This is a genomic window from Marinobacter daqiaonensis (assembly GCF_900115285.1).
GTDB classification, from domain to species: Bacteria; Pseudomonadota; Gammaproteobacteria; order Pseudomonadales; family Oleiphilaceae; genus Marinobacter; species Marinobacter daqiaonensis.
Genome location: NZ_FOYW01000001.1, coordinates 400,513 through 458,183 on the forward strand (window position 1 = coordinate 400,513; position 57,671 = coordinate 458,183).

Genomic DNA, 57,671 nt, shown 5'->3' on the forward strand with positions numbered 1-57,671 from the left:
CCTGGGAAACCGTGGAAAACCAGTTCGTTGCCCAGGTTCCGGTGGACGATTTCTGGGATGCCAAAGGCGGTATCCGGATTGATACCCCGAAAGGCCCGGACCGGGTGTATGGGGTGCTGGGACTCACTGGCCTTGCACCTTACTGGTTTGAAATCGATACCAACCTTTATCTGAGCGACGAAGGGGATGCCTCGGTGGATTTCGAGGCCGAATACGAACTGCTGATCACCAACTACTGGATCGTGTCGGCCACCTTCGAAACCATGGTGGCATTATCAGAGGACAGGGAGATCGGCGTTGGCAAAGGCCTGAACTACACTGAAATGGGATTGCGGCTGAGCTATGACCTGATCGACCGGGCTTTCTCGCCCTATGTCGGGGTGGTTCACGAACGCAAGTTCGGCGATACAGCGGATTTCGCGGAAGGCGATGGCGGAAGCACCGAAGACTGGTTCGCGGTAATCGGGGCCAGAATCGCTTTCTAACCTCTCCGGAAACAACCCAGGGCAGTCAGCCCCGGGTTGTTTCCCGGTTCAGGATTCGTTGTCGGTCCGTCCACCCTGACGTGCAGGGAAGCGCGGACTTGTTCAGCCCCTATCCGGATTTTCAAGGAAGTGACAGACCCAGAGCAGGCCGGCTGAAAGGGATAACACGGTGCCTTTCCGCTGTCCCCAGATTCCACGGATGAAAGCTTCAGGAGACAACATGAGCAGGGAGCAGGACAGAACCACCCATTACAAGGAAGGCAGCCTGTCGTTGGCAGGTACCGTCATGCTGGGAACCGGCGTCATGATCGGTGCAGGTATTTTCGCTCTGACCGGGCAGATGGCCCAGATGACGGGCGCTCTCTTTCCGCTGGCGTTTCTGGCCGCCGCTGTGATCGTCAGCTTCAGCGCCTATTCCTATATCAAGATCTCCAACGCCTGGCCATCCGCCGGCGGCATCGGCATGTATCTCCACAAGGCCTACGGAAACCGGCTTCCCACGGCGTTCAACGCTCTGCTGATGTATTTCTCCATGGTGATCGCCCAGAGCTTCCTGGCGCGGACCTTTGGCGCCTACACCATGCAACTTTTCGGTGGCGACGAAAGCGGGCGCATGGTACCCGTTCTCGGTGTGTCGCTCATCATCGCGGCGTTTCTGGTCAACCTGTTGAGCAACCGGCTGATTCAGACCGTGGCGTCCTTCATCGGGATCCTGAAAATTGGCGGCATACTGATATTCGGGATCGTAGGGGTGTGGCTGGCAGACAGCATTGCAATCAACATTTCGAGCCCCGGTGAAAAAGGATCAGTCGGTAATTTCCTTGGGGCTACCGCCCTGGGGATACTGGCGTTCAAGGGTTTCACAACAATCACCAACAGCGGCTCGGAGATCAAGGACCCCCATCGCAATGTCGGCCGGGCCATCGTGATTTCCATTGCCGCCTGCGTGGTGATCTACGGCCTGGTTGGTTTCGCCGTCGCCAGCAACCTGTCCCTGGCCGAAATCATCGAGACACGGGACTACTCCCTTGCTGCGGCCGCACGCCCGGCACTCGGGCAATACGCTGTCTGGTTTACCGTGGCGATTGCCATGATGGCGACCGCCGGTGGCATTCTGGCCAGCATCTTTGCCGTCTCGCGCATGTTGGCCATGCTCACGGAAATGAAGCTCGTTCCTCACCGGCACTTTGGTATGCCGGGCAGTATCCAGAAGCACACCCTGGTCTACACCGTGGTGCTGGGAGTGTTTCTGACAGCGTTTTTCGACCTCACCCGGATCGCAGCGCTGGGTATCGTGTTTTATCTGATCATGGACATCGCTATCCACTGGGGGGTGCTTCGCTATCTGCGCAAGGATATAAACGCCAACCCCTGGGTGCCGGCCATTGCCATTTTCCTGGACCTGATCGCCCTTGGGGGCTTTGTCTGGGTCAAGCTGAATTCCGATCCTTTCGTGATCGGTGTGGCCGTCGGAACCATGATCGTTATTGCGATCGCGGAGCAGATTTTCCTGAAGAGAACAGCCGGTATAGAGCCGCCGGATGATGAACAATCTCAAACCCATCACCAACACTGAGACCAACGGTATGAATGGAGATTTACACCATGATGCACAACAGTATGTTCAGTAACACCATGTGGGCAGGCCATTGGCTGTGGATGCTGGTCATGGCCGTGTTGGTGGTGGTGCCGGTCTGGCGCATCTGCCAGCGCATTGGTTACCCGGGCTGGATGGCTATCCTGATACTCATTCCCATGGTCAACATGGTGCTGCTCTACTTCATCGCCTTTGCGGACTGGCCGAGCAATCGTAACGTCGAGGGGAAAGCATAAATGGTAGCCAGGGCCAGTTCGGATTCGAGCGCAACGAAGACCTTCGAACTGATCGTTCCGGGAATGGGCTCGGACCATTGCGCCGGTATCGTCTCCAAAACGATTCGACGTCTTGAAGGAATCGATGACGTATCCACCAATCTGGCCGCTCATCGGGTCAAGGTTACTGCCCGGTATGACGGACCTGATGCCGAAAACCTGCGCAAGGCGGTCGAAGGCGCAGGCTATGATGTCGCCGCGATCAGCCGTGACGATGATGCCGACCAGGAAAGTGAAACCGCGATTGAGGAAGCGTATCTCCAGCAGGCCAGGCGCAGGCTCTGGATTGCGGCAATACCCACCACGCTGATCATGTTGCTGATGATTCCGCACATGTTCTGGCAACCGGTACCGGGTTATCTGGCGATCATTGCCCTGCTGGCCTTTCCGGTGGTGTTTCTTTTCGGAGGCGCTGCGACACACAAGGCTTCCTGGCGCTCATTGAAAAACGGCACCTTCAACATGGATGTGCTCATTTCCATGGGCAGCCTGCCTCCCTACATCATCGGTCTGGTAGGCTTCGTCTACCCGATGACGTCGTTCATCGAAATGGCCGCCACCATCATGACCTTTCACCTGGTTGGCCGTTATCTGGAAACGAAAGCCAAGGGCAAGGCTTCCGAGGCAATTCGGCGGCTGCTGACCATGGGGGCCAAGACCGCCCGTGTGGAGCGGAATGGCGAAGAAGTGGAGATCCCGGTCAGGGAACTGGCCCCCGGCGACATCATGATTGTGCGTCCGGGTGACAAGGTGCCCACTGACGGTGAGGTGGTGGATGGTGAGAGTCACCTGGACGAATCCATTGCCACCGGCGAGTCGGTGCCCGTCTATAAAAGTACCGGTGACACCGTGATCGGAGCCACGATCAATAAGGAAGGGCGCCTACGCGTAAAAGCAACCCGGGTTGGCGGCGATACCTTTCTTGCACAGGTGGTGAAGCTGATTGACGAGGCACAGGGCTCCCGGGTGCCAATCCAGGAATTCGCTGACCGTATGACCGGTCGCTTCGTGCCTCTGGTTCTTGTCATCGCCCTGGGCAGCCTTCTGGTCTGGCTGTTTGCTGCGGACGCGCTCCGCCCGATACTCGAATGGGGCGGAGCCTTCCTGCCGTGGGTGGATCCTGCGGCCCCTACACCTGTGTTGGCAATTCTGGCGGCTATAGCAGTGCTGGTAATTGCCTGCCCGTGTGCGTTGGGTCTGGCGACACCTACGGCGTTGATGGTGGGCTCCGGAGTGGGTGCCGAGCGGGGCATCCTGATCCGCTCCGGTGAGGCCATCCAGACCTTCAAGGACATCAAGGTCATGGTTCTGGATAAAACAGGCACCATTACCAGAGGCGAGCCGAAACTGACCGACGTGGTGGCAGCCGAAGGCGTTTCGGAAACGGAGCTGCTGGAGCTTGCCGCCACAGTGGAGAATGCTTCCGAGCACCCCATCGCCCGGGCCATCGTGGAGGGGGCCAGGGAGCGGGGAATCAGGCCCGGAGATGTTCTTGACTTCCGCTCCACCGGCGCCAGGGGTGTGTCGGGCAGGGTAGGCGACAGGACCGTGCTGATAGGTAACCGCCGCCTGCTTGAAGAAGAGGGCGTCACCGGCCTGGATGCACTGAGTGAGCGTCTCCACGATCTTGAGAGCCAAGGCCGAACCGCAGTAATCGTCGCCCGGGATAGCCAGGCATATGGCATCGTGGCGGTTGCCGATACGCTCAAGGACGAGTCCGTTGATGCGATCAAAGCCATGCATGAGCATGGACTCCACGTGGTAATGATTACCGGCGACAACGAACGCGCTGCACAAGCCGTTGCCCGTGAAGTGGGCATCGACGAAGTTCGCGCTGGGGTGCTGCCAGAGGGCAAGGTGGACGCCATTCGTGAGTTACAGAAGAAATACGGCAATCATGTCGCCATGGTGGGTGACGGCATAAACGACGCCCCGGCTCTGAAACAGGCGAACGTCGGTATTGCCATCGGCGCCGGCGCGGATGTGGCAATAGAGGCCGCGGACGTTACCCTGGTGCGAGGCGAATTATCCGGTGTTGTTGATGCCATGGTGTTGTCCCGTGCCACCTTCAGGAAAATCGTTGAGAACCTGGTCTGGGCAAGTGGATACAACGCTGCGGCCATTCCCATCGCCGCTGCCGGCCTGTTGCACCCCATGATCGGTGTAGTGGCCATGACGGCCAGCTCGCTCTCGGTCATCGGTAATTCCATGTTGTTGCGGCGGCGCTACCAGAAGGAACATCGATAGCCTTTCAGCATGAAAGACGGACCCGCCTTTGCCGGGCCCGCTCTCTTGATTCAAGTCAGTTTCATCCCTGATCCGCCTCAGCCATTCAGTCTGATTTCAGGAAGTCATGATTAACTTCGTCTGTACGCTTTGATCAGACAATGTGAAACGTAACCCGATTTCAACACACCGCACCCGTGAGGAGCCCTTGTACTGCGCTTTCAGCCATATCTACAGCTGGTCACTATTACTGATCTTCACCGTGCATTCGGGCGTCCGGTTTCCTAGCGACTACACTACTGGATAAAAGTCTCGCGAACGCATAAATCGTAAGCTAGGGGAAATCGATGAGCGCTACACAACAATACCTTCTATTGCTGGGAATGGCGATCGGTACCCTTGGTGTGGTTCTGAGCCTTTACGGCCTCGCCCGAGCCATGGGTCCAACGCGCGGTGAGCCGGGTAAGGATGTGCCCGCGAGCGCGGGAACGATGTCCCGTGACCCGGTATGGGGGCGCTACCATGTGCGTTACTACGGTTACGCCCTATTGTTTCTGGCCTTCGACATGGAAATGGCCTACATGTATCCCTGGGCTGTGGTTTACAAAGAAGAGGGGCTGGTTGCGCTGGTTGATATGGGTGTATTTCTTGCAATTCTTTTTCTCGGTCTGCTCTACGGATGGAGCCAGGGGGCTCTCCGGCGGCAATGACTCCTGATCCGATATTGACCGCGACAGGCGTTCGCCAGAAGCGGCCCTCAGTGTTACAGAAGCTTTTCTCCCGAGCCCTGGCGAGCAACCTGAGCTGCCTGGTTGTGCCGGGGCCGGAGATAGCCCTGGCTCATGGGCTGGATGTGAAGGCTGTAGGCATGCGCATTGCCGGCACCCCTCGCGATGCGAGCGTTCTCCTGATTGTCGGAAAGCTGCCAGAGAAAATGAGCGAGGCTGTGGCGGTGCTCTTTGCGCAGATGCCCCGACTGCGCGCTATCCTCGTACTGGGCGCCCGGCCCCCGTCATCCCTACCTGGCACCGATGTGTCCGGGGACCTTTCGCAAGCCGCGCTGATTGAGGCGGTCGCCAGGCTGAAGCAGGTGATGGCCAAGGGCGCCTTTGCGTCCTCTCCCGAGGATTTTGACTCATCTGTCCTGCACGCCAGGACTGAGTATGTTTGCCCCATGCATCCGGAAGTTGTCGAAGACGAGCCGGGCAGTTGCCCCAAGTGCGGCATGGATCTCGTGGCCCGCGAAACCGGGGAGTCGACCCCTGAGCACCACCACGATCATGAACACGAACACCATCACCACGGCCATGATCACGGCGAGCACGAAGACGAGCACGAACAATGCCATGGTCACGAGGATCGAGAACACCAGAATCATCATGACCATCGACAGGACCATGAGCCGGAACATCATCCTGACCATAATCACGATCATAGCGAAGGGGAGGGCCATAAACAGGAAAAGGCCGAGACCGAATATACCTGCCCCATGCACCCGGAAATTGTCCGGGACGAGCCGGGCAGCTGTCCAAAATGCGGCATGGATCTGGTAGCCCGAGAGGACATGGAAGATGACGGCGGGGGAGAGGAAGCTCCCGGGCATGGCAATGACCACGAGCACCAGCACCATCATGATCACTCGGATTACGATGAGCATGATCACGAACACCATCAGGACGATGGGCACGAACACGGTCACGGGCACAGTGGACACGAGCACGGCGGACATGATCATGGCGCCTCGGGATTCATGTCCATGATCGAAGTGACCAAAGACCTGCCGCGCAGCGCTGACGGCCTGCAGATGGACTGGCTTGAGGTGCCATTCGGGCCGGTGTTCCCTGGTCTGCCAGGTGGTTTGAAGTTGACGCTGACGCTTGATGGTGACGGTGTGACAGAGGGGCAGGCCGCATCAGTGGTGGGCATAACCTCCGAAGGTGAAGAAGATGGAGAGATGGATGCCAATACCTTCATCGAGCATCTGTCGAGTGCAATGCCACTGGCACCGGTGAGTTACCGTCTGTTGGCCTGTCTGGCAATTGAGCGGGCGGCGGGGCTGGAGGATGATTCGGCGAACGCAGGCGGCCGGACCGGCGCGCTTGAACGCGAGCGCATCGCCAGTCATCTGGGTTGGCTGGCCCGGTTTGGACATCAAATGGGCTTCGCCTGGCTGGCGAATCGTGCTTCAACCCTGCAGCTGAACGTTCAGGCTGCCAGCAAGGAGGGGCTTATTGAGCTGGAGCCGTCGCTTCAGGCACTGGCTACCCGAGTCGGGCGGACGCCGCTACTCAAAGCGCGGCTGAGGGGAATTGGCGTGCTGCCAACAGGCTCTTCTGATCTGCGCGGCCCTGTAGGGCGTGCTTCCGGCAAGGGCGGAGATGCCTGGGCGCGCCTGTGGCAACGGCTGGACGAGATCCCGGCCAGTCTCGATCTCATTAAAGCAGCAGTGGAACCGGAGCTGCCGGTCCTGCGGAACATTGGCAGCGATGTCTCCGGAACAGGTGAGACAACCGTGGAAACTCCCCGTGGCGAGTCTCGGTTGAAGGTGAGCCTGGAGCATGGCCAGGTGACGTCCTACGAACTGGATACCGCCTGTAGTCACCATATCGACCTGGTTGCGGAGCTCGTAAAGGGCAGGGAACTGGGCGATGCACTGGTGGCGGTCGGATCAATAGACCTTTCGCCCTGGGAGGTAATCTCTTGAGCATTGCCATCGTTTTGTTCGCGCTGCTTGTCACTGCCTGGTTTCTCGCCATGATCGAGAGCTGGACGGCAACCGGACGACTGCATCCAGCCGCACCCCTGCTCAGCGGCCTGGCTCACCTCGGTCGTGAGTCTGTTGTGCCTCGCACGCCCGACCGGGTCTTCTTCGAGACGGCGCCGGTGCTGCTGCTGGTTGCGGCGATGCTCGGTGCGGCGGTGCTGCCACTGGCGCCGAACCTGATCATCGCCGATCTTGCCACCGGTGCCCTGTTTTTCAACGCGGCGCTGGCCTATGTGCTGGTGGCGCTGATCATGGGCGGCTGGGGCCCGAATGGTGCTTATGCCATGGTCGGCGGCTGGCGTTTTCTCGGCCAGCTTATCGCTTATGCCATGCTCATCGTTATGCCGATCACCGCGGTGGCCATGCGCGCCGAATCTCTGGTAAACACCGCGATCGTTGGCTCTCAGGAGAGCCTGTGGAACATCGTTTACCAACCGCTCGGTTTTGTGCTGTTTTACATTGCCGCTATGGCGCTGGCGTTCCGCCCACCGTTTGATCTGCCTACCGCAGAGGGGGAACTGGCCGGCGGTGTTGATGCCGAATATACCGGCGTGCGCCTGGCCGTGCTGCGACTGGCGCGCCTGTTGCTCGTGGTCACGCTGGCTTCCGCAACGACGGTATTCTACCTCGGCGGCTGGCACGGGCCGCTGCTGCCGCCCTGGGCCTGGAGCCTGATCAAGACCCTGGCAGTGGCCGTTTCGATGCTGTTGGTCGGTCACTACCTGCCACGCATTCGCGAGGCGGATCTGTTGGGGTGGTGCTGGAAGCTGGGGATTCCCCTGGCGCTGCTCAATATCTTCATTGTCGGATTGCTTATTCTGGTGGTGCCGTAAATGTATATCCAGGCTTTTTTCGTCGCTGTTTTCGGCCTCGCCGCAATCGGTTTCGGTGTGGTGGTGTTCCGCACATCTTCCATGGTGCGTTCTGCGCTGGCCCTGTTGTTTTCGCAAACTGCTGTCGGCTGTATGTTCCTGGCCATGCAGTCCGAATTTCTGGGGGTGCTGCAGATCATGATGATGGCTACCGAGATGAGCATCATGGCCATTTTCATGGTGATGTTCATGATGGACCCCGGCGGCCTTGGCGGTATGGATATGAGCCACCAGAAACGATTCTCCCTCGGCGCAGGTGGGATTGCCGCCGCCACCGCCATTGCCGTGGCGCTTCTGTCTGACTGGGGCCCGGTGACTGCCGAGGCGCCGGATGCCGCAATGCAGACACGGGAACTGGGCTTCGAAATGCTGGGGCGCTCGATGCTGATTTTCGAGACCGCCGCTGTCACTATCCTGACCGCGATGATTGCCGCCACGGCCACCGCAATACCGGCGCGGGAGCCCGCCAATCACGATCACAAGGAGACCTCAAGATGACGCCGGTCCTGATCCTGGCGCTTCTGACAGGCGCCGTTCTGTTTGGTGTTGGCGTCTACGGCGCGTTGTCCCAGACCAATCTGGTCATGATCATGATGGGCGTGGAACTGATTCTGGCGGGCGCATTGGTGAACCTGGTTGCCTTCTGGCGATTTCTGCATCCTGAGGTCTACTCCGGACAGATGTTCGTTCTGGTGGTGATGACGGTCATGGCGGTAGAGATGGCGGTCGGTTTCGGGGTCGCGACGGCGCGCTTCCGGGCCAAGGGCTCGGTAGAGATGGAAGAAGCGGAGGACCTGAAAGGATGAACCCCGTCCTGCTGCCGGTACTGCCACCGCTGCTCGCCGCTCTCGCTGTGCTGTTGCTGCGCCGGGGCGGACCTGTGCTGGCCCTGACGGGTGCGACGCTCAGCCTGGCGGGGAGCCTCTCGCTCCTGGCCAGGGTTGCCGGGGGCCAGCCCGAAACACTGCTTCTGCACGGTCTGCCGGACATGCCACTGCGCCTGGTTGCCGCGCCAATGGACGCGCTGCTATCCGTTGCCGTGGCCACGGTGGGCACGTTCGTCCTGATTTACGCGGTCGGATATATGAAGCGAGAGTCCGGCCTGTCGCGTTTTTTCGCCGTGATGTCCCTGTTTCTGGGGACCATGCAGGCACTGGTGCTGGCCGGCGACTGGATTCTGCTGTTGGCGGCCTGGGAGCTGATCGGCCTGTGCAGCTATCTGCTGATCGGCTTCTGGTTTCAGCGGCCCGACGCCGCAAACGCTGCCGGCCGGGCCTTCCTCTATACCCGTAGCGCCGACCTGGGGCTATACGTTGCCGTATTCATTCTCATCGGGTCGGCAGGTACCAGTGAGATTGCCGTTTCCCTGGAGGCGGGCGGCAGTACGTCCACCATTGCCGGGCTTTTGCTGCTACTCGCGGCCATGGGCAAATCTGCCCAGGTTCCCCTGCAGGACTGGCTCATGGGTGCCATGGCGGGCCCCACTCCGGTTTCTGCGCTGCTGCACTCGGCGACGTTGGTCGCGGCCGGTGCCATCCTGCTGATACGGTCGGCCCCGTTGCTGACACCCGAGGTGCTGGTCGCGGTCGGACTTGTCGGGGGTGTCACCACCGTGGCAACCGGGATTATCGCGCTCGCCGAGCGTGATCTCAAACGTCTGCTCGCGGCTTCAACGGCCAGTCAATACGGCCTGATGTTGATTGCGGTAGGCGCGGGAGTACCCCTGGCCGCGCTGTTGCATCTCATTGCCCACGCCGCCATCAAAAGCACACTCTTTCTCGCCGCCGGCGATTTTCAGCATGCTCGGGGTGGTACTGGTTTCGATCAGCTGGAGGGAGTTGGCCGCGCGAGGCCCTGGGCCTTTGCCGGCTTTGCCCTGGCATCAATGGCGTTGGCTGGCATCCCTCCGCTGAGCGGGTTCTTCTCCAAGGACGCGGTGATCGCAGCCGTCCTGTCTGCGCCCGGGGCGTTCTGGCTTGCCCCTCTCGCGCTGGCGGGCACTCTGCTCACCGGCGGCTACATGGCCCGGGCGTTGCGTCTCTTGTGGCAGGGTTCCGGCGAATCCCGGCCGGTCGCCGGTAGTGCCTGGATGGGCGTGGGCATCTGGGGTCTGGTGGTCCCTTCTGCTGCCCTGGGACTGGCCTTCGGCCCCGTTGAGGCAATTCTCGACCTCGCTGGCCATGAAGCCGAGGGAACCGGGGCGGTGCTGCTGGGACTCCTGGCCGCAGTAGGTGGCCTGACGTTGGGCTGGCTGGTGCCGGCCCACCGGCTGCTTGGTCCTGTCCACCAATGGGCGGAATCAGGATTGACCGTCGGAGCAGGGCTTACAGGCTATATGGGTAAGCCCGCAATGGCCGTTGCCCGGGGGTGTGACCGCCTGGAGCATGGCCTGTACATGGCCGTGCTTCGTGTTGGCCGCGGAGGCCTCACGATTGCCCGGGGGGGCGAGCGCCTGGAACAGCGTCTGTATTCAGTGGTACTTGGTGCCGGCCGTGCCAGCATGGCGGTGGCGGACCTGGTGCGGGTCGGCGATGAACGCCGTATCGACGGCCTGATCTTCGCCCTCGTGGCCGGAGTGCGAACCCTGGGGGCGCGAGCCCGAACCCTGCAAAGCGGCCTGATCCACCACAGCCTGGCCATCAGCGCCATCGTCACCGCAGTGGCACTGTTCATCCTGTTTTCAGTTTCATTGAGTTCCTAGAGGAACCCGGACCCATGCTACCACTCGTATCGCTTACCCTGTTCCTGCCACTCGCCGGTGCCCTCCTGATTGTGTGCCTGCCACAGCCGACGGCGCGGACGGTACATGGCATCGGCATTGGCACTGCAGCCCTGACCCTGGTCGGTGCGCTGACGATGTGGCTGGAGGGGTTGAACGGTGCCGGCTTTTCCCAGGTCGAAGAGCTGGAGTGGATGCCCGCCATAGGCGCCGCCTACCGGGTCGGAGTCGACGGTATCAGCCTGCCGCTGGTGCTTCTGAGCGCAGTAATGTTCCTGGTTGCTCTCATCTACGCTTCCTCGCTTCGCGAACGGCCACGGGCTTACGTCGCCCTGGTACTTCTGCTTGAGACCACGGCAATCGGAACCTTCACCGCCCTGGACGGAATTCTGTTCTATGTCTTCTTCGAGGTCTCCCTGGTATCGATGTATTTCATGATCGCCGGCTGGGGACATGAGGACCGGCAGCGCGCAGCGCTGATGTTCTTCCTGTACACGCTTCTGGGCAGCCTGCCGTTGTTACTCGCCATCCTTGGGCTTTATCTCGGAAGCCCGGAGCCCAGCTTCGATATGCGGGCCTGGATCGCCGATCCGCCATTGGCCGGGGCGGCGGCCATGTGGGCACTGATTGCCATGCTGATTACCTTCGCGGTCAAGATTCCCGCTGTTCCGCTGCATACCTGGTTGCCGGCGGCGCACGTTCAGGCTCCAACCGTGGGCAGTGTCATCCTGGCTGCCATCATGCTGAAGTTTGGCACTTATGGCCTCGTTCGCTTCGCTCTGCAAATGACTCCTGACGCCTTCCGAGAGGCGGGAACGGTTGTCCTGGTCTTTGGCGTCGTGAGCGCGATCTACGGCGCCTTCGCCGCTCTGGCCCAGAGCGATCTCAAGCGACTGGTGGCCTATACCTCGATCAACCACATGGGCTATGTGATCGTTGGTGTCGCGGTAGCGGCGTTGACCCTGGACCCCTCGGTGCGGGCTATCGCCCTGGACGGCGCCGTGCTGCAGATGTTCAGTCACGGTCTGGTCACTGGCGCTCTGTTCCTGCTGGTGGGCATGATCCAGGAGCGGGCCCATAGCCGGGAAATGGGCGAACTTGGCGGCCTCCTGAAAACCGTCCCGGTGCTTGGCTGGTTGTTCATGCTGGCGGCCTTCGCCTCCCTGGGCCTGCCGGCGCTTGCTCACTTTCCGGCCGAGTTCCAGATATTCCTCGCCACCCTGAGGACTGTCCCGGCGGCGGTTGTGGTGGTACTGGGTATTGCGATTATCGCCGGCACCTTCCTCAAGGCGATCCGCGAAACCTTCCTTGGCGAGACAAAACAACAGTGGCATGGGATGCCGGACCTGAGTGGGCGGGAACTGCTGGCGGTGGTGCCGCTTCTGGTGCTCACCGTGGCTACCGGCGTCGCGCCAGCCTGGGTGCTCGACGTCATTCACCGCACCACGGTGGCTCTGGCGCTATGATGGCTCGTGAACTCACACTGCTGATTCCCGAAATCGCCGTGCTCTTGACGGCGGTCGGAGCGCTGATCGCCGAGATGCTGCGCAGGCCCAGGGTGGCGCTCGGCGTCGCCACCCTGGGCCTGCTTATCGCCACGGGTCTGACCATTCCCATGATCGGCACGGACACGACCGTATTCGGTGGCACCGTCCGGATCGATTCGCTGAGCATCTGGGCCAAGCTTATTCTGCTGCCCGCTACCGTACTGTCCCTGTTGCTGGCACGAAACGACATTGGAGGCACCGTAAGGGAGGGCACGGTCTACAGCCTGATGTGCCTGGCGACCTTTGGTGCACTGGTGCTGGCCGCGGCGGGCGATACCATGTTCCTGGTGCTGGGCACGCTCCTGGCCAGCCTGGCCACCTTCGCCCTGGTGGCGTATCGGGCCACGGATCCCGCCACGGAAGCGGCCATGAAATTTTTCGTGTTCGCATCGGTTGCCGGCGCGGTCATGATCTTCGGGCTCAGCTACTGGTTCGGTGCCACCGGCTCCACGTTGCTCTCCGATCTGGCCCGCGTTGAAGCAATGCCTCTCGCCGGCGTCCTCGGGCTGGTGGCCGTGCTCGTCGGCCTCGGATACAAGGCCTCACTGGTCCCGTTTCATTTCTGGGCACCCGACGCCTACGAGGGTGCGCCGCTGTCTGTTGCGGCCTACCTGTCCGTTGTACCCAAGGTGGGAGCCCTGTTCGCGCTCACGCAGGTGGTTCGCGACCTGCCGGTGGACAGCGGATGGCCCGCCGTCATCGCGGGTCTGGCCGTGCTGAGCATGACCTACGGCTATCTGGCAGCGCTGGTACAGGATAATGTTATCCGGCTACTGGCCTATTCATCGATCGCCCAGTCCGGCTATTTTCTTCTTGGTATTGTGGCGGTGGGCTCCAGTGAGCTTGCGTTGCCCTCGATCATCCTGTTCGCTGGTGCCTACGCCGCCATGAACCTCGGTGCCTTCGCCGTTACGGCTGTGACGGGAAGGACTCTCAACGATTTCACCGGGCTTGGGCGGGCCCGGCCCATGTTGGGAATCGCAATGGTGATTTTCCTGTTATCGCTGGTGGGCATTCCGCCACTGGCCGGCTTCGTTGGCAAGTTCCTTCTGTTCGCTGCCGCCATTGATGTCCAGCTTACCTGGCTGGCAGTGGTGGCGATCATCAACAGCGTGCTCTCGCTGGGGGTTTATCTGCGCATCATCGTCCCGATGTACAGGGGAGGGGAGGCGGCCTCCGTCGCTGTGGGCAAATGGCCTGGTGTGGTGGTGTTAACGGCATTTGCAGCCACATTCATCATCGGCCTGGCAGCCCAGTTCTTCCTTATGACTCCGATGCTGTAACGACACTCGCCGTCAATCGCCTCGTTATCAGTGTGCCGGTGTCCAGATCCTGGTGGTGCGGGTTGATCCTATCCACCAGCCGAACCGAAGTCAGCCCGTTGACAAGCATGTTAGCGTTGGGCTTTTCGTGATTTTGAATAAATAGGGAGGATTCAGTGCTGGAGCGGCTGCAACGCCGATTGGGACTACAGACCATACCCGGGGTGTTTTTTGTCTCGGCCGGGGTAGCGACGTTGTTTGTCGCCCTGGCGGTTCCTTTTGACCAGGAGGTTGCCGAATATTTCGGACTACTGACGGGTTGGGTAGCTCGCAACCTGGGCTGGTTCTATATAATGTCCGTTACCTCCCTGCTGATTTTTCTTCTTGGCCTTGCGGTCAGCCGCTACGGAAACATCCGTCTGGGGGCCGACGACAGCCGGCCCGATTATTCCAACCTGACCTGGTTCATCATGCTGTTCGCTGCGGGCATCGGGACGATACTGATGTTCTGGGGCGTGGCGGAGCCGGTTTCCCATTTTGCCGATCCACCCTTTGAGGATACACAACCAGGCTCAACGAAGGCGGCCGGCGATGCCATGACGGTAGCCCTGTACCACTTTGGCCTGCATATCTGGACGATCTTTGCCATGGCCGGGCTGGCAATCGGTTATTTCGCTTACCGGCATAACCTGCCCATGCGTATCAGCAGCCTGCTCTATCCTATTCTTGGCGAGCGGATTTTCGGGCCTTGGGGCTGGACGGTGGATGTAATTGCCGTGCTCGGCACCCTGTTTGGCGTGGCGACCTCCCTGGGCCTGGGAGCCCTGCAGCTGAACAGTGGTCTGGACTATCTGTTCGACGTGCCCTCCACCGGCCTGGTTCAGGTTCTTCTGATTGTGGTTATCACCAGCATTGCCGCTACTTCGGTCGCTCTCGGGCTGGACAAGGGCGTTCGCCGCCTGTCACAGCTCAACATTGTGCTGGCTATGGTACTACTCGCATTCGTGCTCATTGTCGGGCCAACCGTATTCATTGCCGAGGGAATAATCCAGAGTGTGGGGAATTACCTGGATGCCTTGCCGTGGCTGGCTTTCTGGACGCAAACCTTCAAAGAAACTGACTGGCAGCGGCAGTGGACCCTCTTCTACTGGGCCTGGACCATATCCTGGGCTCCCTATGTGGGCATCTTCATCGCCCGGATTTCGCGGGGGCGGACTATCCGGGAGTTTGTAGCCGGGGTTCTGTTTGCCCCCACCGTTTTCACTCTGGTGTGGTTCGGAATTTTCGGGTTATCCGCCATTCAGGTGGAAATGGGTGGTCAGATCGCTCTGGCAGAGCAGGTACGCCAGGACCCCTCGGTAGCCATTTTTGCTTTCCTGGATGCCTTTCCGCTTGCCAATGTGGCATCGGCCCTGAGCGTAATCATCATCGTCATCTTCTTTACCACTTCATCTGACTCGGCCTCCCTTGTGATTGATATGCTGACCCGGCGGGCCGATCAGCCGTCCCTCGTGCGTCAGCGCCTTTTCTGGGCTGCTGCCCAGGGGGTTATAGCTGCTACTCTGTTGCTGGCCGGTGGCCTCGAAGCCCTGCAGAATGTCATTACCTCCCTGGGCCTGCCATTCAGCATTTTGCTGGTTTTCATGGCAGTTGCGCTATTCAGGGCGCTCCGTGCGGATTATCGGGGCTACAACGTGGATGAACTGGTCCAGGGAAGGGCTTTCCCGGAAGTGGAAGCCAATCGCGAAACGGAACAGGAGAACGACGATGTACCGGAAACTGCTGATCGCCATTGATCCGGAAGACGATGGAGAAGGCGAGCGTGCGCTGAAAGTCGCCATGGATCTGCTGGACGAGAAGGGGGAGATGCATCTTGCCAGTGTTTACAATCCGGACGGGGGAGGTTTCTTCCCACACGTCTCGGGAGAGGCTCCGGAGGAGAAGGAGACCGAGGTGAAGGAGCTGCTGGATGGTCTGGTGGAAAAGTATCTCCCGCCTGGCTGGGACGTCTGTCAGCACGTGGTAGCGGGAAGCGCTGGCAAAAAACTGGTGGATCTGGCGGGCCAGCTTTGTGCTGACCTTATGTTACTGGTATCTCGAGGTAGCAGTGATCGCTGGCGTTTGCGCCGGGCCACCGTCGAGTATGTTGCGGTGAGCGCCCCCTGTCCGGTGCTTGTGCTGCCATCCCTTGAAAAGTCCGGGCAGGAGACGGGGGAAAAGAGAGAACAGAGAGAAAAGAGGGGTGAGCCCGATTCATGACCGGCTGGGCTTGAGAAGTATCGGCGCAAATCCGCCCCCTGGGGTCCGGAAATTGGTTGTCTGGCCTCGATAGAGCCTTGCCGCGGCCAGGAGCAGGGCGCCGCGGTAGGTATACAGGCGCACGTCGACCTTGAGCATTTCCCGCTGACCATCGACCATGACGGTGCGCTCGGAGGGCGGCACAAGCGCCTGGGCGATGTAGTCGCCTGCCACAATTTCGGTGAAGGTTTTTTTGGTGAGTTTGCTGCCCCGATAGACGCCCTTGCTGCCATGACCTGCGACGGGTTTGAAAAACCACTGCCGCCGCTCTTGCCAGAGAGCATCGGCATTTTCAGCACTGACCTGGACCGTGGCGGGAACACCAGACCGGAGCAATTCGGCGTTTTCGCTGCTCAGGCCCCAGCTCATAAGGGTCTGAGGGTCCGATAACAGCGCCAGGTTTCGTTTATCGGCGAGCAGCGCGTGGTTACGAGGGTTGGGGGTGATGACCGCGCCGCCGTCCAGCCAGGCAGAGCGCAGGGCGGCGTGACCGGGTTCTTCGAGCCCGAAGTCCACAAGGCGGTTGTATACCAGGTCGATCTGCCTGTCGCCGGCATACAACCCGCCTGACTCATACCGTAGGTCTGACGGTGAGAGTATAAGCGTCTCGATACCCTGACTCTGCAATGACTGACGAGCCAGTCTGAATTCAGCGTAAAGATATTGCTCGGTGGGCCGGTCATCCACGATGGCTATTGTTTTCGGGCGCCCACTGCCTCGCTGGGCCCGCCACTCACTTTCGAACTGCGCGGCTACCGCTTCATCGAAGTTTTCAGCTGAAGCCGGATGGGGGGCGCCACCGCAGCACTGAACCTGGGCACGTGCCAGCGTGGCATTGAGAAACGCGCCCCCGGCGTTGGTATTGATTTCGATCAGGCGGGGTCCGTCCTCGCCGAGATGAAAGTCGTAGCCCATAAAGGCGCCCACCGGGCCAGGGTTGAATTGTGCACTATGGGGGGCCCGTGACAGCACCTGGCTCTGATAGCCGGGAAGCGAGGCCGCGGCTTCCAGGGCGCGGACGGTGGCTTTCATCCGCTCCAAATCCTCGGGAGGAACGAATACGGCGACATTTGAGAACAGCTGATGCCACACCGCACTGGACAGGATCTCGTCGGCGTTATCGCCCAACCGGCGGGCGAGGGCACGGCTTACCGACTGTCGGTCGAGCGTGATGCAGGTGCACTGCTCGTTCAGTCTTTCTGCTGCTGTCTTTTTCGGGAAGTCACTGGTTGGTTGCAAGATCTGTCCTCTGGTTCTGTTCGCACCCATGAGCCATTTCCCACCGGTTTCTCCTGGCAACTTCATTAGTAGACGAAAAGTTAGGGGTTGAGAAATCCGGTACCGGCCACCACTAAACCATAGGTTAGGCCTAATAAACAAAAGGAGCGAGTATGGAGTCCGTCGATCCGACCTTTTGGCAACTCTACGGTGAGGCCGCCAAGACGGCTTTGGGTTTCTTCTGGAAAGCCGGCTGGGCTTTCGTCATGGGTTACGCGATTTCTTCGATGATCCAGGTGTTCGTGCCCAAGCATCGGCTAGTCCGACACATGGGAGACCTTTCTCTTCGCAGTACCGGTCTGGCAACCGCATTCGGCACCATTTCGTCGAGCTGCTCCTTTGCCGCACTGGCGGCAGCGCGGGCCCTCTTTGCCAAGGGCGCTCACTTTATTCTCGCCGTGGCCTTCATGTTTGCCTCAACCAACCTCGTGATCGAGCTGGGCATCCTTATTCTCATCTTCCTGGGCTGGCAGTTCCTGGTGGCTGAAATCATCGGCGGTCTGGTGCTTATCCTGATCAGCTCCATCATCATTCGAGCCACCTATCCGCAGCGCTGGATCAAGGAGGCCCGTGATCGGGCAGAAGGTGATGTTCCCGAGGAGGAGGACTTTTCGCCGCTCGAACGCATGCGCAGTGTCAAGGGCTGGCAGATGGTGGGCCACCAGTTTGTCATGGAGTGGCAGATGGTCTGGAAGGAGATCCTCATTGGCTTCACAGTAGCTGGCTTCATGAAGGTCTTTGTACCGGACGCGTTCTGGAAAGCGCTTTTTCTTCATGGTTATCAGGACACGCTGCCCGAGCTAGTGATCGTTCTTGAAAACGCCATCGTCGGGCCCTTTGTGGCGGCGCTGACCTTTATCGGCTCAATGGGCAATATTCCCCTGGCAACCGTGCTCGCTGGATCGGGGGTAACCTTCGCCGGCGTAATGGCCTTCATCTATTCGGACCTGATGGTGCCACCGCTGGTGCGCGTCAATGCAAAATACTATGGCTGGCGGGTAGCGCTGTACATCGCGGCGATCATGTTTGCTTCCATTGTGGCAACTGCGCTTATCCTGCATTTCGGCTTCGCGGCGTTGGGCCTCACACCGGATACTGTGGAAAGCACGGTAATGCACCAGCAATTTGCTCTGGACTACACCTTCTTCCTGAACATCGCCTTTGTGGCCCTGGCCGGGTTAATGATTTTCCTGCATCGTCGCCACAAGGCCGGGGGAGGGCATGGCCATCACCACGATCATGATCACGGGAGCGGGGGGTTCTCCTTCCAGGACTGGGTGGTGCTTGTCTTCATCGTAGGCCTGATTCTGGGGATCATTGCCTTTGCTATGACCGGCGGTGTCTGAAGTCGGAAGGGAATATAAACAGCCGTCCCCAAAGATTCGTGCAACGAATTGATGCAGCTCAAAAAGACCCGAAGGTGGTGAACAATTCATCACGTGCATCCCCTTTGAAGGGGATTACACTGGAGAAGGTGGACAGGTTTCATAAACCAGAAGGGAGGTTCCCATGGCTTATACAATCAATCGAGTCATCAGCAATGCGGATTTCGAGGAAGTGGATAAAAGAGCCCGTCAGGCACTCGCGGACCGCGGTTTCGGGGTGCTGACGGAAATCGACGTCAAGGCCACGATGAAAAAGAAACTGGACAAAGACATGTCCGGGTACCGGATTCTCGGTGCCTGTAATCCTGCCATGGCCTGGGAAGCCATCGGGGCGGAGCCCCGGGTGGGCGCGATGCTTCCCTGCAACGTCATCCTTCGGGAGGTGCCGGAGGGAATCGAGGTCAGTGCAGTCGACCCCGTGGCGTCCATGAGCGCTGTTGAAAACGACGAACTCAGCCAGATCGCGGGAAAGGTCCGGGACCAGCTTTCCGAGGTCGTTGAGGCAATCTGAAAAGGAGAATCCAATGAATAAATTTACTCGTCTGATCGCATGTTCACTGCTTGCGTCCGCGCCTTTACTGGCAACCGCCCAGGGCAATTCCGGGCAGATGCCCATGCACCGTGGCGGCATGATGGACCAGGAACAGATGCAGCAAATGAATGAAAACATGTCGCAAATGCAGCAGATGATGCAGGAAATGCGTAATGCAGAATCAGATGCGGAGCGGGAGCGGCTCAGGGAAAGGCACATGGACTCCATGCACAAGCACATGCAGATGATGCGCGGAGGCATGATGAATCAAGGAATGATGGGGAATGGCCAGGGCATGATGGGCAGTGGCCAGCAGGGAATGATGGGAAATAACCAGAACATGATGGGGAACGGTCAGCAGGGCATGATGGGAAACAGCCAGGGTAAGAAACAGCCCGGTAAACCCCAGCAGGGCCGTGACGAGGCCGGCGGTTCCGGCTACGAGCAGAGACTGGAAATGATGGAGACCCGCATGAACCAGATGCAGCTCATGATGGAGCAGATGCTGGAGCACCAGCGGCAACAGCGTCAGTGAGTCTTGAAGAAAGCTGAAGTCTGTTGGTGAGGACCTGAGTGGTTTTTACGGCCCTCATCGGCAGCCCCCATTCCTGCCGAACCAAGTAACACAGATCCGGTTTCCTGCCTTATCGCCAGATAGGGGAGGCATTCGCCTTGCGGAATTTCCGGGGCATGCCTGAAGCGTGGTACCTTCCAACCAGAAGACTTTGTCAACGACCATCAGACACCTGACTCTGGCGAGAAGAATCTATGAACGTAATCATTATCGGCGCGGGGATTATGGGAACCACTTTTGCCACTCTGGCAAAAGAAATGGCACCGGAGCTGGAGATCACCATTCTGGAGAGGCTTGACCGGCCCGGGGCCGGCAACTCCTGGGCGTTCTACAACGCCGGCACAGGCCATGAGGCAAACTGTGAACTCAACTATACCCCGGTGGACGAAGAAGTCATCTCCGTTGAGAAAGCCCTGAAGATCCATGCCCAGTTCAACGTCGCCAAGCAGTTCTGGTCTTTCCTGGTCGAACGGGGTGCCGTCAAAGAGCCTCAAACGTTCATTAACCAGACCAAACACTGCACCATTGTCTCTGAATCCGCAATTGAAGAGCTGAGATTACGATTCAGGGAAATGTCTGCCCATCACTTTTTCGAGCACATGCGCTATTCGGAAGACTTCGATGAGATAAAGAGCTGGATTCCCTACACCATGGAGGAACGCCCCCGACATGAAAAAATGGCGGCCACCGTCATTGAAACGGGTACCGATGTCAATTTCGGTGCTCTGGCGGAGCAGATGGCGGAGTATGCGGTGAATGAGCTTGGGGTCAGAATCGACTACGGCACCCACGTCAAACGTGTGCACAGGAGCCCCACAGGGCGCTGGGTTATCGAAGCGGAGAGCAATGGCAGTCCGGTCAAGCACAAGGCTGACGTGCTTTTCGTCGGTGCCGGTGGCGGCGCGTTTCCACTCCTGAAAAGAAGCCACCTGCCGTTCCGGAACCGGTTCGCAGGCTTTCCTGTGGGTGGCCGGTTTCTACGTGCCCAGATCAGCGCAGAACAGGCCAAGGAATATAAGGCGAAGACCTATGGCAAAGCCAAGGTGGGTGCGCCTCCCATGTCCGTGCCGCATCTGGATCTGCGGGTTGTGGATGGCAAGCACTACCTCCTGTTTGGTCCATTTGCGTCGTTTAATCCGGTCCTCGAAAAGGGTCGAGGATTTTTTGATTACCTCACCTCAATCCGCCCGCATGATATCCCCGGTTTTCTGAGTGTGGCGATCGAGCATTTCCCCCTGGTCCGGTATCTGGTGTCGGAAACCTTCAAGGGGGAAAAGAGCATGTTCGAGGAACTCGACAACTTCGCCCCGGGCCTGAGTAAAAAGTTTGACTGGAAGCCGCTCCAGGCCGGGCAAAGGGTACAGATCATCAAGGACGGGGACTTGCAGATGGGTACGGAAATTCTCGTGTCCGAGGACAGAACCTACGGGACGTTACTTGGAGCATCCCCCGGGGCGTCGGTTTCACCAGAGGTGATGCTGCGCTGCCTGGAACGACTGATACCCTCCATCTTCTCCAAAGAGGAAGCCCTCGAGAAGAAAAGGAAGATGTTTCCCGAGGACGATCTGGACACGTTGATCAATGATCCTGATCGCTACCGGGAAATTCGCGATGCCGTCAACAAGCGCCTGGGAATAGCCCAGTCCAGGGTGCAATAGAATCCATTACGGGAACGCGGCCAAAGGAAAGATCAGGGGCAATCGCGTTCAACCCGTTCCAGGAAGAGTCTTATCTCCTCGAAGGCTTCGTTGGCTTCCGGCAGCAAAGGCGTGAACAGATGCCAGACATGGACCATATCGGGCCAGGTCTGCACCTCCACGCTGGAGCCTGCCTGGCGGGCCTTGGCTGCGTAACGGCGCACATTATCCAGGAGGATTTCCGCTTCACTGACCTGGATCAGGGTGGGCGGAAGATTATGCAGGGGGCCCCGTAGGGGCGATGCCACCGGATTGGTCGGCAGTACCCGCAGGCCCATCAAGGTTCCCCACCAGAGCATGGGTGCGGGTATCTTCGCCAGCTTCGTTACCATGGGTCCGAGCATCGGATCCGATTCGATATTATCCCGTTTGCCCAGGCCCGTGATCATCAGCTCCGTGGAGGGGGACAGCGCCACCGCTGCCTCCGGCGCCCGCAGTTTCTGATCCCGGATCCAGGCAAGGAGGCTTAGTGTGTGGCTGCCGCCGGAGGAATCTCCGGCCACCACCACGAATCTGGCGGGCTCCGGTCCATCCGGACCGTTTTCCAGCAACCAGCGATAGCCCCGACGGCAATCGGAAACCCCGGTCATGAAACTGTGCTCCGGCATCAGCCGGTAGTCGATGGCAAATACACAGGCCCGGGCCAGCGCCGACAGGCGGTCCGTTATGGCCCGATGGCTCCTGGGGCTGCCGGCGATCCATGAGCCGCCATGTATATAGAGGATCCTGCGCTCGGGCAGGGCGCCCGGAGCAATCACCCATTCTCCGGCAGGCGCCGAACCCGTGCTGGGACGGAACTCGGAAACCAGATCCAGCCCATCACTCATGCTGTCCATATAGTCCCGGAGTGCCTTTACCCGGGCCTTACCGCGTAGTCCTTCAGTGGCTCCATGCATGGCTTCGATACTCTTCAGAACCTGTTGTCGGGCACTGTCCGGTGGGTAGACCAGTGGCGCGGAACGATCGCGGCGGGAATCGCGCCCCCTGCGCCGGAACAGGAATACCAGCGCAAGCAGGCCCAGTACAAAAAACATCAGCCACATCAGGGCAAGCCACAGGGTTCCCAGCCAGATCATGCCTGTCCCTCGGAGGTCAGGGCCGGTTTATCACTCAGTCCACGAGATGCCTGCCCCATCCTGTTTTCTTCAGGAATCATGGTTACCGGGAAGGGCACAGGTTCGGAAACCCGCGGGCGGGTCTCCCCGGTCGGGAGTGAAAAAATTCCGGTAGTTGTTGTTGATGAGCCGGGCCCGCGTTGCCCAGCTTCCGCCGCGAAGCACCCGTCGGCCCTCGTCGAACCAGGGTGCAGAATAGTCCTGGTAAAGATCCGGCTTGAAGCCAGGGTATGGCTTGAACAACGAGTCGGTCCATTCCCAGACATTGCCGAGCATCTGGCGGCAGCCAAACGCGCTATCCCCTTCAGGGAAAGCCGCAACATCCACACAGCCCAGCCGCTGCCCATCCAGATTGGCCAATTCCGGGCGGGGATGCCCATCGCCCCAGGGGAAGAGCCGCTTATCTTCCGTCAGGTCATCGCCCGAGTCATCGGGCGCCCGGCTTGCGGCAACCTCCCATTCCACTTCGGTGGGTAACCGCCGGCCGGCCCAGCGGCAATAAGCCTCGGCCTCATACCAGCAGACATGGTTTACGGGCTGGTGGGGCGGCAGGTCTGCCCAGCGGTCGAACTGCCGAACCTGCCAGACGCCACTGGCGCCACGCCGCCAGTAGCGGGGTGCCTCAAGTCCTGAACCGGTAAGCCACTCCAGCCCGGCCCGGCTCCAGAGGTCCCGGCGACGGTACCCGCCGTCCTCAACGAAAGTCAGGAATTCGCGGTTTGTCACCGGCGCCCGGGCAATGGCAAAGGGCGCCACCCGGACTTCGTGGGCCTGCTTTTCGTTATCGAAGCGAAAAGGCACACGCGAGTCCGAGCCCAGCATGTGGCGACCGCCCGGAATCCGGGCGTCGCCGTGCAGCGGCCCACTGTCGGCGGGCCCAGGAGGCGCAGGCTCACTCAGATTCGGAGCAGGGTAGGCGAGTGTCTGCCTGGTATAGGTGAAGGCCTCGCAATGCATGTCTTCGTGGTAGGTCGTAAGCTGGAATGCGTAGCTCTGCGCTTCGCTCACCCTTCCTTTGGGCAGGCAATCGACCATGGCTGCTTTCACCGAGTTCAGGTAGGCAAAAGTGTCCTCAAGATCAGGCAGAGGCAGGTCCCAACGGTCGTCATGAGGGATGCTGGAGGAATCGTAGAGTTTATCCGCGCCCGCCATGATGTACTCCGGGCGCTTCTGAAGCAGGTGCAGCGCAAAATAGTCATGGAAGAAGCCAATGTGGCCCAGTTCCCACAGAGGTGGATTCACAATGTCCAGCATGGGTCCCAGGAGTTGCTCATCTGTCAAATCCCGGGTGAGGTCCAGAGTCCGCTGCCGCGCATCCTCCATCATTTCCACCAGGTCGCGGGCACTCAGGCGCTGAGTCATCGGCATTTCCATGGGTCTTCCTTAGCTTGATAGTTCCTTGGGTGACGATCAGACAACACATAGGCTGCTACCGTGGCCGAGGCGGTCGTTGCGCCAGCTACAAGCGCCAGGCCCGTTTCTCGGTGAGTGCATGCAGAAGCATATTCAGCGTAGACCATGAGCGTTTGCGGTGTCCAAGGTCATTGATTTGCCGCGATCGGCACCAGGCACTCATGTCCGCGGTTCGATCAGACGAGTGCCAATTGGTCAGGCCCGCCAGGGCTTTGCAGAACGTTTCAAGCCCCCTGGTAGTCGGAAAACTTTACACATTCGAAAAAAACCATATATGGCGTCTCCTTCAGGAGATTGATATTGATCCGCCTTTTACAGTTGGCTCAGGCATTGCTGCGCAAGTGTGTCCATTGCGGCTTGAAAAAGGTAAACCCAATGTGGAACGCCAAAAGGTTATCTGCCTCAGTTTTTTTCCTGGCTCTGTTTCTGGCAGCCGGAGTTGCGAAAGCCCTTCCTATTTCCGATGTGATATTCAGTCGCGATACAGGTACCGGCCCGACACTTGAGAGAGTGGGTTTTGATGGCACTACATTCATCGGCGGCGCCACTTTGCTTGAGGAGCTGAATCCGGGTTGGACGTCCATGTCCTACGATGCCACGGCCGGTTTCATGTACTTTACGAGGGCTTCGGGCACCGCCTCCAGGCTTGAGAGAGTGGGGTTCGACGGTAACGGATTCACCGGCGGCGCGACTGTTCTTGAGGAGCTGAATCCTGAGTGGATGTCCATGTCCTACGACGCCACCGCCGGTTTCATGTACTTCACACGGGTTTCGGGCACCACCTCCAGACTTGAGAGGGTGGGGTTCGACGGCACCGGATTCGTCGGTGGCGCGACTGTGCTTGAAGAGCTGAATCCGGAGTGGACATCCATGTCCTACGATTCCACAGCCGGTTTCCTGTACTTTACGCGGGCCTCGGGCACTACCTCCAGACTTGAGAGGGTGGGGTTCGACGGCACCGGATTCACCGGCGGCGCGACCGTGCTTGAGGAACTGAATCCCGAGTGGACGGCAATGTCTCTTGTCTACAGGGAGGCGCCGGTTGCAGTTACAGAACCTGGCACTATCTCTCTGTTCGCAGTTGGTTTGTTACTTTCAGTTGTAGCCAGGGCTAACAGGAAGAAGGGTTCAGGTCCTGGCTCTCGGCAATCGGTAGGTCGGTTGCGCCAGGTCCGGGTGATGCAGCCACGTTCTCTGGATAACAGATTGAGTGCTTCGTGTGGTCATTGACGACCACAGAACGTGCTAAATTTCCGAGGTACCCACGTCATTCGGCCAGAGGATAGTTGAAAATGAAGCGAACACAGTATCTCCAGGATTTGATCAAGCAGCTTTCGCCAAGGCTGGACACGACATCCTATGTCTACTGCACAGTGGCTCGTGCAAAATACGGCGAGCTGGAAAAGCTGAAACCCATTGTCAGTATTGCCGAACTGGAGGGTCTTACCCTGGTGATTCCTCTGGAGCAGGCCCAAGCAGAGGGGCTGGACTACTACCGGGTGTTCCGCCGTATCACACTCGAGGGCCACTCCAGTGTTCAAGCTCTGGGACTCACATCCGTGGTAACCAGCCTGCTTGCCGAGCGTGACATTACCACCAATGTCATCGCAGGCTTTTACCACGACCACATGTTCGTACCCAGCGATCGAATCGATGAGGCCATGGAGGCACTCAGGGATCTCGCCAGTCAACCCAACCGTTAAAGATGGGCAACAGAGGATAGCGACGGGTTGATCGCGGATCTGTAGATCCTCAGATCCCCATCACTCAGGCCCGCAGCTTCAGCCACCCTCCGTAAACAGCTTTAACGGCAGCCTAAAGAATACCGATGTCCCGCTGAGCCCATCGATACGATAAAACGTCGGAATCCTTTACATATAGCTCCTTCCACTGAACCAACGGTTACCGCAACTCTATATATCTGAGCCGTTATTTTTATATGGCATGCATGTGGCTTCTTTTTTCGCTGGTCTAAAAAGCCACGCAACTCATGTCCGAGGGAATTATGTAGTCGTCGGGACAACGATGAAAATTGAGCAAAGGAACGGGCACTATGAAGCAATTAAAAGCGTTCAAGCTTGCATTGGTAGTCGTTTCAAGCTTTATGGCCTTCTCGGCTTCCGCGGCACCGCCACCGGTGGTTACTGACGATCCCGACGACGAACCTCAACATGTACCAAGCATTGCAGATGACCTTGTTCGTGCCGATCCGAGCGCTCCGCTCGCGGCACACGATGCCGCAGTAGCCGACATCGTAAGTGATGCGCCGTTCGCCAAAGTTATCAAAAATCTTGCCGAAGCCGGCCGTGGCGAACGGCTTTCTGCAAACTCCACAACCGATGTTTGGGCACTGGGCAACTATGCGTACACGGGAACTTTTAATAGCCCCTGTGGCGGCGACCCGGACGCGGGTATCTGGATATGGGACGTGCGCAACAAAACCAATCCGGAATTTGTCGGAGTCATTCAGTCACCAACCGGAAGCCGCACTAACGATGTCAGAGTCGCAACAATGGGCAGGGGAGATATCCTGGTGCATTCAAACGAACCATGCGCCGGAGGACCTGGCGGGTACGAGGTCTATAACGTCGAAGATCCTCTACATCCAGTCCACCTGGCGTCGGTCCGCATCGATGACCCAAACCCACTCGCTCCACTTATTATTGCCGGGCCTGTGACAGACGTCGGTGTGCACAACCTGTGGCTCTTTAGCCAGGCCGGAAAGGATTATGTGGCAGTAACGACAGAAACAGTGTTCGGCAACTTCCACATCTACGACATCACCGATCCGGCAAACCCTATGCTTGTGTCATTCTGGGGCGCAGAAGAATTATTCGATCCGGGTGTTGTTGCCAGTGGCGATGTTTCCCGAAATCTGGACGCGGCAATTTGGCTCTTCAGCGGGTTTGGCGCTTCGCAAAACCGTTTTCTGCATGACGTTACCATTACACCAGATGGCCTGACGGCGTACCTGGCGAACTGGGATGCCGGCCTCGTCAGGCTCGACATTACCGATGTTAGCAATCCACAACTTGTATCGGTTGCAATTGATCCGACCAGCGAGGACGGAGAAGTAAACAGCCACTCGGTCTGGCCAAATGCAAATGGTTCGATCGTGGTTGAAGGTGAAGAGGATTTCTCTCCGTTTGAATCTCAGTTCACGATAGATGGCTCGGGCCCAAACGCTGGCACTTATGCCTCCTCTGAGGGAGAGATTACCTCGCCCATTGCCGAGGAACCTGGTGCTGAAATGAGCGGGCAGACGACCTACGTAGGCCTGGCCTGTGACGGGGCTTCTGTGCCGGCGGGTAGCGGAATTGCGCTGATCCAGCGCGGCGTCTGCGCCTTCACAGTGAAAGGCGGGAACGTTATCGCTGCCGGTTATAGCGGCATGGTGGTCTTTAATGACGAAGCCCGTGGCGATGCGCTGGTCACGATGGGCGGTACGGCTATCTCAATACCCGGCGTTTTCGTGGGGCACTCCACTGGCCTCGCCATCATGGGAGTGGCAAACGCTGCTGATCTGGTAATCGGTGCTGGCGGAGCGACGATCACCGCTGCGGTGATTCCGAATGGCTGGAGCGGCATGCGGATCTGGAGTTACGCTGACCCGGCCAATCCGATCCTGATGTCTACGTTCAACACCGTATGCAGTGCCAATCCAACCGATCCCAGCTGTGATCCGCGCGGCACCTATTCATCTCATAACGTGATTGTTGAGGATAACAAGGCTTATATTTCCTGGTACTCGGATGGTGTTGTGGTGTTGGATGTAAGCGACCCGGTCAATCCGGTGGAAGTTGCACGCTATCATCGGACCGGCAGCGAGTTTGAAACGCAAAATGCTGGTATCCAGGATGTCTGGGGAATTTACAAGATTCCGAATCAACCGTGGATTTATGCGTCTGATCGAAACGGAGGGCTTTACATACTCAAAGAGTACGGTTCTGGTTCAGCCAAGAACGCTAAAGATTAACCTAAGTGGCGATATTGTTTGTTGGAGGCCTATCGATTCGAACAGATAAATGCACCTCAAATCCGGCGCCAGGCCGCAAGGCGGATGGCGCCGGCCGTGATGGTGCCAAAAAGTCGCATGCCGGCAGCGATGCAGGCCTAAACCACGTCAAGCCCCGCACTGAACCAATAGACTGCAATCAAGGCCCCACCAATTGCCACCACAAACCGGACCAGGGCAGCAGCGATTGGCCAATGGATAACGCCGGCACCCTGGGAGCCAAAGTAGAGGGCAAGGCCAAGGCCCTGGAACAGAAAGAGAGGTCCGGCAATGTGGAGGAACTGCGCGCCCGCAATGTAGGTCGCAGGATCGTCAGTAAAAAGTCCGACCCAGAGACCGGGGGCGAAGGCCAGCATCAGACCGATACTTCCGGTGAGGGCTGCCGCGAGTGCCCGGCCGGTCCAATCCAGCTGATGGAGCAGGGCGGTACCGCCGAGCCACCAGATCAGCCAGAACAGGCCGCCCGCCGCCAGTGCAATCACTACACCGTGCCAGATGAGCGCTTCTGCCTGGTCTTTTCGGCCACGCCCCAGTGCCCTCGCCACGGAACTGCTGAGGGGCCCGCCAAGAGCGCCGTTGGCCAGCATCTGCATCAACGCCGGAAACATGAGTGCAATGGCAGTCAGGGCTTCGGTGCCCAGGTGTCCAATAAACCATACCTCGGTCATGCTGACGGTGCCTTGCACAAAAAAGGCAATGGCATTCGCCGTCGCCATTACCAGAATCAGCGGCAATGCAGGGCGAGTCAGCATCTGCTCGGTGCGGGACCCGGGGGACTATTGAGAAACTGTCATGTCAGGACGGACGATCCATCACCAGCAGCGTCGAAGTTGCGGATGTCAGGAGTCGGTCATTCGAATCGACGAGACGTGCCTCTGCGAATGCAGTACGCCGGCCCATGGTTAGCACGGAGCCAATGGCCCGCACCGTTCCCGTTTTGGCAGTCATGCCCCGGTGATAAGCCGTCTTGAGTTCCAGCGTCGTGTACATCTGATCGGCCCTGAGTCTGGAATGAACCGCGCAGCCGCAGGCGCTGTCGAGCAGGGTCGCCGCGAATCCGCCGTGTACGCTGCCGATCGGATTATAGGCATGGGGACCGGGTTCGGCTTCAAACACTGCATGGCCTTCTGCAATTTCAGTGAGGCGGAACTTCAGCGTCTCGCCAATCGGGGCCCCCTTGCCGGAAGCAAGCAGTGCCTGCAGCTGTTCCAGCCCGGTTGCATCTGTATGGGTATCGTTTACGTTCATATTAGGGCTCTCCTATCAAATTGATATTTCGTTGTTTTTCGACAGCTGCCACGAACGCTTTCACGACAGGGCGACCTTATTCCGGGGTCGGTGGGCGATAACAGGAATGAACACGAGTAGCGCCAGCGCCGAGCCGGCGGTCATTGTGGCTGCCAATGCGAGCGCTGGAGGCAGTGGTAAAACGCTGGCCGCTGTAGAGCCGATCGCTGCACACGCCATCTGGAGAAAACCCTGCAGCGCTGAAGCCAGCCCGGCATTGTGTTTGAAGGGTTGCAGCGCGATCGCCGTACCCAGCGGGTTGACGAATCCCATGCCAAGAAGAAACAGTCCAAGACCACTGGTGATGGACATTAAAGTCGGTGTCGCGGCCTGGGTCAGAATCAGAAGACTCCCCGCCAGCGCGATGACCGCACCGATCATGGCAATCCACGCTTGCCCCCATCGGCGTGCAAGTTTCGGTGCCAGAAAACCGGCACCAAAGACAATAAACACGGTTGCGGCGAAATACAGCGAAAGTTGCAGTCCAGTCAGCCCGAGCTCACCGATAAGAATGGCCGGCGCGCTCGCAAAAAAAGCGTAGAGCATGCCCAGCGTCAGGCTGACTGAAAGGGCGGGGTAGATAAAACGGCGATCCCGTGCGAGTGCACCATACGCCACAAGGACAGCACGGATCCGAAGCGGCTGTCTTGCCCCGCTCGGCTGGGTTTCGCCCATGCTTCGCACGTAAAAAATGCCGAGCGCCAGACCAAACAGGGCAACGCCAGCGAATATGAAGCGCCAGCCGAGTAACGCTCCGAGTCCGGTACCCACAAGCGGCGAAAAGCCAGGTGCTGCAGCCATGGCAATCATGATTAACGCCAGCGCTCGTGCCAGCGCCTCGCCATCGAATAAATCACGCGCTATCGCCCGCGCCAGAACGAAGGCGGCGCAGGCACCCAACGCCTGGATGATGCGCCCCAGAATCAGGATGTCCAGGGTGGGGGAGAGCGCGCACACCGCACTGCCGACAATGAAGATTGCCAGGCCGCCGACCACCAGAGGCTTGCGACCAAAACGGTCCGCCAGTGGACCAACAAACAGCTGTCCCACTGCGAACGCGATGAAAAAACTGCTCAATGTCAGGCCGAGATCCCGTGTGTCCACACCAAGACCGACGCTCATGCCTGGAAATACCGGCAGGATCACATTCGTCGCCAGTGCTCCCATAGCTGCCAGTCCCGCGAGCAGGAACAGAGTCGGCCCGGTAAGGGTTTGGGGTGTTGCGGATGAATGTGTCACAGGAATTCTCTCTTATAAGTGGTCCGGTCGAAGCCATCGATGCTGATTCGCCAGAATCAGAACTTGACAACCTGGACGACCAATGTAACTCTCATGATAAGAGTTACTAGGGGGAAGTCAAATGAAAACCAAGTCCTTTGCCGGCATGCGATGCTCGGTGGCAGGCGCACTGGAGATCATCGGTGATCGCTGGACGCTTCTGTTGCTGCGGGATCTCGGTCTTGGACTGTCCCGGTACGACGACTTCAGGAAGAGCTGCGGTATTCCCACGACGACCTTGTCGAAGCGACTGCAATCGCTGGAAGCCCACGACGTTGTCCAACGAACCCGCTACAGTGAGCGGCCACCGCGGGATGAATATCACCTGACCGAGAAAGGCTGTGATCTTTGGAAGGTCACAACCGCCCTGCGTGAGTGGGGGGATCGCTGGGATGCCTCGGGCTATGGCGCGCCGACCGTCGAGCTCGTTGACCGTGAGACCGACCGCGAATTGCGACTCGCCCTTGTGGACCCCGAGACCGGGCAGATCGTCCCGCGCAACCGGATCCGGCTGCGCCCAGGGCCGGGAGCGGATGCGCACGTCCTTGCCCTGTTGAACCATTCGACGGTCAAGGCTAAGAAATAAGTCACGGGAGAAGAGTTATGGATCCAGTCTGTCTGGTAATGGGCGCCGGTGCCGGCATCGGTGGCAGTGTGGGTAAGCGCTTTGCCCAGGGTGGTTACCACGCCGTGCTATGCAGGCGTAGCGACGATCAGGGGCTTCAGAGGTTGGTGCAAGACATTGAGGCAGAGGGCGGTGCCGCATCCGGGTTTCTGCTCAATGCGGCGGAAGAAAACAGTATCGAAGAACGTATTGATGCGGTCGAGAAGGAGATCGGCCCCATTGAGGTCGCTGTCTTCAACCTTGGTGCCCAGATCGGCGATCGCCATCTCGCCGATACCAGCTACAAGGCGTTCGAACTGGGGTGGCGGCTTGCGACGTTTGCGCTGTTTCGCTTCGCATCCGCCATCATGCCCCGCATGGAAGCACGGGGCCACGGCACGCTTCTGGTGACTTCGCCAACCGCTGCGGTGCGTGGCAACGCGGGACAGCACTCACACGCGGCAGCAATGGGCGGACGCCGGATGCTGTGCCAGTCATTGAACGCTGAATTCGGGCCGAAAGGTATTCACGTCGCCAATATCCTGATTGACGGTGCGGTCGACGCCCCCGACACACTCGGCAAGCTGTTGGGACCTGAAGAATTCCAGGAGCTGCGCAGAACACGCGGCCTGGAAAATGACGGATTGATACTGCCCGAGCGAGTGGCAGAAACCTATTTCCACATCGCCGGCCAACATCGCTCCACATGGACCCACGAGCTTGATCTCAGGTCATTCTCAGATCGGCCGTGGTGGAATCACTAGAGCCCATGGAGATCGTTATGAATCCCAAGATCGAGTTCTACTTTGACTTCGGCAGTCCCAATGCCTATCTCGCCTACAGGCGCATCCCTGAAATTCAGAAGCGACTCGGCGCAGAGTTTGAAATGAAACCGATATTGCTGGGTGGCGTATTCAAGGCAACGGGTAATCAATCCCCCATGATGGCTTTTGCCAACGTTCCAGCAAAGTTGGCTTACGAACGACTTGAGATGACACGCTTCATCAAGCGCCATGGCATCAGTCAGTTCAGGCAAAATCCGTTTTTTCCGGTCAACACTATGATGCTCATGCGTGGTTCGATTCTGGCGAGGCAGACCGGAGTTTACGACCGCTATATAGAAATGGTGTTTTCCGCCATGTGGGAAAAAAGTTTGAACATGGGTGATGAGTCCGTGTTCTCCGAGCAATTGGGGTCTATAGGCATCGATTCCAATGACTTCATCGCGAAGTTATCGGATAGCGATATTAAGCAACAGTTGGTTGAAGCGACTGAAGAGGCGGTTCAGCGAGGCATTTTTGGTAGTCCGTCATTTTTTGTCGGTGATGAACTCTTTTTCGGCAAAGATCGACTGGATGACGTTGAGCGTGAGTTCCTCTTGAAAACCGAGGCTTAAGAGGCGAAGGCAAGACGCTGGTAGGCACCACGGTATTGCGCGAACGGGTAGGCCCGATCAATGAATGGTTCCACTTCATGCCGAGCCATCGCAGCGGGCAATGCTTCGAAAGTCAGTCGAGAACCGATTGCCTTGCGGGCAACCTGGAGCGAGGGGAGCCCGGGGTTATTGAGCAAGGCGGTTCGCAATCGCCGCTAGTACGTCACGGTTCCAGCCCATACCAAGGTGGCTGCCTCTGATTTCAATGTCATGCACGAGATCAGACCGTTCGAGGTGGCAACAGGTCTTCCAGGAGACGACACCATCTGACCGGCTGTAAATTGAGGTGGTATGAATCGGTGGAGGCGTTCGCAGCCGTTGGCTCAACGCCGGATCGTATGCCAACGGACTGCCGTTTATCAAACGGAAGAGCCAGCCCACGTTGGTGTGGTCGGCTTCCGCATTGAACGGTGTCCCTAGTGTGATCACCTCTCGAACGTGCGGTGCCATCAGTTTGGCCAGTTCGCGGGCGTAGAATCCGCCCAGGCTCCAGCCGATGAGAGTGGCCGGTTGGGTGTGATCGGAAAGCAAATCGACAATCCGTGACTTGATGGAGTCCAGCCAGCCGTCCAGATCCCCCTTCGGCCCCAAGTTGAATCCCTGGCCCCAGTCGAAAGCATCGTAACCTAATGAGTTGCAGAAGGCGCGCAAGGGAGCGACGGATCTCCCGTCCGCGCCAAGACCCGGGAAAAGTATGACTGGATGCCCGTCTCCAGGCTTCGCGGAATAGGGCTTCCCGAGACTGTACCCGGCCAACTCGGTCATGGCGCGAAAGGGCTCGGACATAAGCAGTGAGAGAGAGGGACGTTGGATCTTCAGTGCCCTCGACTTGCTAATCATGCTTCCTCGATATTCACTTTGTTGCCGGTGGGGAGAGCTTCATGCCCATGTGATCAGCCCCGCAGCTGTTGATGACTTGATCTACGATTATGACGCCTGAGCACGGCCATGTCTGTTCGGTCGGACACCTTAAAAATGAGCCGCCTTGTGGAACACTCTGCACCCATAGAACAGCAACATCTCACTGACAAGCCCTCAAACAGCAGACGCCTGATAGCGTTACACTAAAAGCAAAGGAAGCGTAAAGTGGTCTCGCTTATGGCAAAGTCTATCAAACCAACGCAAGAGGAGTCCCTATGATAAAGCGACACCCCCGGGAAACGCCTACAACTGTCGCGACCCTCGACGATCTCGCAACGTTGGCAGATTATTCACTCATGGACACGCTCAACTGTGATCCTGAGGGGAAAGCAAGCGGAGCTGACCATGAGCCACGACAAGTCTTCTCGGGGCACTATGTTCCGGTCAATCCCACGCCAATCGAAAATCCCGAGTATGTCGCGCATGGGAAAAATCTGTTTCACGAACTGGGTTTCGCCGACGGCATGGCGCAGTCCCGCGACTTCGTCCGCATGTTCTCCGGCGACTTATCCCGTGTTCCGGAGCCTCTGCGCAACGTCGGGTGGGCGTGTGGCTACGCACTTTCCATCTTCGGCAACGAATTCTACCAGCAATGCCCGTTCCAGACCGGCAATGGCTATGGCGACGGTCGCGCTATTTCGGTGCTCGAGGCTGTCATCAACGGGCAGCGCTGGGAAATGCAGTTGAAAGGGGGAGGGCGCACACCCTACGGCCGCGGCGCGGACGGCAGGGCCGTTCTGAGATCCAGTGTGCGGGAGTTCCTGGCCCAGGAGCATATGCACGCACTTGGTGTGCCTACGTCAAGGTCCCTGAGTCTGTACGTGTCGAAAACCGAGAAAGTCAGGCGTCCCTGGTATTCGGAGGGCTCACGCTCAGTAGATCCCGATATCCTTATATCCGAGCCCGTTGCCATCTCCACGCGTGTTGCGCCGTCGTTCATTCGGGTAGGGCAGCTTGAACTCTTTAGCCGTCGAGCCCGCAAGCAGGAACACCCTCAGGCGATGGAGGAGCTCGAGAAGATCGTCTTGCACCTGATCGATCGTGAGTACGGTGACGTTATCGACCAGTCACTGGCCACCGCCGAAAAAGTGGTGTTGCTGGCACGTGAGTTCCGCAGCCGGCTGGCGTCGCTTGTAGCGAACTGGATCCGTGTTGGCTACTGCCAGGGTAACTTCAACAGCGACAACTGTGCGGCGGGCGGCTTCACGCTCGACTATGGCCCCTTTGGATTCTGCGATGTGTTTGATCCGCAGTATCAACCATGGACGGGTGGCGGAGACCACTTCTCGTTCCTCAACCAACCAGCAGCGGCCGAACGCAACTTCCACTCGTTTTGTTCGGCGGTTCGGCCTTTGGTGGCAGGGCACCCAGACTCTCTGCGACAGCTGGAGGAGATTCAGAGCGATTTCCCAGTGGTGATGCACGCACAAATGGAAAAGATGTGGGCTACCAAGCTTGGACTCGACGTTTTTGAGGCGGCTTTGTTCCGCGAGCTGGCAAAGCTGATGATGCAAACCCGTGTTGATTACACCATGTTCTTCCGGGAACTCTCGTCGGTGCCAGATGACATTGAGCCACTCAAGAAGAGCTTCTACAAGGGCCCGACCTATACTGCAGACCCCGAAGGAATAGACAGGCGCTGGTCAGCATGGCTTACAAAATGGAACTCGCTCACTCGGCGTGGTACTCGTGAGGAACTTTCCAGCCAGATGAAGCTCGTCAACCCGAAGTACAGTTTAAAGGAATGGTTGGTTGTGCCTGCCTATCAGCAAGCCGCAGCCGGGGACTACGCCTTGCTGCGAGAGCTGCAGGAGGTCATGACCCAGCCATACGCGGAGCAATCTGAGGGCGTGGAGAACAAATACTACCGGCCGAAGCCGCCGGAGCTTTTCGGCGTGGGCGGGGCCTCGCATCTTAGCTGCTCATCGTGATTCGAATTCAGAATGACCAAACCCATGTCCTTAATATTTTCTTAGGATTTACTTAGGCAAGATTTAGCATCGCCCCTAACCTGCCCGAAGTATTCTGAACCCGCTTGAGTGACATCGACATCACGAGGAGTTCAGGAATGATTACCTCAACATTTTCAGCTTTCCGCCCCGCCTTTTGCGCCGCACTGCTTGGTTCACTGTTATCCGCGCCTGCCATTGCTGGCGCGCCTGAGACCCGCAATGCATCCATTGAGCGCGGGGAGTATCTCGCCCGCATTGCGGGTTGCAACGACTGCCATACCGCCGGCTATCCGGAAACCGCCGGAAACATTCCCAGGGAACAGTGGCTTACCGGAATGAACGTTGGGTTTCAGGGTCCCTGGGGCACCACTTACCCCGCCAATCTGCGGCTGTACTTTGCCGACATGGACGAAGAACAGTGGTTGGCCCGGGCCCGTGCACCCATGATGCCACCCATGCCGTGGTTCGCTTTGCGGGACATGAACGATGAAGACCTGCTGGCCCTTTACCATTTCGTAAGGTCCCTCGGGCCGGCCGGCGATCCGGTACCGGTTGCCGTTGCCCCGGATCAGCCGGTCAGCACCCCGTACATCGAGTTCTTCCCCAAGAATCTGCCGCTGCAAGCAGCGACACCCTGATCCTCTTTTAGGTTGACGACTTTGCTATGAATATCTTGAGAGATACACCGATAAATCATCCCCAACCCCGGTTGCGTGGCCTGGACACAATGATGCTCATCCGGGCATACGAAGAGCGGCTCGCATTGATGCAGCAGAACAACGGGGTACCAGGCACCTGCACCAGCGTCGGCCAGGAAGCTTGCGCTGTCGGAGTGTTGGGCGCTCTGGACAGTCGAGACAGAATTATCACGAACCATCGCAGCGCTGCACACCTGCTTGCACGCGGGGCCGACCCGGGCCGCCTGATGGCGGAGGTGCTGGGACGTGTTGACGGGTATTGCGGTGGCCACAGTGGCAGCCTCCATGTCTCCGCGCGGGAACTGGGAGTCGTTCTGACCTCCACCATTGTGGGCGGAGGCCTGTCGTTGGCTCCGGGCGTGGCATTAGCCCAGAAGATGGGGCAGGGAGAGGAGGGCGGCGTGGTGGTTGTATTCTTCGGCGACGGTGCCGCCTGCGAAGGTATTCTGCATGAGTCGCTCAATCTGGCCGTGCAGTGGCAGCTTCCACTCCTGTTCGTCTGCGAAAACAATCAGTGGCAGGCCTATGTGCATCGTCTGGAAACCATGGCCGATGATGCCATCTACCGCTGGGCCTGTGGTCATGGGCTCGATACCCAGCGCATTGATGGCAACGATTCAGACCTGGTTCTTGAAGCTGCAAGGCAGGCCGTTGGCGCAATCCGTGCCGATGGCCGGCCAAGATTCCTGGAACTGCTGACCTATCGCCAGCGCGGACATCTAGAGCCGGATGATCTCGCCTATGTGGACCAGGTCGAGCGCCAACGCTGGCTGAAACGCGACCCGATTGCGTTAATGCAGGCACGCTTGAAGGCCGAAGGCCTGTTGCAGGATAAAGAGTTGAGGACCATCGAGGAACAGATCCATCGGCAGACCGATACCGCACAGGCCTTTGCCGAGGCAAGCCCCTGGCCGGACCCACAAAAACTGCTACAGCATGTCTATGCCGGATAAGGAACGAAAAACATGTCGATATTGAACGTAGAACAGGCAATAAACCAGGCGCTGCAGGAAGAGATGCACCGCGATTCCCGCGTCATGGTGATGGGTGAGGGCGTGGCTAAGTCCCGCGCTGCTCTGCTGGCGTCTTTTGGTCCGCAGCGCGTCCGCAATACGCCGCTGGCGGAGGCCGTGATCAGTGGTACGGCCGTGGGAGCCGCGGCCACCGGCCTGCGCCCTGTCGTCGACCTGTTGTTCGCGCCGTTTCTGACCTACGCCATGGATGCGCTGGTCAACAGTGCTGGCAAGCTACGCTATCTTTCCGGCGGCCAGCACGAATTCCCGTTGGTGACCCTCAGCATGACCGGCGCCGGCTGGTGCGTTGGTGCCCAGCATAACCACAATCTGGAAGCGATGTTCGTTCACGCGCCGGGACTGAAAGTCGTTATGCCGTCTACCCCGGCGGACTTTAAAGGGCTTATAAAGACGGCGATCCGCGATAACAACCCGGTGCTCGTATTCACCGATCTGAGCCTGTTGCACGCAAGTGGCGAGGTTCCCGATGAGACGGAATTCCTGGTGCCCCTGGGCAAGGCTGCGGTGTCGCGCGAGGGCACTGATGTCACGCTGGTCAGTTACGCCAAGACGGTGAATATCTGCCTGGAGTCGGCAAAGCAGTTGGAGGAGTTCGGCATCAGCGCTGAAGTTATCGACCTGCGCAGCCTCAAGCCCCTGGACGAGGAAACGGTGTTGCGGTCGGTGCGCAAGACCGGGCGCCTGGTCATTGTCCAGGAGGCGAGCGGGCTGTGTGGCATGGCGGCGGAGATTGCCGCGCTGGCCGTGACCCGCGCGTTTGAAGCGCTACGGGCTCCGGTGGTGCGACTGACAGGCCCCGACGCGCCAGCGGCAGCCTCCTGGGTGCTGGAGCAGGCGACCGTCCCGACAGCTGGGAAGATTGTCCAGGCCGTGCGGGAAATGCTGCCCCACGCTGCGCCGGTGGTCAGGCAGCAAATCGTGCAGCCGGCCTGATTATCCGGCAGCTTCACGAAGCTTTAGTGGGCCGGCTACCCGCAGGCGAAAGCGCCCGCGACCGATTTTCTCGATTGCCAGGACATTGCAGCGTTCGGCCAGCCGACGCTGCAAGAGGATCAGCCGCGCCTCAAGGTTATCGACGACATCCGGCAACTGCAGGCTATTATCACGACGTAGCTCGCGATTGGAGAACTCGTCGCGGCCCAGCGCGCTGTGGTCCCGGACCAGCTTCCACAGGATGGCCCCGGCGACGCCTTTGATCAGGTACTCGTTGTTGATAAACACGCTCTGGTCGGTCCGGTAGAAACACACGTCAACCGGCTTGCTGCCGGCTTTCGACACGGGCTGCCTGGTCGGGGGCTCAACGGCAAGATCGCTGCAGCGTTCCAGCGATCTGATTGCCAATGCCAGGTAGTGCGAAAGCGCCACCAGCGCATCCTCGTCATCCCAGCTAAAGCGCATTTCCTCAGGGCTTTCAGCATACAGTACGGCGATCAGCTGCTGGCCCTGCAGGATGGGAACCGCTATCTGGCTACCAGATCTGGCCAGCCCGGGCACCGGAATACGCATCTCGAGGTCAGCCGAGGCATTATTCTGCAGATAACTTTCACGAACGGCATAGCTATACAGATACTCGGTTGCGCAGTGGCCGATTCGGATGGCAACGCCTTCACGGGCCGCTACGCCGATAATTCCTTCACCAAGACCAATTTCCGAACCCGCGCCGGAGTGAAGATAGCCATGACTAGCCACGGTATAGAGCTTGTCGCCAGCGGCGTCCAGCATCAGGACCATGGCGTGCTGGATGTTGAACTCCTGTGCCAGACAGGCCAGGGCATCTGCCAGGAGGGAAGAGAGGTCCTGGCAGCCCCCAAGTCGCTCAATAGTGCGCCGCAACACCGGTAAAGGGCTGGACGCCACCGGTGCCCAGCATGCCGGCGAAGTGCCTGATACCGGTTCTATTCTCTGAACCCGGTAGACATCAGAGCCTTTCAGCCGGAATACGTCACTCATGCCGCTATGGGAGGCGATGCCGGCAAGGCGCGCCTTCATCGATTCGAACAATGGGCCTTCCGAGACGGTATGCAGGTAGGAGATATGAAGGTGATAGTGCTCTGCCGTTACCGGATCCACCAGCAGAATGGTCGCCGTGGGATTGGCCAGAATATTCTTGCGCGTTGTGTTGAAAAACTGGAACGACAGGGCGACGTGCTCTTCGTCTATGTAATGCACCTGTGAGAGGTAAGCCACGTTGGGGATGGCGTTCTCGTCACAGGTAGCGATGACGGCAGGAACGGCACCTTCGAAACAGCGCCGAAGACTACTCAGAAGCGGTTTCATTACCCGGCTCCGAGAGGTTGGCCCGCGCCAGCCCCGGGTGTCTGGTCAAAACCGGCTACGGGCAGAAAACAGACACAGACAGCATCGGTAATATCAGGTGCCATCAACGCCGTCGAAAACGCAGGTGCGTAACCCAGGGAAATCAGCTCACCAGCAGCGCGCAGGCCATGTCGTTCGACCAGAACCTGATCACCATCCTCAAGCGGCTGAATCCGCGCGGCGGAGGCCTTTAGCTGCACGGTTCTGTGGGTTGCCGGGCGACTGAATACCGCAGAGAAAGCGCCTCCTTCACGTAGGTCGCGTAGCACCCTGGTCGAGCGTGATTCAGACAGGAAAACGCAAACTTCACCAGTGGCTCGGGATATCCGGCAACCATAGGCCTGGGATACCGAGGGCACCCGGGCTGCGCTGCAGGAACCAACTTTTATGGCAATGGGGCCGAGAAGGAAATCGGTGAGTTCCTGATTGAAAAGCAAAGCACCAGTGGCAGTGGAGCTCATGCAGTAGTTCATCCAGTAAAAAACAGGCCGTGTGCTCAAGCCGAACCCAGTGGGGGTATGAGCTCACAAAACATTATTTCAGATTGTGATTTCCGTCAATCATCAAGTCTGGCAGTATCTAACTGCGCATAATGTATATTATGTTAAATCCTGTATAGATCTGACCGGCACGTTTCGTATTTTTCCGAGTTGCCATTCCCGGGCGCCACACTCCGTGTCATGGACCGATTTCGGCCTCTCGCTTCCATTTACCTCTACACCGACTATATTTAAGTTGAAGACCGGGATGCACTGACCCGTTGTACCCGCCGGTGGGAAATTTACGAGCCTGAGCGCCTCACCTCGCCCTGGGTTACCCAATCCCCCCCGTAAACGACGCTGTGTGAGCGTTCAGTTCACCCGGTGCGCCTGATCGGCGTAATTTGTCCGGGTTAACCAGCAAGGAGAACATCGAATGTCTATGGCATCGGAAAAAGAGTTGCCCAAAGAGGTAGCAGCCTGGCGCGATCCGAACATGGACTCGGTTCGCGGAACCGAGACCCCCAAGGATCCTAACAAGGGCTATATCGCCCTGCTTGGCTGGAGCGTCAACGCGATCAAGGCTGCGCAAAAGTTTGACCGCCGCTATATCGTCGTTGCTCCTGACTGGGCCGCGGATTTCTGTACCGCCAACAACATCCCTTTTATTCCGTGGGATTTTATCCGCCTGAATGACCGGTCCCTGGAGATTGCCGAAAGGCTGAAGGCGGAAGGCGTCGACGTGGCAATACCACTGTTCGAGGAAACCGTCGAGTGGTCCGGCGCCATCAATTCCGTGCTTCTCGATAACCCCCGTATGTACGGGCAGTCCATCCTCTTCCGCGACAAAGCTCTGATGAAGCGGCGTGCCCAGCTTGGTGGCATTCGTGTCGGTATCTTTGAAGAGGCACACGAGAAGGAAGACATCGTCCGCTTCATGAAGCGCGTCAATCAGACGCTGCTCAAGCTTGACGGTGATCCGGACGACCCGATTCACGTCAAGGCCTTTGACAAGGCCGGCTGCCTTGGCCACCGGATGATTCGCACACTGGAGGAAATCGACCTCATTCCGGACGAGGAATACCCCCTGCTGATGGAAAGTCACCTCAGCGGCTGGGAATTTGCTGTCGAAGCCTGGATCCATGATGGCAAAATCCAGTTCCTCAACATCTCTGAATACGTGACACTGGGCTACTCGGTGTTCGTACCCGCTACCAAGGAACTGGAGAGCTGGCGTAACGCGATAACCAAGCAGATCGAGTTGCTGATCAAGACGTTTGATATCAAGTTCGGTCTGATTCACCCGGAGTACTTCGTTACGGCCGACGGTGAAATGTACTTCGGCGAGGTCGCCTATCGCCCACCCGGCTTCAAGGCTTTCGAGCTGATTGAACGGGCCTACGGATTCAATGCCTACCAGGCTTCAATGCTGGTGTTCGATCCGAAGAGCACCAAGGAAGAGGTGGAAGCTTTCTTCCCGAAGGAAGTGGTGGATGCGAAGGGCTACGCTGGTTGCTTTGGCGTGTATCCGAGACGCCGGGTGGTCAGCAGGCTGGAAATGCCCAAGGAAACGACTGAACATCCCTATTTCGAGTCCCACGAGCTGATCGCGCCGACAGAAGAGACGGTTCCTGACCGGTCTGCCTTCGGGACCCACTGGGGCCTGATCTTCTTCTTCGGTGATGATCCCATCAAGATGCGGGATCTGCTGAAAGCCCAGGAGGATCTGGACTTCTACGTCTAGAGCCCGCCAGGGCCATTCAGCTGTGACCAATGAGCCTTCCATGATTCCGATCCGATGACGCCGGAATCATGGAAGGCTCAGGGCCTGCCTTAACGGGCCGTATAACCCCCGTCGATGACCAGTTCGCTGCCGGTGACAAATTTGGACTCATCGGAGGCCAGATAAACCGCACCCCACGCGATGTCATCCGGTTCCCCCAAATGACCCACAGGGTGGAGCTCCGCAGTCATCTTCCTGGCTTCTTCGGGATCCATTCCGGTGGTTTTGAGATGTTCCTGAACCAGCGGTGTCCAGATAAATCCGGGGTGGATGGAATTGACCCGGATATTCTCGGTTGCATAGAACAGGGCATCGGTTTTACTCATCAGCCGAACCGCGCCCTTGGATGCGTGATAAGGGGGTAAATCCGGCGCACTCACCAGCCCGTAAATGGACGACAGATTGATGATGCTGCCGACCCCGGCGCTTTTCATGTGGGGTATGGCGTGCTTGGTGCAGAAAAACACACCCTTCACATTGACGTTCTGGACGGTGTCCCACTCTTCCTCGGTCAGTTCATGGGTTGGCTTGTTCGCTCCAGAAATGCCCGCATTGTTGACCAGCACAGTCAGGCTGCCATAGTGTCCGGCGATGTCGTCCAGAACCTGTTTGACCTGCTGCTCATCAGTGACATCACAGTGCCAGTAGCCGGCGATCAGGCCTCGATCCGTCAGTTCCTTCGCAAGGGCTTCTCCCTCCCGATCCTGGCGGTCCAGGATGGCGACGGCGGCGCCCTCTTCCGCCATTCGGGTCACGGTGGCAGCCCCGATACCTACGGAGCCTCCGGTTACCACTGCTACTTTGCCTTTCAGTCTGCTCATGATGATCGTCCCCGTATCAAAGAATCGTGCGGAATACCAGGGTAACCCTGCTCGAACCTACGATTATTTTTATCCCATTAAGGGGTATGAGCGTTTGATATCGGTCAATAGTTGATCAGGCGTGTCCGGCAATTTCGTGAGGCACGTACCCCGCTTCCAGGCGCTGCTTTTCTTCCACCGTCAGCTCGATGTCCAGGGACGCGACGGCGTCATCCAGTTGCTTCTCCTTGCTCACCCCCACAATGGGTGCGGTGATAACCGGATTGGAGGCGACCCAGGCCAGTGCCACCTGGGCCATGGGCACGCCGCGCTCTTCGGCAATCTCCTCAAGTGCAGCGATAACCGGCTGGTCAATATCACTGCCCAGGTGCCATTTCCGGGTATTTTCATCACTTCGGCCGCGGGTGGTCTTTGCGCCCTGCCCCTGGGCCTTTCCCGCGAGTACACCCCGGGCCAGGGGGCTCCAGGGAATCACACCGATGCCCTGGTCGCGGCAAAGCGGCAGCATCTCCCGCTCCTCTTCCCGGTAGATCAGGTTGTACATTGGCTGCATGCTGACGAACCGTGTCCAGCCATTGATTTCGGCCACGTGCTGGGCCTTGCAGAACTGCCAGGCGAACATGGAGGAGGCACCGATATAACGCGCTTTACCAGCCTTGACCACATCGTGGAGCGCTTCCATCGTTTCCTCAATAGGGGTGTCGTAGTCCCACCGGTGGATCTGGTACAGATCGATGTAATCCGTTCCCAGCCGCTGGAGTGATGCATCAACCGCGTTCATGATGTGCTTTCGTGAGAGTCCGCCCCGGTTGGCGCCCTTGCCTATCGGCATGAACACCTTCGTGGCCAGAACGAATTCCTCCCGATCCGCATAGTCCATCAGGGCGCGGCCCACCACCCGTTCGGACTCTCCCTCTGAATACATGTCAGCGGTATCGAAAAAATTGATGCCGGCGTCCAGTGCCTTTTTCAGGAAAGGGCGACTGGCCTGTTCATCCAGTACCCACTCCCGCCACTCCGGGGTGCCATAGGTCATGGTACCCAGACACAGCGGCGAGACTTTCAGGCCGGTATTGCCGAGACGACGGTAATTCATTCAGTGACTCCTGAAGCATGCGAGGATGTCCTGGTGGCCGGTGGCGGCTGAAACGAACGAGCCGCACTTTACGGACACCCGGGCCTGAAATATGGTCAACACACGGCAAGAAATCAATCTGCTACTCTATATGGGGATGTATCCTTCTGAGGTGACCAAGATGTTTGGTTACGCCTTGCTCTTCATTTTTCTGATTTTGTCGCAGCCAGTATTCGCCGGTCAGCGGACGGTGACGCTCGTGGGTGACCGCTGGTGCCCTCATAACTGCCTTGGCATGGGTGAAAGGAGTCAGGGCCACCTGGTGGACAAGGCATCAGAGGCGCTGCAGCGAGCCGGCTACCGCGTGGAATACGTGGAAATGCCCTGGAGTCGGGCCATCCTGGAAGTGGAATCGGGCAACTTCGACGGTCTGGTCGGCGCCAGCCCGGATGAGTCGCCCGCGTTAATCTTCCCGCGACAGCCCCTCGCCATCGCAAGGCACAGTTTTTATACCCTGCCCTCGTTCAACTGGCTATTCGAAGGACTCCACTCGCTGGAGACGATCACGCTGGGTGTCGTCCAGAGCTATTCCTATGGAAGGCTCCACGACGATTATATCCGATTCCACGAACGGGATCCGAGACGCCTTGCCATTCTCAAAGGAAACCGGGTTCTGCCCCGGCTGGTGAGGATGCTTACCATGAAACGCGTGGATGCCATTATCGAGGAAGAAGCGGTACTGGAGTATTACCTTAAAACTACTGTTAACCCGGTAACGCTACGTTTTGCGGGCCTTGGCTACACAGAGGAACTCTACGTCGCCTTTTCTCCGGCCATCAGGGACGCCCATGTTCTGGCCGAGGCGTTGAGCGTGTATGCGGAAAGCCAGGTATCCGCGCTGCCAACAGAACAATGATTCGGCTGCGCCAGCGCGCAGCCGAGACCCCCGGGTTAAAAGCTGACCGTCACACCAAGCGCCAGACCATCAAGCTCCACGTCGTCCTTGTCTCCGTAACGCATGTATTCCAGATTGCCCGACAGCGCGTCGCTGAAAGCCATGTCGATACCGATACCGTAGGAAAAGTCCGACTCGTCTTCAGTGGCAGTACCGCCAGGGCCACTCACCTCGTAGTCGTATCGGGTCAGGCCGGCAATGACGTACGGCGTTACCGTTGAAGGATTATCAACGTTAAGAGTGACGTAACCTCCGTAAAGTGCATTCAGCTCCAGATCGGTGCCCCCGCCAATGCTGTCGTCCGCTACGCCGAAGCCGCCGCGGGCCTCGACACCCAGATAAGGGCTGACTTTTGCCCCTACCTTCGCCGACATCATGCCCAGATCCGCATCGATACCGCTGCCGTCGACGTTGAGGAAGGTGTAATTGGCACCGGCGTAGAGGCTCCCGCCACCGGACTTGTACATATCGGCGCTGGCCTGGGTGGCACCCAGCAACAGGCTTCCAGCGCCGGCGACGGCAAACAACATTCCGGAAAAACGGATTTTCATGGCTGTTAAACTCCTACTTCTGCAGAGACAGGGTTCCGGCACTCAGCAAAGCAATCGGAACCTGCCTGTTGGCTGATACAACTGATTGTTCCCCACCACCCCGCCTGAAATCCAGATCACTATCAGCCCTTTGCACGAAATTTACGGAGTGGCGACAAAGCCCCCGGAAGGTCGGTCCTCGCCATCCCCGGTATCAGTTATGGCGCAGCCTGTTAAATTCGATGAGATCGGGAAAGAAGGCCAGAAAGTGGTGTTCAAGTTCGCTGTCCAGGGGCCGGATTTCCTCGATAACACCGTGGAAGTGATGGGGAAACCGAATCCGGGACGCGACCCGGTCCATGGCCTTGCCGACATTCCCCAGGTCCTGATAGGCCCTGAACCAGTCGTAGTCGATCATCCGCCGGACGACCTGCCTCATCTGATCGGGCATAAGCTCACGTCCAGCCTCAAGATCTTGATATAATTCACTGATATATAGTTCATTATCTTTGTGGCCGAAACGATCCCAGTGCCGGAGCAGGTAATGGTCGAACAGAATATCAAGGGCGATTCCGGCAAACCGCCGACGTTGACTGGAGAACCGGGTCTTGCACGCCATTACCTCGGGATGGGCGTCGGTAAAGGCGTCCACGGCCCGGTGGTTATCCAGTCCTTCCCGGACCTCTTCCGGCAGTCCCCGGGTATTCACCCCCCTGGCGAAATCCCCCAGCAGGTTCCCGACACGGGACTCCACCGTTGGCCGGGCCAGGTAAAGGTGAACGAAATGGTTCACAGGTTCAGGTGCTTGCGAAGAAATGCGCCGATTTCCTGAATTTCCTCCAGGCAGACACTGTGGTCCATGGGATAGCTGTGGTAATCCGCCTGGTAACCCATGGCCCTGAGCTTTTCCACAGAGTCCCGGCCCAGCTTTTCCGGGATCATCGGGTCATGAGTGCCGTGGAACACGGAAATGGGAATATCGCGGTTGGCGTCCGACGGCTGGACACTCTCCGCCGTTGCGAAGTAGGAGGAGAGGGCCAGGATGCCCGCCAGCCGTTGCGGATAGCTCAGCCCCAGTTCATAGGCAACCGCGCCACCCTGGGAAAAGCCCGCGATGATAATGCGCTCAGACGGTATGCCCCGCGCGACCTCCTGTTCCACCAGTTCGGCAACGGCCTGCGCCGAATCCCTCAGCTGCTGGGTATCAATGCTGCGGCCCAGTTCCAGGGATTTGATGTCATACCAGGCGGGCATTCGCATGCCGCCATTGATGGTGACGGCCATTTCCGGGGCATGGGGAAAAAGAAACCGTATACCGGCGTTTGCGGGAAGCTGCAGTTCCGGAACCACCGGCTCGAAGTCATGGCCACTGGCACCCAGGCCGTGCAGCCAGATGACAGCGGCATCAGGGTTATGACGGGTTTCCAGTTCGATGTAGTCAAGTCTGCTCACAGGCACCTCGCTATTCAGAAGAATTTTCCTGTGCCTGCTGCGCACTCAGCGAGCTGATCACAGGATTGGCGTACATGGCGACCAGATAGGGCCGGATGGCTTCCTCGCAGGCGTTGATCCGCCGGCTCAGTTCCTCTTCGGCGGCCTCCAGTTCCGCCGGCGTCCAGCTTTCGGCGGTCACCACCTCCTCGCTCACCTTCTCCGGCGTATCGTGGGACGAGGGGTGGAACCCTTTCATGTTGTAGGCCACGAGATTGGAGGCATGGAGGTGATAGTTGGCGTGAATCTCGGTATCGATGAGCGTTGCCAGCTCCCTGGCGTTGTCCGGAGCATTGTGGATCGGGAGCCCGAAATGAACGTGGACATGCCCCTTGAAGCCCGTCAGGCCTTTGACAATCTGCTCTGAATCTTCATTCTCAGCCTTCTTGTAGGTGCCGGTGCGCTGACGGATTTCAAGCTCCCGTGCCTTGTCCTCATCGCAGGGATCGTATTCATAGGCGATGGATACCGGCACGATCTGCATACGGTTCATGGCCTCTGCGAACCCCAGGCCCTCCTTCTTGCGGCTCATGTAGAACATCTTGATGATGGCGGGGTCGGTGAGATCGACGCCGTTCTTGGCCCGCCCTTCCCGCTGGGCGATCCAGATGCTGTGGCCGTCGTCCAGGCTGTGATTGATAAACCCGGACAGGGTCAGGAACACCTGGCGCATTTCGCGGGGGCTCTGGATGTCCCGCTGTACAACGAAGCTCTTGTTGAGGCGCATCATCTCTGCGAACACGGGGTTCTTGAGCAGGTTGTCACCTATGGCAATCCGGGTGGTCTCGAACCCGTTCAGGTGCAGCAGGTGATTCACCACCATGGGATCGAAGACAATATCCCGATGATTGCAGACAAAAAGATAGGCCGAGCTGGGGTCCAGCCGGTCAAGGCCGGAGGACGTCAGGCGGGTGGTGGTGTTGTTCACCAGCTCCGTCGTATGTTCCGACACCGCCAGCTGGATGTCCTTGATGGTCTTTGCCGCCCCGAACTTCTTCCATAGCCAGCGCTTCACACGCTTGCGCAGCAGCCCTGGAAACCACCGGGCAAGAAAGGGGGACCGGAACCGGCCGACCATCAACAAGAAATCCGGGTCGTTGGACAATCGGTTGACCGCTTCCTCGACCTCGTCGTCCCCGTAAGGACGAATCGCATCAAATTCCTGCATTACGATCCTGTTTTTGTAGGCTTTCTGAAAAGTAGCCGGCGACCGCGCGGTGCCGCCCGTGACGAAAAAACCGCGCCATTGTATCGCGAGAAAAGCAAACATGCTTCCTTCGGACATTTACAGCGGGTTTTTGCTATCATCTCCGACTCATTCGTTCTGTCCCCGATGGCCCATTATGGATTCCTATTCGGACCTCGATCACCTCAGCCATGAAAAACCGGTAGCCCCGACCTCCAGCCCTGAAGACGTCCTGCACAAGGTCTTCGGGTATGAGTCATTCCGGCCCCTCCAGGGAGATGTGGTCCATGAACTGGTGGGCGGCGGCAATGCCATGGTGCTGATGCCAACCGGCGGTGGCAAATCCCTGTGTTACCAGATCCCCGCCATGGTTCGGCCAGGAACGGGGGTAGTGATCTCCCCCCTTATCGCCCTGATGCACGATCAGGTGGCGGCGCTTCGCCAGCTGGGCGTAAGGGCCGCGTTCCTGAACTCCTCCCTTGCCCCGGAGCAGGCCCGGGATATCGAAAATGCCCTGCTCCAGGGGGAACTGGACCTGTTGTATTGCGCCCCGGAGCGCCTGCTGCAGCCTCGCATGCTGTCCCTGCTCGAAGACGCGTCTCTGTCCCTGTTTGCCATTGACGAGGCCCACTGCGTATCCCAGTGGGGCCACGACTTCCGCTCGGATTACCTGGGGCTGAGCGTGCTGGCGGAACGCTTCAGCCACGTTCCCCGGATCGCGCTGACGGCCACCGCCGACGAAAGGACCCGCAGGGAAATTGCCGAACGTCTCTCGCTGACGGATGCCCGTCATTTCATCTCCGGCTTCGACCGGCCCAACATCCAGTATCGTATAGCCGCCAAGACCAACGCCAACAAGCAGCTGCTGGATTTCATCCGCAGTGAGCACCCCGGGGACTCCGGCATTGTCTATTGCCTGTCCCGCAACAAGGTGGAGGCAACCGCGGCCCTGCTCCAGAAGAACGGCTACACAGCCCTTCCCTACCACGCGGGCCTGCCGGCGGAGCAGCGGGCACATAATCAGGAGCGCTTCCTGCGGGAGGACGGCGTCATTGTCGTCGCCACCATCGCCTTCGGCATGGGCATCGATAAGCCCGATGTCCGCTTTGTCGCCCATCTGGATCTGCCCAAGAGCCTGGAAGCCTATTATCAGGAAACCGGCCGCGCGGGCCGTGATGGCAACCCGTCTACCGCCTGGATGGTCTATGGCCTGCAGGATGTAATCAAGCTCCGGCAGATGCTGGAGGGGTCACAGGGCAACGATACCTTCAAGCGTGTCGAACGACAGAAAATGGACGCCATGCTCGGGCTCTGTGAGATCACCACCTGCCGCCGCCAGGCCCTGCTGCGTTACTTTGGCGATCAGCTGGACGAACGCTGCGGCAACTGCGATACCTGCCTGACGCCGCCTGAAACCTGGAATGGCACCGATGCGGTTCGCAAGGCCCTGTCCTGCGTCTACCGCACCGGTCAGCGATTCGGCGTCAATTACGTGATTGATGTCCTCCGGGGCGTGGATAATGAGCGCATCCGGCAGGCCGGACACCAGGCCATCACCACCTTCGGGATTGGCGCGGAACTCACAGCCACCCAGTGGAAATCGGTATTCCGGCAGCTGGTGGCCAATGGCTACCTGCGGGCCGATCCGGAGGGCTACGGCGCGCTGCAGCTCACCGAAAGCTGCCGTCCCGTGCTGCGAGGTGAAGTCGCACTGGAACTCAGGAAGGACCCGGAACGTAAGGCGGTCAGCAAAACCTCCGCCGGGCGAGCCGGCAACAAGGCCCCCATTACCGATCCCGAGGGTTGGGAGGCTTTACGTCGCCGGCGTAAGGAACTGGCTGACGAGCAGGGTGTTCCACCCTTTGTTATCTTCCACGACGCCACCCTCCAGGAAATCCTTGAGCGTCGGCCAGCCACCCTCGAGGAAATGGCGCAGGTCAGCGGGGTGGGTGCCGCGAAACTGGAGCGTTATGGGGCGATCTTCCTCGAGGTGCTGGGCGAACTGGAGCAATCGCAAGGCTCCGTCCAGCGACAGGAAGAACACTCAGGCATCTGAGCCGTCTGGGAACGCGCGCGCCCGTCCTTGCGAAAACACGGCTACACTGGGTTTTCAGAGAGTCTCTCGGGCAAGATGGAATGCTGCATGAAACGGACGTTTTCGGGTTCAAGGTGCTTCAGGAGCCGGTCGCCGGCACATGCTCTGGTCACGGCACTGTTGATTGCTCCCCTTCTGGCTTTCGGGGCTGCGGCCGACGCCCCCGGTGAGCCGACCACCTACACGCTCTGGTACCGGAATTACGACAATCCCGCCGTCCTGTCCCTGCTCCGGATTGCGTTTGACCAGACTCCGGAGTATGGCGCATATCGTATTCAGCGCTCTGCTGAGATGGTTCAGGGCCGTGCGTTGCTGGAGCTTAAACGGGAGGATGACCGTCCTCTTTCCATCATCAATGTCGCCACCTCGCCGGAACGGGAGCGGGACCTCTATGAGGTTCCGATCCCCATTGACGGGGGACTGCTGGGTTTCCGCGTGTGCGTGGTCCAGGAAGAAAAGGTCAAGCTCTTTGCCGGGGTCCGAAGCCTGAAGGAGTTCAGTGACCGCGGCCTGACCATCGGCCAGGGAACCCACTGGCCGGACACCACAATTCTGGAGGCCAACGGCATTCAGGTGGTCACCCACACCCGTTTCGAAAATCTTTTCGACATGCTCGAACGTGGCCGCTTTGACTGCTTCGCCCGGGGTGTCAGTGAAGTTCTTTACGATATGGAACGCGTTCAGCACCACGGGCTGGTTGTCGAACCGAACCTGTTGCTGGCCTATCCGATGCCCTCCTATTTTTTCCTGGCGAAGGACGACCATGAGACCGCCCAGCGGCTCCAGTTGGGCATGGAACGGGCCATCGCCAATGGCACCTTCGGCATCTTTCTGGCGGTCTTCTATGGCCGCGCGGTGACCGAACTGAACCTCGGGCAACGGACCATGTTGAAACTGGAGAATCCCTACCTCAGCGACGACCCGGATTCCCTGAGCCGGAAGCTTTTCGAAACTCTCCGCACGCGCATTGAAAGAAACTCGCATTAGCAGGACGGCGCTTTGCTCCACCGCGCTCGTCCGTTTCCCTGGTCGACGTGACCGCGCTTATCGGGGGCCCCGGGCGCGAAGTCTTTGCTTTGGTCTGTTAGGATACCCCGCCTGGGCATTCTTGCAGGTCCGGCGCAAACAATTGCCCGCCTGACGTCCAGTTCGGGAAAGCCCTCGTAACCGTCTATACTCTCAGACGCGGGGCTTGTATTCCCCACCAGACACTGACAGGAGCTGTTCCCCCATGCCACACGAAGAACTTCACCTCAGCCTTCGCAATCTCACCGAAGATGACTATGACCAGCTAAAGGTGTTGATGGACCGTGTGTACGACGATATCGGGGGAGCCTGGCCGAGAGACACCATCAAGGCACTGGTGGATCAGTTTCCGGATGGCCAGATGTGTATCGAGGATCACGACGAGCTGATAGCGGTGGCGCTGACCGTATGCGTCAAGTACGAGCGCTTCAGTAACCCCCATACCTACGATGACCTGATCCTCCGCAACGAGAAAATCTGGCACAACCCGAATGGCGACTCGCTCTACGGGCTGGATGTCTTTATTGATCCGGATTATCGGGGCTACCGTCTTGGCCGCCGGCTTTACGAGGCCCGAAAGGAACTGTGCCGATCCAAGAACCTGCGGGCCATCCTCGCCGGGGGCCGGATTCCCAATTATCACAAGTATTCCGACCAGTACACGCCGGCCGAATACATCGAGCGGGTGGACCGCAAGGAAATCTACGATCCCATCCTGACCTTCCAGCTGTCCAACGACTTCCAGGTCACCCGGCTGATGCACAAATATCTGCCGGAAGATCAGAAATCCCTGGGCTACGCCACCCTGCTGGAGTGGAACAATATCCTCTATACCCCACCCTCCACGGTGATCAATACCCGCAAGACCCAGGTGCGCCTGGGCGCCGTGCAGTGGCAGATGCGTGAGTTCACCTCGGTGGAAGAGGTGCTCAAACAGGTGGAATACTTTGTCGACGCCCTGTCCGATTACAAGAGCGACATTGCGATCTTCCCGGAATTCTTCAACGCACCCCTGATGGGTCTGACCGACCAGATGGACCAGACCCGGGCTATACGCTTCCTGGCCGGCTTCACCGAACAGTTCCTCAATGAAATGTCGGAGATGGCAGTCAGCTATAACATCAACATCGTTACCGGCTCCATGCCGCTTCTGGATGACGACCGGGTCTATAACGTCTCCTATCTCTGCCACCGGGACGGTCGGGTGGACGAGCACCGCAAGATCCACATCACCCCCCACGAGCGTCGGGACTGGGTGATCGAAGGGGGCGACAAGTTCCGGGTGTTCGACACCGATGTGGGCCGGGTCGCCATCATGATCTGCTACGATATCGAGTTCCCGGAGCTTGGCCGGATGGCGGCAGCCCAGGAGGTGGACATTATCTGCGTACCCTTCTGGACCGACACCAAGAACGGCTATCTTCGGGTGCGCCACTGTGCCCAGGCCCGGGCGATCGAAAACGAGTGCTACGTGGTCATAACCGGCAGCGTGGGTAACCTGCCCAAGGTCGAGAACCTCGACGTGCAGTACGCCCAGTCCTCTGTTTTCTCGCCATCGGATTTTGCCTTCCCCCATGACGCCGTCATGGCGGAGACCACGCCGAATACCGAGATGATCATGTTCTCGGATCTCGACCTGGAGAAGCTCAAGCTGGTGCGCAACGAAGGCTCGGTCACCAATCTCAAGGATCGGCGCACGGACCTGTACACGATCCATACCAACGATACCGATCACGATATCGTGGAGGACTGATTACCGGAAACGGGCGGTAAGGCGCATTAAAAAGCACCGCTACGGCGCTGAATATATTGCCAATGGCTCGTACAGTGGCTAAGGTTTAGCCATCCTGAGAGTAAACATAACTGATAACAACCCCCGTATTTGACGGCCGATCCGTCATGGGTGAGTACCATGGAAAGCAGAATGCAGATGTCAGATAAACGCTATGCGATCCCCCTGCCCGACCTGATCGCCCGATTCACACTCAGGAAAGGGCTGTTTCGCAAGGAACGGGTCGAAGCGCACCTGTTTGATCTGAATCAGTTCGGGTGTGTCCTGAAAACCGATAAAGTGTTCGAGCCCGGGGATACCCTAGGGCTCGAACTGGAAATGGAGATGCCCTTTGAGAACCTTCGGGCTTCCGGCCTGACCGGGTTGATCACTGAGCGCAGAAAGTACTGCAGCAATTTCTTCTATTCCATTGATTTTATTGGTAGTGACTTCCGACCAAAGGCGGACAGTTCGGAGCAGCTGAAACGCATTCGTGATGTCGTCGACCGCAAGCTGAACCTGCTCTCCCGCCGCGAGAACACCGGATTGAGTGCGACTGCCTGATCGGCGCCCTCTGAATTGCGAGTGGGCCAGATCTCCGCTCGGCACCGCGTTTTAACCATCTGGGGTAATCCGATTCGCTCCCGTGACGGTATACCCTCAGGCTCGTCGTAACATGTGAACATGGAGTGGCATCATGGCTAAGAGCAGCAAGACCAGCAAAACCCAGAAGTCCCGGCCCAACGTGGACAAGATCGTCAAGAAGGTGAACAAGGAGTTCGAGAAAACCTCGACCCAGATCGAGAAGCTTGTGGACGACGCCCTCAAGCAGCTGGACGCACTCCAGACCCAGGTGCAGGAGCCGGTCAGGAAACTCATGAAGGACGTTGAAGACCTTCGTGAGCGGGAAATGAAGCGCTTTCACGACGAGCTCGACCGCCGGATGGACGACTTCCAGAAGATCCAGGCGCAGGTCATGGACCGTCTCGGCATTGCCCAGAAAGAAGCGGAGCGTGGCGAGAAATCCGTGACCCGTTCACTGGAAAATCAGGCGGCCGAAACTGCGTCGACGGCCAAAAAGGCCGGCAAGACCACCGCAAGCAAGGCCAAGGCCACGGCCGGTAAGGCCAAGAGCACGGCCCGGAAGACCACCAAGAACACCGGTGCTGTCGCCAAGCAGGCGGGCGCCACCGCTACCGCAGCGGCAAAAGGTAATGACCTGTCGGACCTGACCCGTATCAAGGGCATCGGTCCGGCTACGGCCCGGAAACTTCAGGGGGCAGGTATTACTTCCATTAACCAGATCGCCAATCCCACCGAAGCCGAGCAGGAGACGCTTAACCAGTTCTCCTCCATGAAAGGCTTCAGGGACTGGCCCGACGAAGCGAAGAAACTGATCGGATGAAGGTAACTGAACAACCGGTACTGCGTGACATCGTATTGATAGGGGGTGGCCACAGCCACGTTGGAGTCCTGAAGCGTTTTGCGATGAAACCGGTGCCGGGCGTTCGCCTGACGCTGATCTGTCGCGATACCCACACGCCCTACTCCGGCATGCTTCCGGGCTATGTCGCTGGCCATTATTCCTATGACGAGTGCCACATTGACCTGAGCAATCTCGCCGAGTTCGCGGGCGCGCGCTTCTATCGTGATGAGGCGATTGGCCTCGACCGGACCAATCGAAGGATAATCTGCCGTGGACGTCCGCCGGTTCCCTACGACCTGGTGTCCATCAACATTGGCTCAACACCCAGGGTCAACGAGGTTCCGGGGGCGAGCGAACATGCGGTGCCGGTCAAGCCCATCCATGGTTTCAATGCCCGCTGGCTGAACCTTCTGGAGCGGGCCCAGACTCACGAAGGCCCCATGAGCATCGGCGTCGTTGGCGCCGGCGCCGGTGGCGTGGAACTCCTCCTCGCCATGCAGTACCGCCTGCAGAACGAATACCGTGCCCGGGGCAAGGATCCCAAGCAGCTGTCCTTTCACCTGTTCGACCAGGCCCCGGAATTGCTGCCCACCCACAATGACAAGGTCCGCAAGGCCTTCGAGGCCACGCTGCGCAAGCGCAACGTCCATATCCACCTGGGCTCCGCCGTCAACCAGCTGGAGGCCGGCCACCTGGGTACGGAGACCGGCCAGAGCTTCGACCTCGACGAAATACTCTGGGTCACCCGCGCCGGCGGCCCGGAATGGCTGCGGAATACCGGGCTGGATCTGGACGAAGGCGGCTTTATCCGTTGCCGTGACACCCTGCAGACCGAGTCGGACGATGATGTCTTTGCGGCGGGCGACATTGCCAACGTGGTGGATCACCCCCGGGAGAAGGCCGGTGTATTCGCTGTCCGTCAGGGGCCGCCCCTGGCCGACAACCTCCGGCGACGGGCCCTCGGCAAGGAGCCGAAGCCATTCCAGCCCCAGAAGGACTGGCTGGCACTGATCAGTACTGGCGACAAGTACGCCATCGCCTCCCGTGGCGACCGCTTTTTCAAGGGCCGGTTGGTCTGGCGCTGGAAGGACTGGATCGATCGCCGCTTCATGAAGAAGTTCAACGACCTGCCCCCCATGGAAGAGTCGTCCACCCTTCCCGACACCGCCGCGGCCCAGAATCCGGAGGAGGCCTCCCAGGCCATCTCCGCCGTCGCCATGCGCTGCGGCGGGTGTGGTGCCAAGGTGGGCAGTACCGTGCTGTCGCGGGCGCTGGGGGAGCTTCGCCCCATCGAGCGGGATGACATCCTGGTGGGGCTCCACGCTCCGGATGATGCCGCCGTGCTGAAGGTACCGCCTGGCAAGGCAGTGGTGCACACCGTCGACTTTTTCCGGGCCTTCATCGACGACCCCTATGTATTCGGCAAAGTGGCGGCCAACCACAGCCTGGGTGACTGTTTTGCCATGGGCGCGGAAGCCCAGAGCGCCACCGCGGTCGCCACCGTGCCCTATGGCATCGAATCGAAAGTGGAAGACGTGGTTTTCCAGATGATGTCCGGCGCTGTCGAGGTTCTCAATGAGGCCGGGTGCGCCCTGGTGGGCGGCCACACCGGCGAAGGCCGTGAACTGGCCCTGGGCTTCGCCGTCAACGGGCTGATCGATCCGAACGAGGTCATGAGCAAGGGCGGCCTGAAGGCCGGCGACAAACTGATACTCACCAAGGCCATTGGTACCGGCACCCTGTTTGCGGCCCATGCCCGACTGGCTGCCCGTGGCCGCTGGATCGACGCCGCCCTGGAATCCATGGTGCAGTCCAATCTGGAGGCTGCCCGCTGCCTTCGCCGGTACGGCGCCCAGGCCTGCACCGACGTTACCGGTTTCGGGCTGTTGGGTCACCTGGTGGAAATGACCCGTCCCTCTGGTGTGGATGCGATTCTGAACCTGTCCGCCATTCCGATTCTGCCGGGTGCCGCGGAAACCGCTGCCGAAGGTATTCTCAGTTCCCTGCAGCCGGCCAACATCCGCCTGCGCCGTGGCATCAAGGATCAGGACCGGTGGGTCGATCATCCCCAGTACCCGCTGATTTTCGATCCCCAGACCGCGGGCGGACTGCTGGCGAGTGTACCGGCTGACAAGGCGGACGCCTGTGTCGCGGAGCTGAGGGCCCTCGGCTATCCCGTTACTGCCATCATCGGCGAAGTCACTCCACAGGGAGACGCCATAGAGCCGATCACCCTCAGGGACTGACCCGGCGGAGGGCCTCCTCAAGGGAGGCCTGTTCCCGCTCGGGGGTGAACCTGCCTGCCAGGTCACTCACGATGGTTCCGAGGGTGGCCAGCCATTCGGCATCATTCTCCGCCCGCTCCAGCAACTCCGACAGTCTGCGCACGTCCCCCACCGGATACTGGCCGGGGTAGTGTTCGCCGAGCAGGCCCAGGTTCCCGGGAATGTCCGAAGCGATTACGGGAAGTCCGGCACGGCAGGCTTCGGACACCACATTGGCACCTCCTTCCATGATCGAACTGATGACCATGGCCCTGCTGCTGGCCAGCAGGTTCCGCGTCTGTTCGCGACTGATCTCTCCCAGCCAGTGGTACCGGGGGTTGGCGGCCATTTCATCCAGTGCCGCCTGCTCCCAGTCACTGTCATGGGCCTTGCCCGCGTGCAGAACCCGGAGGCAGGAGGCAGAGGGCAAAAGGCCCGCCGCCCGCGCCGTTGCCAGGGGATCTTTCTCCTCGCGAAGATGGCCGATCACGCAGACATCGAAATGCTGCTGGTCCTCTTGCGGCGGTTGGGGGTCCGCCGCCCGGGCGGACTGGAGAACAACCGTGATACGGTCCTGGAGATCTTCCGGAACGTCCCGCCACGCCAGTTCATGGAGCACGATAAGTCCATCCGCGGCCGCCATGGCCGGCCGTGTCTCATCCGGATGGGTATACTGGAACCGGTAGAGGTCGGTGCCGGTGAGGGCCACGATAAGCGGCTTGTTCCCCTGCGCTCGTCGCCAGCTGGCAATTGCCTCATGGCTGCGCCAGGCATGAAGAGCAATAAGCAAGTCAGCCGCGTCCGCAAGTTCACTGTCGTAGTTTGTGGCAATCTTCACCCGGTGACCGGCTTTCTCCAGCAGTCCGGCCCAACGTTCGGCGGTCGCCCGGTTCCCGGCCAGGGATCCTTCGGGGGCTGGCGTCAATAGCAGTAGTTTCATTTAGTTGCTACCATTTATGTGCTACACAGTTTGTCGTACGTTGAGCTGATCCGATTCGGCCATCGTAAAGTATCATCACAGACAACCCATCCCATAATTCAAGGAATGACTCCCCATGCTGAAAAAAATCATTGGCCTGGCTACGGTAGCCGCCGCCACGGCGTGCTTTGCGTTTTCGGCAGCCGCCGAGACCTTCGTGTTCACCGCTATTCCCGATCAGGATGAGACCAAGCTGGTCGAGCGCTTCGGC

52 protein-coding genes (2 of these 52 only partly in view) are annotated in these 57,671 nt (G+C 58.9%); 37 read left to right on the forward strand and 15 right to left on the reverse strand.

The window, feature by feature from the left end; translation table 11 throughout:
• From BM346_RS01840 to BM346_RS01910, 14 genes are all read left to right on the forward strand, one after another.
• Positions 1-485 carry the 3' portion of a copper resistance protein B gene (locus BM346_RS01840; protein ID WP_092008597.1) on the forward strand. It extends 256 nt beyond the left edge of the window, so the window shows 485 of its 741 coding nt (coding positions 257-741); its start codon lies beyond the left edge, outside the window; the stop codon is at positions 483-485.
• Between the two features lie 220 nt (positions 486-705).
• Entirely contained in the window at positions 706-2,061 is a 1,356-nt protein-coding gene (locus BM346_RS01845; RefSeq protein WP_092008598.1) for an APC family permease, read from the forward strand.
• A 29-nt stretch (positions 2,062-2,090) separates the two neighbouring features.
• Positions 2,091-2,318: a hypothetical protein gene (locus BM346_RS01850; RefSeq protein ID WP_092013192.1), complete on the forward strand. Its 228-nt coding sequence runs from the start codon at positions 2,091-2,093 to the stop codon at positions 2,316-2,318.
• A complete protein-coding gene (locus BM346_RS01855) occupies positions 2,319-4,604 on the forward strand; it encodes a heavy metal translocating P-type ATPase (protein ID WP_092008599.1) in 2,286 nt (761 codons plus the stop codon).
• Between the two features lie 326 nt (positions 4,605-4,930).
• On the forward strand, positions 4,931-5,293 hold the full coding sequence (locus BM346_RS01860; protein ID WP_092008600.1) for an NADH-quinone oxidoreductase subunit A: 363 nt from the start codon (positions 4,931-4,933) through the stop codon (positions 5,291-5,293).
• A 50-nt stretch (positions 5,294-5,343) separates the two neighbouring features.
• On the forward strand, positions 5,344-7,287 hold the full coding sequence (locus BM346_RS18405; RefSeq protein WP_227662954.1) for a heavy metal-binding domain-containing protein: 1,944 nt from the start codon (positions 5,344-5,346) through the stop codon (positions 7,285-7,287).
• Positions 7,284-8,180 carry a complex I subunit 1/NuoH family protein gene (locus BM346_RS01875; protein ID WP_092008603.1) on the forward strand — a complete coding sequence of 299 codons (897 nt, stop codon included), beginning with the start codon at positions 7,284-7,286 and terminating at the stop codon, positions 8,178-8,180. The genes BM346_RS18405 and BM346_RS01875 overlap by 4 nt, the downstream gene beginning before the upstream one ends.
• Positions 8,181-8,717 carry an NADH-quinone oxidoreductase subunit J family protein gene (locus BM346_RS01880; RefSeq protein ID WP_092008604.1) on the forward strand — a complete coding sequence of 179 codons (537 nt, stop codon included), beginning with the start codon at positions 8,181-8,183 and terminating at the stop codon, positions 8,715-8,717. It begins immediately after the preceding gene.
• Positions 8,714-9,025: an NADH-quinone oxidoreductase subunit NuoK gene (nuoK, locus tag BM346_RS01885; RefSeq protein WP_092008605.1), complete on the forward strand. Its 312-nt coding sequence runs from the start codon at positions 8,714-8,716 to the stop codon at positions 9,023-9,025. Before BM346_RS01880 ends, nuoK begins: the two co-directional genes overlap by 4 nt.
• Entirely contained in the window at positions 9,022-10,920 is a 1,899-nt protein-coding gene (locus BM346_RS01890) for an NADH-quinone oxidoreductase subunit 5 family protein (protein WP_092008606.1), read from the forward strand. The genes nuoK and BM346_RS01890 overlap by 4 nt, the downstream gene beginning before the upstream one ends.
• A gap of 14 nt (positions 10,921-10,934) precedes the next feature.
• Positions 10,935-12,404, forward strand: a complete 1,470-nt coding sequence (locus BM346_RS01895) for a complex I subunit 4 family protein (RefSeq protein WP_092008607.1) — start codon at positions 10,935-10,937, stop codon at positions 12,402-12,404.
• Positions 12,401-13,768 carry an NADH-quinone oxidoreductase subunit N gene (locus tag BM346_RS01900; protein WP_227662953.1) on the forward strand — a complete coding sequence of 456 codons (1,368 nt, stop codon included), beginning with the start codon at positions 12,401-12,403 and terminating at the stop codon, positions 13,766-13,768. Before BM346_RS01895 ends, BM346_RS01900 begins: the two co-directional genes overlap by 4 nt.
• Positions 13,769-13,923: 155 nt before the next feature.
• Positions 13,924-15,543 (forward strand): BCCT family transporter, encoded by a 1,620-nt coding sequence (locus tag BM346_RS01905; RefSeq protein WP_092008608.1) that lies wholly within the window; start codon positions 13,924-13,926, stop codon positions 15,541-15,543.
• Entirely contained in the window at positions 15,515-16,006 is a 492-nt protein-coding gene (locus BM346_RS01910; RefSeq protein WP_092008609.1) for a universal stress protein, read from the forward strand. Before BM346_RS01905 ends, BM346_RS01910 begins: the two co-directional genes overlap by 29 nt.
• On the opposite strand, the gene BM346_RS01915 is transcribed toward BM346_RS01910, so the two are convergent.
• Positions 16,001-17,284, reverse strand: coding sequence for an ATP-grasp domain-containing protein (locus BM346_RS01915; RefSeq protein ID WP_227662952.1), 1,284 nt, complete (start codon positions 17,282-17,284; stop codon positions 16,001-16,003). The genes BM346_RS01910 and BM346_RS01915 overlap by 6 nt on opposite strands.
• 152 nt (positions 17,285-17,436) lie before the next feature.
• On the opposite strand from BM346_RS01915, the gene BM346_RS01920 reads away from it, so the two are divergent.
• The 4 genes from BM346_RS01920 to BM346_RS01935 all read left to right on the forward strand — a co-directional run bounded on the left by BM346_RS01920 (position 17,437) and on the right by BM346_RS01935 (position 21,472).
• Positions 17,437-18,669, forward strand: coding sequence for a permease (locus tag BM346_RS01920; protein WP_092008611.1), 1,233 nt, complete (start codon positions 17,437-17,439; stop codon positions 18,667-18,669).
• Between the two features lie 163 nt (positions 18,670-18,832).
• The gene (locus tag BM346_RS01925; RefSeq protein WP_092008612.1) at positions 18,833-19,219 is read left to right on the forward strand and encodes a DUF302 domain-containing protein; all 387 of its coding nucleotides are present in this window, start codon (positions 18,833-18,835) and stop codon (positions 19,217-19,219) included.
• A 13-nt stretch (positions 19,220-19,232) separates the two neighbouring features.
• On the forward strand, positions 19,233-19,775 hold the full coding sequence (locus tag BM346_RS01930; RefSeq protein ID WP_174805170.1) for a hypothetical protein: 543 nt from the start codon (positions 19,233-19,235) through the stop codon (positions 19,773-19,775).
• A gap of 233 nt (positions 19,776-20,008) precedes the next feature.
• On the forward strand, positions 20,009-21,472 hold the full coding sequence (locus BM346_RS01935) for a malate:quinone oxidoreductase (protein WP_092008613.1): 1,464 nt from the start codon (positions 20,009-20,011) through the stop codon (positions 21,470-21,472).
• Between the two features lie 32 nt (positions 21,473-21,504).
• Here the strand turns inward: BM346_RS01935 and BM346_RS01940 are convergent, their stop codons facing one another.
• Positions 21,505-22,587, reverse strand: coding sequence for an alpha/beta hydrolase (locus tag BM346_RS01940; RefSeq protein WP_092008614.1), 1,083 nt, complete (start codon positions 22,585-22,587; stop codon positions 21,505-21,507).
• 69 nt (positions 22,588-22,656) lie between these two features.
• Complete coding sequence (senA, locus tag BM346_RS01945; RefSeq protein WP_092008615.1) at positions 22,657-24,000, reverse strand: selenoneine synthase SenA; 1,344 nt, start codon at positions 23,998-24,000, stop codon at positions 22,657-22,659.
• Positions 24,001-24,414: 414 nt separating this feature from the next.
• On the opposite strand from senA, the gene BM346_RS01950 reads away from it, so the two are divergent.
• The 3 genes from BM346_RS01950 to BM346_RS01960 all read left to right on the forward strand — a co-directional run bounded on the left by BM346_RS01950 (position 24,415) and on the right by BM346_RS01960 (position 28,015).
• Positions 24,415-25,269, forward strand: a complete 855-nt coding sequence (locus BM346_RS01950; protein WP_139229886.1) for a hypothetical protein — start codon at positions 24,415-24,417, stop codon at positions 25,267-25,269.
• 62 nt (positions 25,270-25,331) lie between these two features.
• Positions 25,332-25,742 (forward strand): ACT domain-containing protein, encoded by a 411-nt coding sequence (locus tag BM346_RS01955; protein WP_092008617.1) that lies wholly within the window; start codon positions 25,332-25,334, stop codon positions 25,740-25,742.
• Positions 25,743-26,092: 350 nt separating this feature from the next.
• Complete coding sequence (locus BM346_RS01960; RefSeq protein ID WP_092008618.1) at positions 26,093-28,015, forward strand: PA domain-containing protein; 1,923 nt, start codon at positions 26,093-26,095, stop codon at positions 28,013-28,015.
• Between the two features lie 137 nt (positions 28,016-28,152).
• On the opposite strand, the gene BM346_RS01965 is transcribed toward BM346_RS01960, so the two are convergent.
• Genes BM346_RS01965 through BM346_RS01975 form a run of 3 tightly spaced genes read right to left on the reverse strand, consistent with a single transcriptional unit; the run spans position 28,153 to position 30,508 of the window.
• Positions 28,153-28,806, reverse strand: coding sequence for an MATE family efflux transporter (locus BM346_RS01965; RefSeq protein WP_092008619.1), 654 nt, complete (start codon positions 28,804-28,806; stop codon positions 28,153-28,155).
• A 43-nt stretch (positions 28,807-28,849) separates the two neighbouring features.
• A complete protein-coding gene (locus tag BM346_RS01970; RefSeq protein ID WP_092008620.1) occupies positions 28,850-29,302 on the reverse strand; it encodes a PaaI family thioesterase in 453 nt (150 codons plus the stop codon).
• 60 nt (positions 29,303-29,362) lie between these two features.
• Positions 29,363-30,508 (reverse strand): Bcr/CflA family efflux MFS transporter, encoded by a 1,146-nt coding sequence (locus tag BM346_RS01975; RefSeq protein WP_092008621.1) that lies wholly within the window; start codon positions 30,506-30,508, stop codon positions 29,363-29,365.
• Positions 30,509-30,701: 193 nt separating this feature from the next.
• Between BM346_RS01975 and BM346_RS01980 the strand changes: the two genes are divergently transcribed.
• From BM346_RS01980 to BM346_RS01990, 3 genes are read left to right on the forward strand one after another with little or no spacing between them, the layout of a single operon-like run.
• Entirely contained in the window at positions 30,702-31,205 is a 504-nt protein-coding gene (locus tag BM346_RS01980; RefSeq protein WP_092008622.1) for a winged helix-turn-helix transcriptional regulator, read from the forward strand.
• A gap of 17 nt (positions 31,206-31,222) precedes the next feature.
• Positions 31,223-31,987 (forward strand): SDR family NAD(P)-dependent oxidoreductase, encoded by a 765-nt coding sequence (locus BM346_RS01985; protein WP_092008623.1) that lies wholly within the window; start codon positions 31,223-31,225, stop codon positions 31,985-31,987.
• A gap of 17 nt (positions 31,988-32,004) precedes the next feature.
• Positions 32,005-32,619 (forward strand): 2-hydroxychromene-2-carboxylate isomerase, encoded by a 615-nt coding sequence (locus BM346_RS01990; protein ID WP_092008624.1) that lies wholly within the window; start codon positions 32,005-32,007, stop codon positions 32,617-32,619.
• A 165-nt stretch (positions 32,620-32,784) separates the two neighbouring features.
• Here BM346_RS01990 and BM346_RS01995 read toward each other — a convergent pair whose 3' ends face one another.
• Entirely contained in the window at positions 32,785-33,423 is a 639-nt protein-coding gene (locus BM346_RS01995; protein WP_167812656.1) for an esterase/lipase family protein, read from the reverse strand.
• Between the two features lie 371 nt (positions 33,424-33,794).
• Between BM346_RS01995 and BM346_RS02000 the strand changes: the two genes are divergently transcribed.
• The 4 genes from BM346_RS02000 to BM346_RS02015 all read left to right on the forward strand — a co-directional run bounded on the left by BM346_RS02000 (position 33,795) and on the right by BM346_RS02015 (position 38,196).
• Complete coding sequence (locus tag BM346_RS02000; RefSeq protein ID WP_092008626.1) at positions 33,795-35,510, forward strand: protein adenylyltransferase SelO; 1,716 nt, start codon at positions 33,795-33,797, stop codon at positions 35,508-35,510.
• A gap of 137 nt (positions 35,511-35,647) precedes the next feature.
• A complete protein-coding gene (locus BM346_RS02005) occupies positions 35,648-36,169 on the forward strand; it encodes a c-type cytochrome (RefSeq protein WP_092008627.1) in 522 nt (173 codons plus the stop codon).
• Between the two features lie 92 nt (positions 36,170-36,261).
• Positions 36,262-37,182 (forward strand): thiamine pyrophosphate-dependent dehydrogenase E1 component subunit alpha, encoded by a 921-nt coding sequence (locus BM346_RS02010; protein ID WP_206675711.1) that lies wholly within the window; start codon positions 36,262-36,264, stop codon positions 37,180-37,182.
• Positions 37,183-37,194: 12 nt separating this feature from the next.
• Complete coding sequence (locus BM346_RS02015) at positions 37,195-38,196, forward strand: alpha-ketoacid dehydrogenase subunit beta (RefSeq protein ID WP_092008629.1); 1,002 nt, start codon at positions 37,195-37,197, stop codon at positions 38,194-38,196.
• Here BM346_RS02015 and BM346_RS02020 read toward each other — a convergent pair whose 3' ends face one another.
• Positions 38,197-39,540 (reverse strand): GAF domain-containing protein, encoded by a 1,344-nt coding sequence (locus BM346_RS02020; protein WP_092008630.1) that lies wholly within the window; start codon positions 39,538-39,540, stop codon positions 38,197-38,199.
• A gap of 954 nt (positions 39,541-40,494) precedes the next feature.
• Here BM346_RS02020 and BM346_RS02030 point away from each other — a divergent pair.
• Positions 40,495-41,802, forward strand: a complete 1,308-nt coding sequence (locus BM346_RS02030) for a carboxylate--amine ligase (RefSeq protein ID WP_092008632.1) — start codon at positions 40,495-40,497, stop codon at positions 41,800-41,802.
• An 89-nt stretch (positions 41,803-41,891) separates the two neighbouring features.
• Here BM346_RS02030 and BM346_RS02035 read toward each other — a convergent pair whose 3' ends face one another.
• Together BM346_RS02035 and BM346_RS02040 are read right to left on the reverse strand one after the other, a co-directional pair.
• On the reverse strand, positions 41,892-42,662 hold the full coding sequence (locus tag BM346_RS02035; RefSeq protein WP_092008633.1) for an SDR family NAD(P)-dependent oxidoreductase: 771 nt from the start codon (positions 42,660-42,662) through the stop codon (positions 41,892-41,894).
• A 115-nt stretch (positions 42,663-42,777) separates the two neighbouring features.
• On the reverse strand, positions 42,778-43,758 hold the full coding sequence (locus BM346_RS02040; protein ID WP_092008634.1) for an aldo/keto reductase: 981 nt from the start codon (positions 43,756-43,758) through the stop codon (positions 42,778-42,780).
• Positions 43,759-43,996: 238 nt separating this feature from the next.
• Here BM346_RS02040 and BM346_RS02045 point away from each other — a divergent pair, with 238 nt between their 5' ends.
• Positions 43,997-44,653: a substrate-binding periplasmic protein gene (locus BM346_RS02045; RefSeq protein ID WP_217648223.1), complete on the forward strand. Its 657-nt coding sequence runs from the start codon at positions 43,997-43,999 to the stop codon at positions 44,651-44,653.
• Between the two features lie 35 nt (positions 44,654-44,688).
• Here the strand turns inward: BM346_RS02045 and BM346_RS02050 are convergent, their stop codons facing one another.
• The 4 genes from BM346_RS02050 to BM346_RS02065 form a co-directional block, all read right to left on the reverse strand.
• A complete protein-coding gene (locus tag BM346_RS02050; RefSeq protein WP_092008636.1) occupies positions 44,689-45,243 on the reverse strand; it encodes a porin family protein in 555 nt (184 codons plus the stop codon).
• 193 nt (positions 45,244-45,436) lie between these two features.
• Positions 45,437-46,015 (reverse strand): acyl carrier protein phosphodiesterase, encoded by a 579-nt coding sequence (locus BM346_RS02055; protein ID WP_092008637.1) that lies wholly within the window; start codon positions 46,013-46,015, stop codon positions 45,437-45,439.
• On the reverse strand, positions 46,012-46,674 hold the full coding sequence (locus BM346_RS02060; RefSeq protein WP_092008638.1) for an alpha/beta hydrolase: 663 nt from the start codon (positions 46,672-46,674) through the stop codon (positions 46,012-46,014). The genes BM346_RS02055 and BM346_RS02060 overlap by 4 nt, the downstream gene beginning before the upstream one ends.
• A 10-nt stretch (positions 46,675-46,684) precedes the next feature.
• Positions 46,685-47,881 carry a lysophospholipid acyltransferase family protein gene (locus BM346_RS02065; protein WP_092008639.1) on the reverse strand — a complete coding sequence of 399 codons (1,197 nt, stop codon included), beginning with the start codon at positions 47,879-47,881 and terminating at the stop codon, positions 46,685-46,687.
• Positions 47,882-48,056: 175 nt separating this feature from the next.
• On the opposite strand from BM346_RS02065, the gene recQ reads away from it, so the two are divergent.
• The 6 genes from recQ (at position 48,057) to selD (ending at position 56,463) form a co-directional block, all read left to right on the forward strand.
• The gene (recQ, locus tag BM346_RS02070; RefSeq protein ID WP_092008640.1) at positions 48,057-49,955 is read left to right on the forward strand and encodes a DNA helicase RecQ; all 1,899 of its coding nucleotides are present in this window, start codon (positions 48,057-48,059) and stop codon (positions 49,953-49,955) included.
• A gap of 87 nt (positions 49,956-50,042) precedes the next feature.
• The gene (locus BM346_RS02075) at positions 50,043-50,981 is read left to right on the forward strand and encodes an amino acid ABC transporter substrate-binding protein (RefSeq protein WP_139229887.1); all 939 of its coding nucleotides are present in this window, start codon (positions 50,043-50,045) and stop codon (positions 50,979-50,981) included.
• A gap of 244 nt (positions 50,982-51,225) precedes the next feature.
• Entirely contained in the window at positions 51,226-52,773 is a 1,548-nt protein-coding gene (locus BM346_RS02080; protein WP_092008642.1) for a bifunctional GNAT family N-acetyltransferase/carbon-nitrogen hydrolase family protein, read from the forward strand.
• Between the two features lie 171 nt (positions 52,774-52,944).
• On the forward strand, positions 52,945-53,355 hold the full coding sequence (locus BM346_RS02085) for a hypothetical protein (protein WP_227662950.1): 411 nt from the start codon (positions 52,945-52,947) through the stop codon (positions 53,353-53,355).
• A gap of 133 nt (positions 53,356-53,488) precedes the next feature.
• Positions 53,489-54,196 (forward strand): helix-hairpin-helix domain-containing protein, encoded by a 708-nt coding sequence (locus tag BM346_RS02090; RefSeq protein ID WP_092008643.1) that lies wholly within the window; start codon positions 53,489-53,491, stop codon positions 54,194-54,196.
• The gene (gene selD / locus BM346_RS02095; protein ID WP_092008644.1) at positions 54,193-56,463 is read left to right on the forward strand and encodes a selenide, water dikinase SelD; all 2,271 of its coding nucleotides are present in this window, start codon (positions 54,193-54,195) and stop codon (positions 56,461-56,463) included. The genes BM346_RS02090 and selD overlap by 4 nt, the downstream gene beginning before the upstream one ends.
• Here selD and senB read toward each other — a convergent pair.
• Positions 56,453-57,421, reverse strand: a complete 969-nt coding sequence (gene senB, locus BM346_RS02100) for a selenoneine biosynthesis selenosugar synthase SenB (RefSeq protein WP_092008645.1) — start codon at positions 57,419-57,421, stop codon at positions 56,453-56,455. The genes selD and senB overlap by 11 nt on opposite strands.
• Positions 57,422-57,536: 115 nt before the next feature.
• Between senB and BM346_RS02105 the strand changes: the two genes are divergently transcribed.
• Positions 57,537-57,671, forward strand: partial view of a putative selenate ABC transporter substrate-binding protein gene (locus BM346_RS02105; protein ID WP_092008646.1) — the beginning only. Its footprint extends 732 nt past the window's final position; 135 of the gene's 867 nt are visible here — the first part of the coding sequence; its start codon is at positions 57,537-57,539; its stop codon lies beyond the right edge, outside the window.

Bases quoted from the DNA above. Each gene is read 5' to 3' on its own strand.
- BM346_RS01845 (WP_092008598.1), top strand. From the start codon at position 706: ATGAGCAGGGAGCAGGACAGAACCACCCATTACAAGGAAGGCAGCCTG.
- BM346_RS01850 (WP_092013192.1), top strand. From the start codon at position 2,091: ATGATGCACAACAGTATGTTCAGTAACACCATGTGGGCAGGCCATTGG.
- BM346_RS01855 (WP_092008599.1), top strand. From the start codon at position 2,319: ATGGTAGCCAGGGCCAGTTCGGATTCGAGCGCAACGAAGACCTTCGAA.
- BM346_RS01860 (WP_092008600.1), top strand. From the start codon at position 4,931: ATGAGCGCTACACAACAATACCTTCTATTGCTGGGAATGGCGATCGGT.
- BM346_RS01880 (WP_092008604.1), top strand. From the start codon at position 8,181: ATGTATATCCAGGCTTTTTTCGTCGCTGTTTTCGGCCTCGCCGCAATC.
- nuoK (WP_092008605.1), top strand. From the start codon at position 8,714: ATGACGCCGGTCCTGATCCTGGCGCTTCTGACAGGCGCCGTTCTGTTT.
- BM346_RS01890 (WP_092008606.1), top strand. From the start codon at position 9,022: ATGAACCCCGTCCTGCTGCCGGTACTGCCACCGCTGCTCGCCGCTCTC.
- BM346_RS01895 (WP_092008607.1), top strand. From the start codon at position 10,935: ATGCTACCACTCGTATCGCTTACCCTGTTCCTGCCACTCGCCGGTGCC.
- BM346_RS01900 (WP_227662953.1), top strand. From the start codon at position 12,401: ATGATGGCTCGTGAACTCACACTGCTGATTCCCGAAATCGCCGTGCTC.
- BM346_RS01910 (WP_092008609.1), top strand. From the start codon at position 15,515: ATGTACCGGAAACTGCTGATCGCCATTGATCCGGAAGACGATGGAGAA.
- BM346_RS01920 (WP_092008611.1), top strand. From the start codon at position 17,437: ATGGAGTCCGTCGATCCGACCTTTTGGCAACTCTACGGTGAGGCCGCC.
- BM346_RS01925 (WP_092008612.1), top strand. From the start codon at position 18,833: ATGGCTTATACAATCAATCGAGTCATCAGCAATGCGGATTTCGAGGAA.
- BM346_RS01930 (WP_174805170.1), top strand. From the start codon at position 19,233: ATGAATAAATTTACTCGTCTGATCGCATGTTCACTGCTTGCGTCCGCG.
- BM346_RS01935 (WP_092008613.1), top strand. From the start codon at position 20,009: ATGAACGTAATCATTATCGGCGCGGGGATTATGGGAACCACTTTTGCC.
- BM346_RS01940 (WP_092008614.1), bottom strand. From the start codon at position 22,587: ATGATCTGGCTGGGAACCCTGTGGCTTGCCCTGATGTGGCTGATGTTT.
- senA (WP_092008615.1), bottom strand. From the start codon at position 24,000: ATGGAAATGCCGATGACTCAGCGCCTGAGTGCCCGCGACCTGGTGGAA.
- BM346_RS01950 (WP_139229886.1), top strand. From the start codon at position 24,415: ATGTGGAACGCCAAAAGGTTATCTGCCTCAGTTTTTTTCCTGGCTCTG.
- BM346_RS01955 (WP_092008617.1), top strand. From the start codon at position 25,332: ATGAAGCGAACACAGTATCTCCAGGATTTGATCAAGCAGCTTTCGCCA.
- BM346_RS01960 (WP_092008618.1), top strand. From the start codon at position 26,093: ATGAAGCAATTAAAAGCGTTCAAGCTTGCATTGGTAGTCGTTTCAAGC.
- BM346_RS01965 (WP_092008619.1), bottom strand. From the start codon at position 28,806: ATGCTGACTCGCCCTGCATTGCCGCTGATTCTGGTAATGGCGACGGCG.
- BM346_RS01970 (WP_092008620.1), bottom strand. From the start codon at position 29,302: ATGAACGTAAACGATACCCATACAGATGCAACCGGGCTGGAACAGCTG.
- BM346_RS01975 (WP_092008621.1), bottom strand. From the start codon at position 30,508: ATGGGAGCACTGGCGACGAATGTGATCCTGCCGGTATTTCCAGGCATG.
- BM346_RS01980 (WP_092008622.1), top strand. From the start codon at position 30,702: ATGAAAACCAAGTCCTTTGCCGGCATGCGATGCTCGGTGGCAGGCGCA.
- BM346_RS01985 (WP_092008623.1), top strand. From the start codon at position 31,223: ATGGATCCAGTCTGTCTGGTAATGGGCGCCGGTGCCGGCATCGGTGGC.
- BM346_RS01990 (WP_092008624.1), top strand. From the start codon at position 32,005: ATGAATCCCAAGATCGAGTTCTACTTTGACTTCGGCAGTCCCAATGCC.
- BM346_RS01995 (WP_167812656.1), bottom strand. From the start codon at position 33,423: ATGACCGAGTTGGCCGGGTACAGTCTCGGGAAGCCCTATTCCGCGAAG.
- BM346_RS02000 (WP_092008626.1), top strand. From the start codon at position 33,795: ATGATAAAGCGACACCCCCGGGAAACGCCTACAACTGTCGCGACCCTC.
- BM346_RS02005 (WP_092008627.1), top strand. From the start codon at position 35,648: ATGATTACCTCAACATTTTCAGCTTTCCGCCCCGCCTTTTGCGCCGCA.
- BM346_RS02010 (WP_206675711.1), top strand. From the start codon at position 36,262: ATGCTCATCCGGGCATACGAAGAGCGGCTCGCATTGATGCAGCAGAAC.
- BM346_RS02015 (WP_092008629.1), top strand. From the start codon at position 37,195: ATGTCGATATTGAACGTAGAACAGGCAATAAACCAGGCGCTGCAGGAA.
- BM346_RS02020 (WP_092008630.1), bottom strand. From the start codon at position 39,540: ATGAAACCGCTTCTGAGTAGTCTTCGGCGCTGTTTCGAAGGTGCCGTT.
- BM346_RS02030 (WP_092008632.1), top strand. From the start codon at position 40,495: ATGTCTATGGCATCGGAAAAAGAGTTGCCCAAAGAGGTAGCAGCCTGG.
- BM346_RS02035 (WP_092008633.1), bottom strand. From the start codon at position 42,662: ATGAGCAGACTGAAAGGCAAAGTAGCAGTGGTAACCGGAGGCTCCGTA.
- BM346_RS02040 (WP_092008634.1), bottom strand. From the start codon at position 43,758: ATGAATTACCGTCGTCTCGGCAATACCGGCCTGAAAGTCTCGCCGCTG.
- BM346_RS02050 (WP_092008636.1), bottom strand. From the start codon at position 45,243: ATGAAAATCCGTTTTTCCGGAATGTTGTTTGCCGTCGCCGGCGCTGGA.
- BM346_RS02065 (WP_092008639.1), bottom strand. From the start codon at position 47,881: ATGCAGGAATTTGATGCGATTCGTCCTTACGGGGACGACGAGGTCGAG.
- recQ (WP_092008640.1), top strand. From the start codon at position 48,057: ATGGATTCCTATTCGGACCTCGATCACCTCAGCCATGAAAAACCGGTA.
- BM346_RS02075 (WP_139229887.1), top strand. From the start codon at position 50,043: ATGAAACGGACGTTTTCGGGTTCAAGGTGCTTCAGGAGCCGGTCGCCG.
- BM346_RS02080 (WP_092008642.1), top strand. From the start codon at position 51,226: ATGCCACACGAAGAACTTCACCTCAGCCTTCGCAATCTCACCGAAGAT.
- BM346_RS02085 (WP_227662950.1), top strand. From the start codon at position 52,945: ATGCAGATGTCAGATAAACGCTATGCGATCCCCCTGCCCGACCTGATC.
- BM346_RS02090 (WP_092008643.1), top strand. From the start codon at position 53,489: ATGGCTAAGAGCAGCAAGACCAGCAAAACCCAGAAGTCCCGGCCCAAC.
- selD (WP_092008644.1), top strand. From the start codon at position 54,193: ATGAAGGTAACTGAACAACCGGTACTGCGTGACATCGTATTGATAGGG.
- senB (WP_092008645.1), bottom strand. From the start codon at position 57,421: ATGAAACTACTGCTATTGACGCCAGCCCCCGAAGGATCCCTGGCCGGG.